A 56,791-nucleotide genomic window follows, 5' to 3' on the forward strand; every position below is an offset into this window, starting at 1 on the left:
CGGCACAGTGCAATCGACTTCTGATGTTTGGTGCGGTCGTCTTCTGAAAATGACAATGTCGAAGTCGGCAAGGTGTTCACCGACAAGGCGTCGGGCAAGGACACGCAGCGGCCCGAGCTTGATTCGCTGCTGGCCTTCGTGCGCGAAGGCGACACCGTGGTGGTTCACAGCATGGATCGCTTGGCGCGCAACCTTGATGACTTGCGTCGTCTTGTGCAAAAGCTGACCAAGCGCGGCGTGCGCATCGAGTTCGTCAAGGAGAGCCTGACCTTCACCGGCGAGGATTCGCCGATAGCGAACCTGATGCTGTCGGTCATGGGGGCGTTCGCCGAATTCGAGCGGGCCTTGATCCGCGAGCGACAGAGGGAAGGCATCGCGCTCGCCAAACAGCGCGGAGCCTATCGGGGCCGCAAGAAAGCGCTGTCGCCCGAACAGGTAGCCGATCTACAGCAGCGTGCCGCCGCCGGTGAACAAAAAGCGAAGCTGGCCCGTGAGTTTGGTGTGAGCCGGGAGACCCTGTATCAATACTTGAGATTGGATCAATAGAGACATGCCGCGTCGTTCCATCCTCTCCGCCGCCGAGCGGGAAAGCCTGCTGGCGTTGCCGGACACCAAGGACGATTTGATCCGTTACTACACGTTCAGCGACACCGACCTTTCCATCATCCGGCAACGGCGCGGCCCGGCCAACCGCCTGGGCTTCGCCGTGCAGCTCTGCTACCTGCGCTTTCCCGGCCTCATCCTTGGCGTCGATGAGCCGCCGTTTCCACCCTTGTTGAAGCTGGTCGCCGACCAGCTCAAGGTCAGCGTCGAAAGCTGGGGCGAGTACGGGCAGCGGGAGCAGACCCGGCGCGAGCACCTGGTCGAACTCCAAACGGTGTTCGGCTTCCAACCGTTCACCATGAGCGACTACCGGCAGGCTGTCCACACGCTGACCGAGCTGGCCATGCAGACCGACAAGGGTATCGTGCTGGCCAGCACCCTGATCGAGCACCTGCGGCGGCAGTCGGTCATTCTGCCTGCCATCAATGCCGTCGAGCGGGCGAGCGCTGAAGCCATCACCCGCGCCAACCGGCGCATCTACGACGCCTTGGCCGAACCGCTGTCGGACGCGCATCGCCGCCGCCTCGACGATCTGCTAAAGCGGAGGGACAACGGCAAGACGACCCGGCTGGCCTGGCTGCGCCAGTCACCGGCCAAACCGAACTCGCGGCACATGCTCGAACACATCGAACGCCTCAAGGCGTGGCAGGCGCTCGACCTGCCTTCCGGCATCGAGCGGCTGGTTCACCAGAATCGTCTACTCAAGATCGCCCGAGAGGGCGGCCAGATGACGCCCGCCGACCTGGCCAAGTTCGAGCCGCAGCGCCGCTACGCGACCCTGGTCGCGCTCGCCATCGAGGGCATGGCCACCGTCACCGACGAAATCATCGATCTGCATGACCGCATCCTGGGTAAGCTGTTCAACGCCGCCAAGAACAAGCATCAGCAGCAATTCCAGGCGTCCGGCAAGGCGATCAATGCCAAGGTGCGGCTGTTCGGTCGCATCGGCCAGGCGCTGATCGAGGCCAAGCAGTCGGGCCGCGATCCGTTCGCTGCCATCGAAGCCGTCATGTCCTGGGATGCCTTCGCCGAGAGCGTCACCGAGGCGCAGAAACTCGCGCAGCCCGAGGACTTCGATTTCCTGCACCGCATCGGCGAGAGCTATGCGACCTTGCGGCGCTACGCCCCGGAATTCCTCGACGTGCTCAAGCTACGGGCGGCGCCCGCCGCCAAGGATGTGCTCGACGCCATCGAGGTACTACGCGGCATGAACAGCGACAACGCCCGCAAGGTGCCGGCCGACGCACCGACCGATTTCATCAAGCCGCGCTGGCAAAAGCTGGTCATGACCGACGCCGGCATCGACCGGCGTTACTACGAACTGTGCGCGCTGTCAGAGATGAAGAACGCGCTGCGCTCCGGCGACATCTGGGTACAGGGATCGCGTCAGTTCAAGGACTTCGAAGACTACCTGGTGCCGCCCGAGAAATTCGCCAGCCTCAAGCAGGTCAGCGAATTGCCGCTGACCGTGGCCACCGACTGCGACCAATACCTGCATGAGCGGCTGACGCTGCTGGAAACGCAGCTCGCCACCGTCAACCGCATGGCTCTGGCGAATGAGCTGCCGGACGCCATCATCACCGAGTCGGGTCTGAAGATCACGCCGCTTGATGCAGCAGTGCCCGACAGCGCGCAGGCCCTGATCGACCAGACGGCGATGATCCTGCCGCACGTCAAGATCACCGAATTGCTGCTGGAGGTGGACGAATGGACGGACTTTACCCGGCACTTCGCGCACCTGAAATCGGGCGACCTGGCCAAGGACAAGAATCTGCTACTGACCACGATCCTGGCCGACGCGATCAACCTGGGTCTGACCAAGATGGCCGAGTCCTGCCCCGGCACGACCTACGCCAAGCTGGCCTGGCTGCAAGCCTGGCATATCCGCGACGAAACCTATTCGACGGCACTGGCCGAGTTGGTCAATGCCCAATTTCGGCATCCCTTCGCCGTGAATCGCCCCGGGTTTCGCGGAGGCCATTTGGTTTAAGTCAGGCCATGACAGCCTGAGCGGTTTGACTGCGGTAATAGTTTGCCTCAGCTTCAGCCGGCGGCATGTAGCCAATAGGGGCGAGCAGCCGATGATGGTTGAACCAGGCCACCCACTCGAGGGTTGCCAGTTCCACCGCTTCAGCACTTTTCCATGGGCCACGGCGATGGATCAACTCTGCTTTGTAGAGTCCGTTGATCGTCTCGGCCAAGGCGTTATCGTAGCTGTCCCCCTTGCTGCCAACCGACGTCTCGATGCCCGCCTCGGCGAGTCGCTCGGTGTAGCGGATGGATACGTACTGTGACCCTCTGTCCGAATGATGGATCAGGGCGTCCCGCTGGGGCTGGCGTGCCCACAAGGCTTGCTCCAGTGCGTCCAGCACGAACTCGGTATGCATGGAGCGGCTGACGCGCCAGCCGACGATGTAGCGGGCAAACACATCGACGACGAAGGCGACGTACACGAACCCCTGCCAGGTCGAGACATACGTGAAGTCGGAGACCCACAGCTGATTCGGGCGCTCGGCCACGAACTGCCGATTGACCCGGTCCAGCGGACAAGGTACGGCGGAATCAGCGCGGGTCGTGCGAACCGCGCTTCCACGCCGGGCGCCGACAAGGCCCTCGGCCCGCATCAAACGCTCGACGGTGCAGCGAGCCACCTCGATGCCTTCCCGCTGCAACTGCCTCCATACTTTGCGCACGCCATACACCCGCAGGTTGGCCTGCCAGACCCGCTGGATATTCCTGATCAAGCGTTCGTCGCGCAGTGCCCGGGCGCTGCGCAGGCCAGGATTGCTTCGGCGTGCCACCTGGCGTCGATACGCCGACGGGGCAACCTGCAAGACCTTGCAGATCGGCTCGACCCCGAGACGCTCCCGGTGCATGTCGATGAAGTCGTGGGTCACTTGTTGCGGCGGTCGAGCTCCGCCTGAGCGAAATACGCACTGGCCAGACGCAGGATCTCGTTGGCCCGCTTCAATTCCCGAACCTCCCGCTCCAGTTCCTTGATCCGTGCGGTTTCGGCACTGCTGACCCCGTCCCGCTGTCCGGTATCCCGCTCGTGCTGCCGAACCCAGGCGTGCAGTGTCTGGGCCGTGCAACCGATCTTCGCCGCAATCGACTGGATCGCGGCCCATTGCGACGGGTGCTCACTGCGCTGCTCGAACACCATCCGCACTGAACGCTCGCGTACTTCCGGGGCGTATTTCGTTGTCTTCTTCATGGCTCCATCTTCTCAAGAGTGGGAGCCTCCGCGAAACCCGGGGCGATTCACCGAGCATTGGGGTGACGGCACCACGTCATCATCGGATGGCCAGAACTTCCGCACCGGCAGCAAGGCCGAGAGTACCGGCCACATCAACCCGAAATACGGCAGCAGCCCAGGGCGAACCTTCTACACCCACATCTCCGACCAGTACGCGCCGTTTCACACCAAGGTCGTGAACGTCGGCGTGCGCGACTCGACCTACGTGCTCGACGGCCTGCTGTACCACGAATCCGACCTGCGGATCGAGGAACACTACACCGATACGGCAGGCTTCACCGATCACGTCTTTGCGCTGATGCACCTCTTGGGCTTCCGCTTTGCGCCGCGCATCCGCGACCTGGGCGACACCAAGCTCTACATCCCGAGGGGCGACAGCGCCTATGACGCGCTGAAACCGATGATCGGCGGCACGCTCAACATCAAGCATGTTCGCGCCCATTGGGATGAAATCTTGCGATTGGCCACCTCGATCAAGCAGGGCACAGTGACGGCTTCCCTGATGCTCAGGAAGCTCGGCAGCTATCCGCGCCAGAACGGCTTGGCCGTCGCCCTGCGCGAGCTGGGCCGCATCGAGCGCACGCTGTTCATTCTGGACTGGCTGCAAAGCGTCGAGCTGCGCCGCCGCGTGCATGCCGGACTGAACAAGGGCGAAGCCCGCAACGCCTTGGCCCGCGCCGTGTTCTTCAACCGCCTGGGCGAAATTCGTGACCGCAGTTTTGAGCAGCAGCGCTACCGGGCCAGCGGCCTCAACCTAGTGACGGCTGCCATCGTGTTGTGGAACACGGTCTACCTGGAACGGGCCGCGCACGCCTTACGCGGCCACGGCCAGACTGTCGATGACGCCCTGTTGCAGTACCTGTCTCCGCTAGGTTGGGAGCACATCAATCTGACCGGCGATTACCTCTGGCGCAGCAGCGCCAAGATCGGCGCTGGCAAGTTTAGGCCGCTGCGACCGCTGCAACCGGCTTAGCGTGCTTTATTTTCCGTTTTCTGAGACGACCCCCCAATGGACAGCGCGGAGCGAGTCGGCGAACACGGAGCCTCCAGACATGGAAACGAATCAGCTCGGGCGAATCCCCATGCGAGCGAGCCTAAAGGTCACAAGCACGGGGGAGCAGAACCGTTGTGCTGTATCGACCGCTCAGGTCGTCAGCACAGTGTCGTCGGGAGGCCTAAATGCGGAAGCAGCAGTGCAAGATGGCGTGCGGTGGGAACGACTCAGCGAGGAAGTTGGCTAAGGCGGCAGGCGGGAACCGGAAATTCAGCTCGGATGCTGTGGAAACGACATAGAGGCTGGTCAGCAGAATTGCAGGCAGCGTCGGGATCTGCGTCTGATCATTCAGCTGACCAAAATGGGCATGTTCGGTGCAAAGATTGGGATTAGCCATGTCCGGTCGCTCCATCCCGTCACAACAGGCGGGTATGTCCATGGATGGGTTGTCGTCCGAGGACATGATGGATACCGATACTTGATTCAATCCAACCGGAGAGGACTGAGGACAGGCATACGACACAACCGCCATTTGCGCGAACAGAAATACCCCAATCAACAGATGACAGATTAGTTGTTTGAAGTGGCGGGTCATGGTTAACACGCCACAGCGTCAGGCTGACGACGTCCGTTGGCATCGGGCTCACTTTGATCGAGGTCTGCGCCTCCCAAACGGAACCTGCTGCAAGTGCTGCGATGATCGGATGAGACCATGGCATTAGTGCGCCAACACAACGCTCGGCAAGGTTTTCCAGCGTGGCGACTATCGCCCTCCACTGATTGATTGGCTCGAGAATTTCGGCGTCGCCGGGTCATTTCACACCACACATGAAAGCACAACTCATTTTCACTTAATGAAGTCTAGTTCAGACAATGTCGGGGGACCACCACCGAATCCAGCTAAGATTGTTTGCAAACGCGTCAACTGGGTATTTGCCTTCGGTCCGATAGGGCGGGCATCCGGCGCGTCCAGCGCCCGGCACTACCGCGTCAGCGGGGCCAGGCGGATCCCCGCATGAGAAGGCCGCCGGCACGAAACACAGCCGCGGCAGAGCATCCACATCGAACACCCCAGTTCTCACCCGGCGCAACAGGACAGTTGCTTCACGTCCTTACTGAAGGTCTGCGCCGCGAGCTTGAGTCCCTCAACCATGGTCAGATAGGGAAACAACTGGTCGGCCAGCGCCTGCACGGTCATCCGGTGGCAGATCGCCAGCGCCGCCGTCTGGATCAGCTCGCCCGCTTCTGGGGCTACCGCCTGTACGCCGATCAGCCGCCCCGTGCCGACCTCGGCGATCAGCTTGATGAAGCCGCGCGTATCAAAGTTTGCGAGCGCCCTTGGCACATTGTCGAGCGAGAGCGTTCGGCTGTCGGTCTCAATGCCGTCGTGCTGTGCCTCCGCTTCGCTGTAACCCACTGTCGCTACTTGTGGATCGGTGAATACCACCGCCGGCATCGTTGTTAGGTCCAGCACCGCGTCGCCGCCGGTCATGTTGATCGCGGCGCGTGTGCCGGCCGCCGCTGCCACATAGACGAATTGTGGCTGGGCGGTGCAGTCACCGGCTGCGTAGATGTGCGGCGCGCTGGTGCACATGGCGCGGTCGATGACGATGGCCCCTTGCGCATTGACCTCGACGCCTGCCGTATCGAGATTGAGGCTGCGGGTGTTCGGTGCGCGGCCGGTGGCGATCAGCAGCTTGTCGGCGCGCACGTCCCCGTGTCCGGTGGTGAGCATGAATTCCCCGTCAGCATAGACGACCTTGCTCGCCTGGGTGTGCTCTAGAACCTCGATGCCCTCGGCGCGGAAGGTGGCCGTAATGGCTTCGCCAATGGCCGGGTCTTCACGGAAGAACAGCGTGCTGCGCGCCAGGATCGTGACCTGGCTGCCCAGGCGGGCGAAGGCTTGCGCCAGCTCGACCGCGACCACGGACGAGCCAATTACGACCAGCCGCTCGGGAATGCGGTCGCTTGTCAGCGCCTCGGTGGAGGTCCAGTAAGGCGTGTCCTTCAAGCCGGGGATTGGCGGGGTCGCGGGGTTGGCCCCGGTAGCGATGAGGCAGCGTTCGAAGCTCACCTCGTGCGTGCCACCGTCACCAGTCGCTACGATCAGCGTACGCACGTCCTTGAAACGGGCTTCGCCACGCAGCATGGTGATGGCCGGGGTGCTCGCCAGGATGCCCTCGTACTTGGCGTGGCGCAGTTCTTCTACTCGGCCATGCTGCTGGGCCAGCAGCCGCTCGCGCAGCACGATCGGCGCTGCGGTAGGCAGACCTTCATCGAACGGGCTTTCGCGGCGCAGATGCGCAATGTGTGCGGCGCGGATCATGATCTTGGAGGGCACACAACCGACATTGACGCAGGTGCCACCGATAGTGCCGCGTTCGATGAGCGTAACGCGCGCTCCACGTTCCACGGCCTTCAAGGCCGCCGCCATCGCCGCACCGCCGCTGCCGATCACGGCGACATGCAGCATCTGCTCGCTGCCACCGCGCTTCGTATCGCCGCCCAGCCAACCCATCGCCTTGTCCAACAGTCCGCCGGTCAGTTTGCCTGCCGAGTCGGCAATCCGTGCGCGGTAGCCAAGCTCTGTCACGGTCGCGACCAACGGGTCCAAGCTCATGTCCGCGTCCATGTCGATCTCGGCCCGTCCTTGCGGATAGGACACTGAGGCCGAGCGCACACCGGGCACGTTCCCCAGAGCCTCCTGGATATGCTCGGCGCACGACGTGCACGTCATGCCATCGATGTGGAAGGCGATTGTTTCGGCCATGATGGCGTCCTCACTGCTTGACGGTAGCGGGGTAGCCCGCGTTTGCCATGGTCTTGGTCAAGGCTTCGGCGTTGGTCTTTGCGTCGTCGAAGGTGACGATGGCTATCCGATTTTCGTAGCGCACTTCGGCCTTTTTCACGCCGTCCACCTTGGTAAGTACTTTCTTGACCGTGATTGGGCACGCGGCGCAGGTCATACCGGGCACAGACAGGGTGATGGTTTGGGATGCAGCCCAGGCAGGGGGGCTCAGGGTGGCGGCCAGGGTGATCAGGATTGCGAGTTTTTTCATGACAATATTCTTTCAGTAGAACAGCGGCAGGACATAGGGAAAAACGAGGGCAACCAAGACCAAGGTGGCCACGATCCAGAAGATCGCCCTGTAGGCCTTCGCCACCCGCGGCACGGCACACACCTCACCCGGCGTGCAGGCCTGAACCGGGCGGAAGATGCTGCGCCAGGCGGAAAACAGTGCGATGAGCGCCGCACCGATGAAGAACGGTCGGTACGGTTCCAGCACGGTCAGATTGCCGATCCAGGCACCCGAGAAGCCGAGCGCGACCAGCACGAGCGGGCCGAGGCAGCAGGTCGAGGCGAGGACGGCCGCTACGCCGCCGGTCGCCAGTGCGCCACGGCCGTTCTTGGGTTCCAACATCAGGTTCTCCTTCCGGGATTTCGCTTGATGTTGTAACGTTATTTCCGTAGTCAACTACGGAGTCAAGCGCCATGGAGAACGCTTCGGAGAACCTGACCATCGGGGCCTTCGCCAAAGCAGGCGGGGTCAATGTGGAGACGATCCGCTTCTATCAACGCAAGGGCCTGCTGCCGGAGCCGGAGCGGCCGTATGGACGCATCCGCCGCTATGGGCAGACGGACGTGGCGCGGGTGAAGTTTGTGAAATCAGCCCAGCGCTTGGGGTTCAGCCTGGAGGAAATCAGCCAACTCCTGAGGCTGGAGGACGGCACGCATTGCGGCGAGGCGGCTGAATTGGCTGCTCTACGCCTGGCTGATGTACGTGCCCGCCTAGCAGACCTCAAGCAAATGGAGGTGGCGCTGTCGAAGTTGGTGAGCGAGTGCAACGCGCACCACGGCAATGTCTCCTGCCCACTGATCGCGGCTTTGCACTGCTGCTAGGTCAAAAGCCGTCGCGCGCCTTAGCGTACGATTTTTCCGTTTCGTGAGCTGCGTGGGTCAGGTGATCGCGGACTAGAGACTCCACAGCCCCATGTACGTCATCAAGGACCTCTACACGCGTCAGCTGCGACTGACAGGCTACCCCCTCCCGTGAAACGCCTCCAAGTAGGTCGACCATACGCCGTTGAGGAGTTGCCGGTAGCGATGTATGTCGCCCGGACGAACGAAAAGGTCTTGTCCGAAGAGCGGTGCCCCGATGTCCGGTTTATGGACGATGACCCTCGGGTCATCGAGCGCATCCTGCTCCCAATCGGCCAGAAACAGGTGAGGCGCCACCACATAGAGCTCGTGGGCCGATGTGCCGTCGCCGTGCTTGACGGTATTTGCCAGCAGACGAAGTTCGTTCAGACAGGAACGCTGGTCTGCACTCAGGACAGAATTGGGGAGTGCCTTATCCCATTCCTTCAGCACATCGGGCCCGAACTTGAGCGGCTTTTGATGTAGAACACGAACGTGGAACGCCCGGACTTGCTGCTCAAACAGGTGGTAGAGACTGACCGCGAACATGTTCTGAAGCCCTTGGCGCAAATCGAGCACAATGTCGAAATGCGCTAACGACGCCTCGAAAGCGGCCTCATGGGCCATTTGCGGATCGAGCCCGTTGCCATCGTTGGCACACTCACGGCTCGCTCGGTACGCTTCCTGTTGAAGCGCCTCGACTTCCGCGTGCACGGAGTCAAAGGTCGGCAGGAGGCGCACCGTCAAGGTCTCGACAAGCCGGTCAATCTGATTGCGGTACAGCTGTCGGTAATGTTCCAGTTCCCAGTGAGTCAGCATCGCCGTCCTGTCCTCGCCAAAGGCCGGGGGACAACGACGTTATCACGATTGCGTGGCGGCCCGTTGCGACCTCAAATTGTAGGCGACGCTTGCCACAATAATGAGCAGGATCAGGACCTGTGCGGTAACGGTCTGGATCGACGGGTAAACGCCAAGAACATCGATGCGCGGTATCGAGATAGGCGTGATCTGCAGGATGCCGACCTTTTGCAGTGCGGCCACACCTTTGCCCATCAGAACGACGGCGAGCACCCCCACGAGGGCTGAACTGAAGGCAAAGAACTGGCTGATCGGCAGACGTGCCGCGGAGCGCAGGAGTACCGCTGCGACCGCCGCCAGGATGACGATGCCGGAGGCGAGGCCGGCAAGCAGATAGACGCCATTGTCCTGGGTCCAGAGCGCCGCATAGAAGAGGACCGTTTCAAAGACTTCGCGATAGACGGTGACGAACGACAGTACGAACAGCATCAATGCCGACTTCTTGCTCAGGGCAGACGACAATTTTTCCTTCACATAGGTCTGCCAACGACCCGCAAGACTCTTCTGGTGCATCCACATGCCCACCGCCAGGAGTACAACGGCGGCAAACACGGCGGAAACCCCCTCCGTCATCTCGCGGCTGGCGCCGCTCACATCCACGACATAGGTCGCCACTAGCCAGGTCAGCCCCCCGGCGGTGAGCGCTGTCATCCATCCCGCATGCACGTAGGGCAGCACATCGGTGCGATCCGCTTTTTTCAGGAATGCCATCATCGCGACAACCACCAGCAAGGCTTCCAGGCCTTCCCGCAGCAGGATGGTCAGTGCGCCAAGGAAGGTCGAGAGGGCGTCTTTGGTGCCCCCCAAGGCCTCCTGCGCTTCATCGAGCTGGGCTTGCAGTTGCTGGGCAATGTCGTGGGCACGCTCGACCTGCCCGGCAGTCAGTGCATTGCGGTAGAGCCCCATCGTCTTTTCGATGTCGTGGAAAAGCGCTTGATTCTTGGCGGCCAGCGCCGGCTCGACGGGCTCGAAGCCATCCAGATAGGCCGACAATGCCAGCTGCGAGGCCAAGCGTTCGTTTCCGTTGTCCAGCGCGACAACGCTCTCCCTCAGCTTGTCTTTCGCGATCTGTATGCTGCCCGTGTTTGACGTTGCGAGTAACTGGGGCGTGCTCCGTAGGTAGGCGGTGAGCTGGCGAGCGGCATCGGCGCCGACGGTCTTGGCGAGCGCTGCCTCGGAATGCTGGCTCAGCGTCGCCAGGGTCGGCACGGCCTCACGGAGGGCAGGTTGCGCGGCCCACAATTTGGCCCCTGCCTGCTGATCGGCCTCGGAGTACGACAGCGTCGAGGCGAAGTAGGCCAGTGCCCAGCGGTCTTCGTCCGAGAGCTGTACGAATCCCGGCATGGACGTTCCCGCCACACCTCGCGTGATGATCTGCTGAAGCGCAAACACACTGCGCTCCCGGGCGCGTTCGTGGTCGGCCAGCGCGATGGGAGGTGGGTTCAGCTTGGCAGCGAGTGGGCCGTCCGCATGCCCCGAGACGCCGTGGCACGACGCGCATTGGCTCTGATAGAGCGTGGCGCCCCGTTGTAGATCGGGCAACTTGCCGGGGGCCATCGAGACCGGATAGGCCGCGATGAGTCCGCCTGCCAATTTGCGTGCCTGTTCTCCCACAGATGCGGCCGAAGCCTTTTGTGCGATGAGCGCACGTAGCGCCGCTGCATCGCTCGCCAGGGTCGGAGCGGCCGGCACCGCTGGCAATTCGGCCAACTGTCGTTCTGCGGCCTGTGCGAACTCCTGCATCTCGGCATATTCGGCTTCGTTGGCGACCTGTCCCTCATTAACGGAACGGCCATAGTCGACGGCAAGGTAATCCAGCAGCTGCCAGATCTGCTTGGTCTTGTCTTGCGTCGCTTGAGGCGCAACTTGGGCGATCGAGACCGTCGCAACCAAAGAAAACAGAACGATTGAAAGGAGACGCAGGGCTTGCATGAGGGGTCTTACCGTTGAATGTCTTTTTTTGATTCTGCGTCCAAATGAGAATGCGTGCAATTCCTTTTCTCATGCGCGATCCTTCCCAACGCGAATCGCGTCGCTTCACGACGCCTCACGCCTGAGACGCGGCAGATGATGGCCCTGGGGTTGCGCAAGGCACCTTCAACCATCACGCGCCGCCTCCCTGTCTTGGGGGCACATGCTGTCGCCCACCGGCATGCGTGGCGGCGAGATGGCTCTCCGATGCGGCGGGCGTGGTGAGCTCTGCCCCTCCATGGGATAGCTCGTTCAAGATCCCGCACTCGGCCGCTTGTCGGCCTTCCTGGCAACACTCGCGCAACGTCTGAAGCTGCTTTTCCAACTGCTGCAACTCCCGTATCCGCTCGGCAACGTGGCCGATATGGGCATCGAGCAACGCGTTGACGTCTTCGCAACTCTCCGACGGAGTGTCCCTGAAACGCAGGAGCACCCGGATTTCGTCCTGCGTCATGTCAAGGGAGCGACATCGCCGAATGAAGGCGAGGCGTTCGAGATGAACGGCATCGTAGATCCGATAGTTGCCTTCCGTCCGCGCAGCACGCGGGAGCAACCCTTCGCGCTCGTAGTAACGAATGGTGTCCACCGGCGTACCTGTCTGCTGGGCGAGCTGACCGATTTTCATTGCAAGGCCTGAAGCCCGGCGTGGGCTCAAAAGTGAATCGAGGAAGGTCATCACCTTACCCGCTTGACTCTGGAGTTACTACAGGGTTTTCAATGGCGGCAACCGGAGATCACCATGAAACCCCTGCCCATCAGCCTGCGATCCGAGACGCAGCCCTCATCCTGCGGGTGTAGCGGCACGTGTCACGCCCCTGAGGCGCCTTCCACGAATACGCCTCCACAAGCCGACAGTACAGAAGGCGGTTTGCTGCTCCGCATTCCGGCAATGGACTGTCCCACTGAAGAGAGCGAGATCCGCCGGGCGGTCGAGCCTATCGGCGCGATCAGCGGGCTTCGCTTTGATTTATCGGCCCGCACCCTGCGCATCGATGCGCCCGATGATGCGCTGCCGAGCATCATCGACGCCATCCGCAAGGCAGGCTTTGCTTCATCTCCGGTCGAGCCGGATGCGCCGGCGGGCATAGGGCACGGTGGCGTTTTCCGCGGCACCGCGTTTCTCGCGACGGCACTCGCTCTGGCGTTGAGTGCAGAACTCCTGGCCTATGTAATGCCCAACGACCTTATGGCCGAGATTGCCGGGATGGGCTTGGCCGCCATGGCGATCGCGATGGCGGGGTTTTCAACCTATCGCAAGGGACTGGCTGCCCTGTCCCAGGGCCGTCTGAACATCAATGCCTTGATGTCGGTTGCGGTGACCGGTGCCTTTGCCATTGGGCAATGGCCCGAGGCAGCCATGGTGATGGCCCTGTATGCCATTGCAGAACTGATCGAAGCCAGGTCGGTCGATCGGGCACGGAATGCGATCAAGGGCCTGCTCGCGCTTACGCCCGAAACCGCCGAGGCAAAGCAGCCCGATGGCAGCTGGCGTGCGCAGGACTCCCGCGATGTCGCGCTCGCTACCGTCATCAGGGTCAAGCCCGGGGTCCGTATCCCTCTGGATGGCGTCGTGACGGCGGGGAACAGCGCGGTCAATCAGGCACCCATCACCGGTGAGAGCCTGCCTGTGGACAAGACCGTCGGCGACCCCGTCTTTGCGGGCACGATCAACGAATCGGGGCTATTGGAATTCAAGGTGACGGCGCGCTCCAGCGATACCACGCTGGCCCGGATCATCCATGCGGTTGAAACGGCGCAAGGCAGCAAGGCGCCCATGCAGCGCTTTGTCGATCGTTTCGCGACAGTCTACACGCCGGCCGTCTTCGTGATCGCACTGGCCGTGGCGCTGCTCACTCCATGGCTATTGGGATGGAGCTGGACTCAATCCTTTTACAAGGCCTTGGTTCTCCTTGTGATCGCTTGCCCCTGCGCCTTGGTGATTGCAACCCCCGTCACGGTCGTGAGCGGACTCGCCGCTGCAGCGCGCCGGGGGATCTTGATCAAAGGCGGCGTCTTCCTTGAAGAAGCGCGCAAGCTCAAAGTCATCGCCCTCGACAAGACAGGGACGATCACCGAAGGCAAACCGAAACTGGTTGCCACCGAAATCGTGGACCCGACCGTGCCCGAAAAACTGATTTTGGAGTGGGCCGGTAGCCTGGCCGCCCACTCCGATCATCCCGTCTCGAAAGCTATTTCAAGCGCACTGGCGCCAAGCTCAAACACGACCGACCATTTCACAGCGTTGCCAGGGCGCGGTGTCCAAGGGCGTATCGATGACCAAGACCTGATTCTCGGCAACCACCGTTTGATCGAAGAGCGGAAGCTGTGCAATCCCGCTGTCGAGGCCCGACTCTTTGCGCACGAGGCGCAAGGTCGCACGATGACACTCCTGGCCAACGAACGGGGGGTGCTGGCGATGTTTGCCGTCGCCGACACGATCAAACCCCACGCCCAGGAGGCCATCTCGGCTTTGCACGCCTTGGGCGTGAAGTCGATCATGCTGTCCGGCGACAACCAGGCGACGGCCAAAGCGGTCGCCATGCAGGCCGGTGTGGACGACGCACGCGGCAACCTGTTGCCTGATGACAAACTCAATGCCATTGAGGCTTTGCAGAAAGAACGTGGCCCCACGGCGATGACCGGTGACGGGATCAACGATGCGCCGGCCTTGGCGCGCGCCGATATCGGTATAGCGATGGGGGCTGCTGGCACGGACACCGCATTGGAAGCTGCCGACGTCGTGATCATGAACGATGATCTGCGCCGGATTCCTGAAGCCATTTGGCTCTCGCGCACGACACACCGGGTGCTCTGGCAGAACATCGTTCTGGCGCTGGGAATCAAGACGGCTTTTTTTGTCCTGGCCTTGCTGGGCAGCGCGACCATGTGGATGGCGGTGTTCGCCGATATGGGGGCGAGCCTGCTTGTCGTCGGCAACGGGCTGCGACTACTGCGCCTTCAGCATCCCGCCGATAAACTCACCAAGGCTCATCTTTGAGTTGGAGCGTCTTCCGGTATACTTCTGATGATGCGTTTTTGGGTTGCCGTCCTTCTGGCTGTATTCATGCCGCTCCAGCTTAGCTGGTCAGCGGTAGGCGCCTATTGCCAGCATGAGGCAGGCAAAAAAGCCCACCATTTCGGACATCATAGTCACGAGCACAAAGCATCGAAGGCGGAGGCCTCCAAGCCATCTGATTCTGGCGAAGGTGTCTCCATCGACGGAGACTGTGGGCTGTGCCACTACAGCGCTCTCAAAATTCTCGGGCAGGACACACTCTGCCTGCCTCGGTGTCCGGTGCCCTCTACACCGGAATCAACGCCAGCCTTCTTTCGCACCCACATTCCCCCAGGCCCCGAACGGCCCAACTGGATCGCTGCGCTCTGATTCGGCGCAGCGACCTGCTTTAGTTTCCACTTAGGTTCCACTTAGAGCCCGCCGTCAGGCTGCGCTCGCGCCGGATCTCATCTGTTTCGTCGTCCTGTCGGTTTCTGCCGACGACTGCACAACAAGGAGATTTCAATGCGCACCCCCGTGCCATTCAGAACCGCTTTTCCGCTGCTCGCGGTCCTTTTTGCGACCGCATTCGGTGCCCATGCTCAGGCTCAGGCTCAGGCGCCGGCATCGCTTTCCTCCCAGACTGTCGTCCTCAATCAACTTCCCATCGAAGCCGGTGGTCCGCTGACGCTTGCCGTAGCGCTCGATCTGGCCCTTCGGGCCAACCCTGACATCACCGTAGCCCTTCGCGAACGCGAAGCCAGCGAAGGCGCTGAGATCCAGGGACGCGCACGGCCCAATCCATCCATCGAGTATCTTGTGGAGGACACCCGCGCCACGACGCGCACCACAACCGTACAGCTCAACCAGCCCATTGAGCTCGCAGGCAAGCGGAGCGCCCGGATTGCGATCGCCGAGCGCGGCCGCGACCTCGCTGACATCGAACTGGCCACTCGCCGTGCCGAGATCCGTGCCTTGGTCATCAGCACTTTCTTTGACGTACTTTCGGCACAAGAGCGAACCCGGCTCGCAAAAGAGACCGTCACCCTCGCGGAGCGAGCCACAGCTGCGGTTTCCAAGCGTGTCATCGCCGGAAAAGTCTCTCCCGTCGAGGAGACCAAGGCGCGTGTCGCGGAAGCCGGGGTCCGGGTCGAACTGGCTCAGGCTCAAGGTGAGCTGCGGGTTGCCCGTCAGCGGCTGACAGGGCTCTGGGGCAATCCGATCCCGCGATTCGAACGCGCAGAAGGTGACGTCGACACGCTTCCGCCAATACCGTCTTCCAACACGGTCGAGCAGCGTATCGAGGCATCACCCGTCCTAAAGCGGGCCTCAGTCGAGATCACGCGGCGCACCTCTGTCACGGCGCTGGAGCGTGCCCGGCGCATTCCTGACCCAACAATCAGCGTCGGGGTAAAACGTGCCGAGGAGCTTGGTCGAGATCAACTCCTCGTGGGCGTGTCCATCCCAATTCCCGTCTTCGACAGCAACCGCGGCAACCTCCTCGAAGCCCTCAAGCGGGAAGACAAGGCGCGGGACGAACATACCGCCCTGCGGGTCCGGCTTACCGGTGATGTCCTGCAGGCCCGTGAGCGGCTGAGCAACAGCCGACTTGAGCTCGAATCCCTACAACGCGACGTGCTGCCCGGGGCGCAACTGGCCTACGAGAACGCAGCGAAGGGTTTTGAGCTGGGCAAATTCAGCTTTCTCGATGTCCTCGATGCCCAGCGGACGCTATTCCAGGCACGTAACCAATACCTGCGCGCCGTAACCGACACCCATCGGGCCTCGGCCGAAATCGATCGCCTTCTGGCTGATCGTATCTCTGAATAACGCAAGGAGGATTCCAAGATGAATCTGAAGAACATGACGACCCGGATCAGCCGAAAGCACCTGATCGCCGTAGCCCTGATCATCGCCTTTGGCGGAGTAGCAGGAGGGTTCATTCTGCACAGCGGACAGGCAGCCAAGGCAGACGGCACCCACGCCAACGATGCTGCACATGATGACGCGGAACACCATAACAAGCCCGCGACGGAGATTCCACCGGACCGAGAGGAAGGCAAGGTCGAGCTCAGCGACGAGCAGATCAAGACCGCAGGAATTGAGATCGACAAAGCCGGCCCAGCCCGGATTCGATCATCTCTGCAACTCCCCGGGGAAATTCGCTTCAATGAGGATCGCACAGCGCACGTCGTTCCGCGTGTTGCCGGGGTCGTGCAGAGTGTGTCGGCCAATCTGGGACAGATCGTCAAGAAAGGGCAAGTGCTGGCCGTACTGGCAAGCCCGGCGCTTTCTGAACAACGTAGCGAGTTGATGGCGGCTCAGAAGCGGTTGAGCTTTGCCAGAACAGCCTATGAGCGGGAGCAGAAGCTGTGGGAGCAAAAAATCTCCGCCGAGCAGGACTACCTGCAGGCACAACAGGTGTTGCGTGAGGCCGAAATTGCCGTTGCCAACGTGCAGCAGAAGCTCACCGCCATCGGTGCCAGTGTGGATGCGGATGGCGGCCTCAACCGCTATGTGCTGCGTGCTCCCTTTGATGGAATGGTCGTTGAAAAGCACATAGCCCTGGGTGAGGCGGTCAAGGAGGACGGCCAAGTGTTCACGGTCTCCGATCTGACCACTGTCTGGGCGGAAATCAGTGTGCCGGCCAAGGATCTGGCCCGGGTCAGGGTTGGAGAAAAGGTCTCCATCAAGGCTTCGTCCTTCGACTCTACGGCGACCGGCACCGTGGCCTATGTGGGCGCGCTCATCGGTGAGCAAACCCGTACGGCACGGGCTCGGGTGCTCCTCTCGAATCCCCAGGGAAGCTGGCGTCCTGGCCTCTTCGTCAACGTGGAAGTGATCTCGAACGAAACCAAAGTGCCGGTCGCCGTGCTTTCGGAAGCGATCCAAAGCATGGACGGAAAGAGCGTTATGTTCGTCCGAGTCGATGATGGTTTTGTGACGCAGCCCGTCAAGATCGGGCGTAGCGATGGAGCACGCACCGAAATCCTGTCCGGACTCAAGACAGGCACCCCCTATGCCACTGCCGGCAGCTTCGTGCTCAAGGCGGAAATCGGCAAAGGCTCGGCTGAACACGAGCACTGAGGGAAAGGTGAACGATCATGTTTGAACGCATCATTCGCTTTTCCATTGAACAGCGCTGGCTCATCCTTCTGGCGGTTTTCGGGATGGCTGCGCTGGGGGTCTTCAGTTACCAGAAGCTTCCCATCGACGCCGTGCCCGACATCACCAATGTCCAGGTCCAGATCAATACCCTGGCCCCGGGCTACTCCCCGCTTGAAACGGAGCAGCGGGTGACCTACCCCATCGAAACGGTGATGGCCGGTCTGCCCAACCTGGTCCAGACACGCTCCTTGTCTCGCTACGGTCTGTCCCAGGTGACGGTGATCTTCAAGGATGGGACCGACATCTACTTCGCACGACAACTGGTGAACGAACGGATCCAAGGCGCGCGGGACAAGCTGCCCGCCGGCATATCGCCAGCCCTGGGGCCGATATCGACCGGGCTCGGCGAAATCTACCTATGGACGGTGGAAGCAAAGGAAGACGCCAGGAAACCGGATGGCAGCCCCTACACCCCCATCGACCTGCGGGAGATACAGGATTGGATCATCAAGCCACAACTGCGCAATGTGCCGGGCGTGACGGAAATCAATTCCATTGGCGGCTATGCCAAGGAATATCAGGTCGCTCCCTTGCCGGAACGCCTGGCGGCCTACGGCATGACGCTCCAAGAGATCGTCACCGCGCTGGAACGTAACAATGGCAATGTCGGGGCCGGCTACATCGAAAAACGAGGGGAGCAATACCTGGTTCGCGCGCCCGGGCAGGTGAAGACCGAAGAGGACATTCGCAACGTCATCATCGGCACCGCGCAGGGTCTCCCGATCCGCATCCGTGACGTGGCCGAGGTAGGCATTGGCCGGGAGCTTCGCACTGGGGCTGCCACCGATAATGGTCGTGAGGTGGTGCTCGGCACCGTCTTCATGCTGATCGGCCAGAATAGCCGCACAGTTTCCCAGGCCGTGGTCAAGAAAATGGAGGAGATCAACCGCAACCTGCCTGCCGGGGTGGAGGCAGTCACCGTCTATGACCGCACCACGCTGGTGGACAAGGCGATTGCCACGGTGAAAAAGAACCTCCTGGAAGGCGCCATTCTCGTCATCGCCATCCTGTTCCTGTTCCTCGGCAACATCCGGGCCGCACTTATCACCGCCTGCATCATCCCTCTGGCGATGCTGTTTACGTTCTCAGGCATGGTGGCCAACAAGGTGAGTGCCAACCTGATGAGTCTCGGCGCGCTCGATTTTGGCATCATCATCGACGGTGCCGTGGTGATCGTCGAGAACTGTGTCCGCCGGCTATCCCATGCGCGGGCATCCCTGGGCCGTCCCCTGAACCGGACGGAGCGCTTCCACGAGGTTTTCAAAGCCTCGCGCGAGTCGCGTCGAGCATTGCTTTTTGGGCAACTGATCATCATGGTGGTCTACCTGCCGATCTTTGCCCTGACCGGCGTCGAGGGCAAGATGTTCCATCCGATGGCCTTTACCGTCGTCATTGCACTCCTGGGCGCGATGATCCTGTCGGTGACCTTCATCCCAGCCGCGGTGGCTCTCTTCATCGGTGACAAGGTGTCCGAGAAGGAGAACCGCCTGATGCACTTGGCCAAGGAGGCCTACGCACCTGCACTCCAGTGGGCCATGAGCGCCAAGCCCGTCGTGCTCACGTTTGCCCTCGTGACAGTGATGCTCAGTGGTCTGATCGCCATGCGGATGGGCAGCGAGTTCATTCCGAATCTCAATGAAGGTGATTTCGCCATCCAGGCCCTGCGCATCCCGGGTACCAGCCTGACGCAGTCGGTAGCCATGCAGCGGCAGCTGGAGAGCCGACTGAAAGAGAAATTCCCAGAGGTCGAGCGTGTCTTTGCACGGACGGGGACGGCCGAAATCGCTTCGGACCCGATGCCGCCTAACATCTCGGATGGCTACATCATGCTCAAGCCCGAGAAGGACTGGCCCGAGCCCAGGCGAGCGCGTGACACCTTGCTGGAAGCCATTCAGGCCGAAGTGGCCACCTTGCCTGGAAACAATTATGAGTTCTCTCAACCCATCCAGCTTCGTTTTAACGAGTTGATCTCCGGTGTCCGAAGTGATGTGGCCATCAAGATCTTTGGCGACGACATGGACGTTCTGAATGGAACGGCCACGGAGATTGCCGCCATGCTGGAAAAAATCAATGGAGCCTCCGAAGTGAAGGTGGAGCAAACCACGGGCTTGCCAGTGTTGACCGTTCAAATCGACAGGGACAAGAGTTCCCGCTACGGGCTGAATGTCGGGGATGTGCAGGATGCTGTGGCGACTGCGGTCGGTGGTCGTGAAGCCGGGACCGTCTTCGAAGGCGATCGTCGTTTTGACATCCAGGTCCGGCTGCCCGACAACCTGAGGAGTGATCTGGAGGCGATCAGGCGGCTCCCGATTCCATTGCCACGCGGCGGTGCCGCAGGAGAGACCCGGGCGAATTTCATTCCACTGGCCGAGATCGCCACCCTGGACCTGGCCCCCGGCCCCAACCAGGTGAGCCGGGAAAACGGCAAACGACGAATCGTGGTGAGTGCCAATGTACGAGGTCGGGATATCGGTTCCTTCGTTGGGGAGGCCGAACGGGGTCTCTCACAAATCAAGGTACCCGCAGGATACTGGACAACGTGGGGAGGCACCTTTGAGAACCTGCAGTCCGCCACGGCACGCCTGCAAGTCGTCGTGCCCGTTGCGCTGCTTCTCGTTTTTGTGTTGCTCTTTGCGATGTTCGGCAACATAAAGGATGGCCTCCTGGTGTTTTCGGGCATCCCGTTCGCACTGACCGGAGGCATCATTGCCCTGTGGCTACGTGACATTCCCCTTTCCATCTCGGCGGCAGTGGGCTTCATTGCCTTGTGCGGCGTTGCGGTACTGAATGGCCTGGTGATGATTGCTTATATCCGCAGCCTGCGCGAGGAAGGCCAGGCGCTTGATCCCGCGATCCGCGAAGGGGCTTTGACCCGTCTGCGCCCCGTTCTCATGACGGCGCTGGTGGCATCCCTGGGTTTTGTGCCGATGGCGATCGCAACAGGGACGGGTGCGGAAGTTCAGCGCCCCCTGGCCACTGTCGTGATTGGTGGCATCCTCTCATCGACCATCCTTACTCTGCTTGTGCTGCCACTGCTATATCGCTTGGCACACGGCTCAGATGAAGACATTGAAGGCGAGGATTCACCTGGGACTAATTGATGTTTCCCTGAGCGCTCATCCACACAAGCCTGCCGGCAGCCCCATTCAACGGCGGCCGACAGGCTTGCGAGTCCGCTCATTCACCCATAGCCTTTTACGGGATTTGGCTTGTTTCCCCTGTGGTGGTTTTGTCATACCCTTGATGCTTCATGAACCGCCTTGACCAATACCTTGAAGCTGCCCAGCGGGAAAACACCCGACTGAGCTACGAGTCGGCCTTGCGACACTTCGAGGTCGAATGGGGAGGCTTCTTGCCGGCCACCACTGACTCAGTTGCCCGCTATCTGGCCGACTACGGCAGCAAGCTTGCGTCCAGCACGCTGCGCCAGCGTTTGGCAGCGCTGGCACGGTGGCATGCCGATCACGGTTTCGTTGATCCGACCAAAGCCCCCCTGATTCGCCAGGTTCTCAAGGGCATCCGTGCGCTCCATCCCAGTCAGGAGAAGCAGGCCAAACCCCTCGAACTTGACCGTCTGCAGCATATTGTCGATTGGCTTAACCGAGGGATTGCCCTTGCTCAAGAATCTGACGATCGACGGGCGCTCCTCCGGTATACCCGCGATCGGGCACTTGTCCTCGTTGGTTTCTGGCGGGGCTTTAGAGCGGACGAACTTTCCAGTCTGCGCATTGAATACATCGAGGTCGTCCCGGGCGAAGGCTTGACCTGCTATCTCCCGCGAAGCAAAGGAGACAGGGAATTTGCGGGACGGCGCTTCCAATGTCCGGCCTTGTCGAGACTCTGTCCCGTGACCGCATATTCGACATGGATCGCAACCGCGGGACTCGTCGAAGGTGAGGTTTTTCGGAAGATTGGGCGATGGGGAAGCCTCGCGCCGACGGGACTGCATCCGGGAAGCCTGATCCCGCTGCTGCGGGAGATCTTTGCTGCTGCGGGGATCGAGGAATCGGGAGACTACAGCAGTCACTCACTGCGCCGAGGCTTTGCAGGGTGGGCCCGGGCCAGCGGTTGGGACGTGAAGGACTTGATGGCCTATGTCGGCTGGAAGGACATCAAGTCGGCCATGCGTTACATCGATGCAGTGGATTCCGGGCTGCAGGCGCGATTCGAGAAGGGGTTGATCTTGCGGGAGGTGCCTGCTGAAGATAAAACCGCGCCGGCGGAGTCACGCCTTGCGTCCGAGACTGCCACTATCCGCGTAAAACTCACGTTGATCCGTCTGAGCGAGTCAGCGCGCGGCATGAACCGGGCCCGCCAAGCCATTGAACAGCACTGCTTCGAACCCTTGAACATGCGCCGTCTCAACGCGGACGGCTCCGAGTACGAACTGGCGATTCCCCTTGTATCCAGAGATGCGCTGGACGAAACGATCTATGAGTTGATCGACACGATGTATCAGCTTGCGGATGACAATCACTGCGGACTCGAAACACGCTTCCACGAACCTGCGACCAACACCACCTGGGATTGATTCACATGGATAACGATTTGGGCTCCTTCCTCGTTTTTCGGGAACTGACGGTTCGCGGCCCTTCTCCGGCCCTTGAGCGCTTGGGAGATGTGATCCAGGAGAACTTGCCCGCGCACTGGTTACGCGACAAGACCAAGGAGCAGGAAAATACCCGCATGTTCGGCGATAGATCGCTGCTTGTTTTCGAGAGGGATGGTTCTGGAGGGTTACCCGCTTCCGGGGTCGCCATGCTGACTGACGGCGAGAAAGCGGAGGTCGTCAACATCGTCCCGCTCGAAAAAAGTCAGTTGTCCGTCCAGGAGTACAACGCAGTCCTGGTTGAACTGACCACAAGCGCGATACAACCTGCTGCTGTGGCATTGGGGCTCAAATGCGAACTCACCGACGACTTGAAGCCTTTTACGGCATGGGTCAGCCCCGCGGCAGGGGACGCCTTGCGGCGCTTCAGCATTCTGGCCAACCATGGAACAGGCTCGGCCCACACGCTGGACAGGGAGCGCTGGTTTGCTTTTCTTCTGCACTGCCATCAAGACCGATGCGAACTGGACACGGACATGCTGCAGCGATGGCTGATGGAGCAAGGAGGCTGGACCTTCGAGCGTGCAAGTGATCTGGCCATCGAATATGAGTTCGGACGAGGCCTTTTGAAATTTGCCGAGCAGAACGCATGAGCACCGACGATGAGGACGTTCGTCGGCCGTGGGTCTTCATTCTCGATACCTGTGTCCTGCTGGATATCGTTCGATCGCCAGTCCGACGCGAATTCTCCCCAGAGAGTTCACGAGCACTCGTCGATGTCTCCAGCCGGGTACGCGCTCAAGCTCAGGAATTCCGTATCGTCATCCCTTCGCTAGTTCGCGAAGAGTTTGAACTGAACCTACCAAAGGTCCAAGATGACGCGGTTCAAGAGCTTTCCCGGACGCTGTCGAATCTCTCCCATGCACACCAGACACTGGACATTCTGTTAGCCCGAACGCCGAGCCCTTTGACTCATGACGCGGCCCAATGGATCGCGGATTGCGTAAGCTTTGCGCGAGACCTGATCAATGCCGCCCAAGAGCTCCCGACCTCCGACGAAGATGTCCGACGTGCGGGCATGCGCTCCTTGAAAGGCGTTGCGCCTGCGAAGCGGGGCAAATCCAGCTTGCCGGATTGTGTGATTACCGAATTCGCACTGCGTATCGCCCGAGAAAACCTCCAGAATGCCGGCGCGCCCTCAGTCCTTTTCATCAGCTCCAACGATGCCGACTACTGTGACGGCCGACGCCTCACTGCATCGCTACAGACTGAATTCGATGCTGCAGGCCTGGGTTTCTGCAGAAACTGGGCGGAGTCTCGCGGAAGCATCATGCGCCGGTAGGTGAAGACCCATGCCGATCAATCCTCTAAGTGGGGTTCAAGATCCGCGAGGGGCTGAATCGCGTCTGCAATGTCGCAGCACGCCCTGGCCACCGACTGAAGCTCTTCTACCAGCGCAGCTGCCGCCTCCCACAAATCCTCCTTATAGGGCTCACTAAGCGGAGCACCGTTGATCACCGTGTGGGCCATACGGTGAAGGCGCAGGATGTCGTCTCGAATCCCATTGCTCTGTTTGAGGCGCCGCATGATCGGCTCCAGGTGTTCAACCTGCCTCAGCAACTCAGTTGTGTCATAGCCGTCTTGCAGATCAACCAGTTTGGCCGCGTTCACGTCGCCGTACGGCGTTGTTAAAAAGTTCGGAGGCGGTATTTTCATTTTGATTCAGCCTTGGTTTTTGCCTGCCGCGCATATTGGACGGAGGCCGCAGCCTCTTTGAACGTGGTGTCGCCAATCCAGGCTTCGGGCTTGCGATTGAGTTTGAGGCTGTAAACCCCGAAACGCTTCACGTGCGCCACCTGGTAGGGACTCAGGAAGGACACTTCCTCGTCCGAAATCTTCCATCCCTCCCGCTTCATGCGTTGAAGCGTCCGGATCATGTCAACAGTGTTATGGAGAATCAGGGCTGAAGCCACGAGATCGTTGTAGCGCAACCGCTTCTGCTGCTCGTCCGGCTCATTGACGGCGATGACGTCTCCACCGAATGAGACCCATTTTGCAAAGCCGTTATAGGACTCGACCTTGTTGGTGTTGGCCGTGATCTCCTGGCGCATCTCCCGGTTGCCGATCCACTCCAACAGGAACATGGTCCGAACGACATTCCCCAACTCTTGAGCAGCGAAGAAAAGACGGTTCTTGCGACTGCTGGAGCCCAGCTTACGGAGCAGCGTGGCGGAAGAGATCCGGCCCGCGTAGATGGAAAGCGCAACCTGCATCAGGTCTTTCCAGTGGCGCTCGATCAACCCCCAGTTCACCACACCGGAGAACAGGCGGTTGATGTGTTCGTATTTCGCGGCCTTTTCAGGTCGGTAGAGCGTCAGATTCTTCCAGTTCCGGATTCTGGGCATCAGCTTGATGCCCAGAAGATGGGTAAAGGCGAAAACCGTCGAAGACTGCCCCTGAGTGTCGGAATGCACCGTATCAGATTCGACAGACAGGCCCGCCTTGAGCAACCCTTCGATGACGTAAATGGCCTCCCAGACACCGGGGGCGATGAAGTGCCGGAACACCGCGATGTAGTTGTTGGCAACGTGGCGGTAAGCCACAGCGCCCATCTTGCGATACCGAAAATGATATCCGGCCAGCAGATTCTCATCGAAGAAGTCGTATTGCGTACCGTCGGCGGCAACGGTCTTGCCGTCCCCCCAGATCTTGGGCAGATCCAGCCGAAGATAGACCTCGTTGAGTTCGCGCTGCGCGGCTTCGAGGCTCTCGATCGACAAGTGGCGGCGATTAACGAACGAGAGCATGTGCGGCGTGATGCCGTTGTTGCTTAGATGCCGCGCGGCCTGACTAGGACCCAGGTTGCAACCCATGGCAAAGATGGTCAGCAGATAGCGTTCGGCAGGCTGCTTGATCTTGGCCATGTTGCCGGAAAGCGGGCCGAAATGTCGGGTGAATCCCACCCATTGCTCGATGTTTCCCAGCACGTCAAGGATGTGCCGTGAGGGCATGCGTTCCGTCAGCGCATTCTGCAGTGCCACCGCGGATTGCGGGATTTCGCGGGCAGTCGTCTTACGCAGCACCGGCTCTCCGAAGGCATTCAGAATCACGTCACCATGGCACTCGGGAAACCTCTCGTCCAACGTCTGTGCAGTCTTGCTGAGTGCGTCGCGTAGTCCCTTCACAAAGTCATCCGACTTGAGCGGAAGTCCGATTTTCTCGCAGTAGGCGGGAAGGAGTGCCTGGCACTCTTCCCAGGGAATCAACTGATCACGGTAATCCGCGAATTCCTCCGAACCGGCGATGCTGAGATCCCCCGCGCGCAGATCCTCTGCCAGGTGTGAGAACACGCAGATTTCCAGGTGACGACGGCTGATTCCTGCATGGATGCCAGCAGTATCGCCGGTGCGCAGAAGCTTGCGCCAGCGTTCCGCGGCGAACGAGAGGTCTACGCTGTCTCCAATCCAGTCGATGCGATGCTTGTCCTGATACAGCTTGATGACTTCAAGCGCGTCGATCAATGTTCGATCCTGGCTGGTCGGACGAATATCAAGAAGATGTGCGAGCCTGAAGAGCAACGAGCGGTGAGGCCGGAAATGCTTCCAGATCAACGGCAGATAATTATTGCCGCTGCTGGCCTGTATCTGAGCACAGCGCTCTCGAACCTGTTCGATGCCTCCCGCAGGCTCAAGATACTCTCGAATCTGGGCGCCGGCAGCAGCATTGTCTGGCTCGTCCGCCAGGATCGACAACACACCGTCCAATGTTCCGACAAGGCGCTCGACCTGACCCCGCTGGTCGATCTGTATCCTTTCCAGCTCTTCCTTCGCGCGTTTGTGGATGGTGGCCACGCGGCGAAGGAACATTTCAGCCAGCTGATCCCGGGCGCGAACCTGCATGCGGTGGATCAGAGCAACCATCAGCGTGTAACGCTTGGCTTCGCCACACTCCTTCAGTTCCGATACATCGTAGACCATCGCCTGTCCGGCAAAATAACGCACCTTGGTGTCCGGGATTCCCTCGAAGACCCTCTCCAACCCAGGGATCGACTCCAGCCACTCCAGGTGATCAACCAGTGTTTCCAAGTGCTTGCGGGTCGGGCGTTTCGCTGATTTCTTGAGCCGGTTGTATTCACTTTGGCGCTGCTCGAACTTGTCCGTCTGCAGGAGCGCTTTTAGGTTTTCACGGTGCGCGTCGCCGATGCGCCCAGAAACCGATTCGAAAATCCGCGTCTGCACCGCGACATGGGCTCTCTCAGCCAGATCCTCCAGCGTCGAGAAGGCCGGGAGTTCGTATCGCACCATGATCAACCCCTCGATCATGGCATTGATGATGTCGGATCGTTGATCTAGCAGCTCAGCAGCATCGAGAGCAAGGCGTTCGGTCCGAGCCATCGAGTTCGCACCGCCGGCATAGAAAGACTGCACCTTGAGATATTCAAGAATTGCCGTTCGACGACGAGACAGCCTCATTCCATCTGAGTAATCGAAAGCGATCGAGTCACCGAGTTTCAGCTGTTTGCGGATGTGATTGATGACTTCAGGCGGGATGGACTCTTCTGGAGGGAAGTGCCAAAGATGCTGAAAGCACTTGAGCAATACTGCCAGACTGAGTCTTGCAGAAGCTGACCGTGCTTTGGCGTGTAGCCAAGGAATGTCATCCTCGGGGAGCGGGAAAAACTGCTCCAAATCATCTTGGGAGTAGAAGCTCAGGAACTGGGGGTACGCCGTGTTCTCAAGAGATGCCACCTGACACTCCACCGTCGTTATCGGACGGATGTCAGTCTAAGGTATTTTCCCGCGGTCATGCAGATACTCAACGATCCGACGTTGAAATTTGCACTCATACAAAACAAAGACTTACAGGGGATATGTATATGTTTTCCCTTCATCCCGGTCATACCCCGGATTGCTCAGCAGCAGAACGTGCTGTGCACACGCTTAAAGGAGGGGCCGGCAATCTTGGTTTTACCGCCGTGTTTGACGCAGCGAAGGAGCTTGATGAGTTGCTACGGCATTCGATAGGCGATACGCCAAGGGTGCACACCTTGATTGCGCAGCTCGAAACTGCGCAGCAGGCGCTCCAAAAGGCACTCGACGGAACAACAAAGGGGGCGTAGCCCCAGGCTCAACTGCCGTCACGAGGTGGGTAGATGGCGCGCATTTTCTCGATCTGACTGATGACGACTTCCCGCCACTTGGCTGGGGCCAACACCTCTACGTTGTCGCCACAACCCAGCAGCCAGCGTAGCAGCTGCCCGGTTTCCGGAACCTTTGCGCGCACGCGGGCCTTGAACGGACTTCCATCCGGCTCATCCTCGATAACCTGATTCTCGGCCAGCTTGCAGTCGCGCAGCAGCTCGGTGACATAGCCCCGCACCCGCAACTCCAGATCCACCTCGCCATTGCCGGCAAAATCCGCCTGCCCCTTGCGTACGGCCTCCTTCAGGCTGAAACCCTCGGCCTTGCGAACCGGCGCAGTGCCGACCTTGGCGGACGTGAAGCGGTGCAACGCATACATGCGCAGGGGCTCGGCCTCGTCATTCTTGAGCGCGAACAGATACAGGCGCGGCCCACGCTGCAGCAAGGCCTGTGGGTGCAGGGTCGGATGGGTCAGGCTCCCGCCACCGTCACGGTAGGTAGCACTCAAGGTTAGGGATTGAGCAAGCGCTTCGAGGGCCGCGAGCAGGACCTCTTCCTTGAACTCGGCGGGCAGCAGGCGCTGGGTATCGCTGAGGATGCACAGCTTGTCCTCTCCCAAGCCGAATTCCTCACCCTCCTCGCGCAGGGCTTCCCAGATCTTGTCCAGGCGCTTTGCAGGCACCGCGTCGCGGATCAGGGAGCGCATCAGCTTTTGCGCGTACGCCCACAGGCGCGGATCGGTGACGCCGAGGTCGATCATCCGCCGATACCGCAATGGCTTTCCACCCGGATTGACGACTTCGATAAAGCCATCATTCACCAGCTCATCCAGGTCGCGCTGGATCGAGCGCATCCGGGCACTGTCGGTTTTGCTGGATTCGTACTGCTCGGCCAGCTTGGTAAGCAACTGCCTTGCGTCCGGATAATCGTCCCCGGCCTGGCTCCTGGGGATGCACTTCTGTAGAAGTTTCAGACGGTCGACCCGGGATTGGTGAGCGACGGCCATGGGGGCTCCTGATGAGGTGGGAACGTCCTCATCATACGACGCGATGTGTCGTTTAGGTGGAGCTATAAATGCGCTGCTTGCCGGAGACACTGCGATTCGTAGCGTGAATCGCAGCGTTCGCTTCCGTACGCTCACGCATTCGGTTTGCGGTGCTGGCAGAGCGCACAGCTCAGGTCGTCCAGGCGCTCGCGCACCTCGGTGGCGGAGTGCCGGCAGAAAACCATCGGAATGCCCAGGTCTTCGGCCTGCTTGCGCACATTGCGCATCAGCATGTGATTGGCGCGATCGCACATGAAGACCACCAGCCCGGTACGGCGCGACAGTTGGCGCCGGTTCTCGGAAGCCTTGCGGCCGGTCCAATGGTCGATCTGCTTGATGCCGAACTGGTCGGCCACCCGCAGGATTTCACTGCGGATACCTTCGATGCGGTCCGCTCCCACGATCACTGCCTGCATATCGGCGACTCCTTCAAAGCGTGCTGGAGCACGAATGACGTGAGTGTGTCGTGGCCCCGCAGCGCACCAAACCAAATTCTTTCGATATGCATTGCAGCCGGACGGGGCATAAGCACTATTCCATCAGCACAGCTAAGCTATTGAATATTTTGAATTCACGCTCATTCATGAAGACGGAAAAGTGCTGCCATCGAGGCAGGCGCAGAGCATCGCTGTTGAAATTCAAGCAGCGCCAGATACGGCCTCTGGAAGATTTTTGTTAGCAATCAAAGGCGTTGAGTGCTGGCATTGCCCTTGCGATAGGAAAGCCAAGGCCGCAGCCCTGCCATCGCAGGCCGGCCGGATTGTTCAAATCACGCAACGGAGAACTCAGAAAAATGGCTATTCGTCCGCTCTACGACCGCGTCATCGTCAAGCGCCTCGATCCGGAGCGCACCACCGCCAGCGGCATCGTCATCCCCGACAGCGCCGGTGAAAAGCCCGATCAGGGTGAAGTGCTGGCTGTCGGCAACGGCAAGCTGCTCGCCAGTGGCGAGCTGCGTCCGCTGGCCGTCAAGGTCGGCGACCGCGTGCTGTTCGGAAAGTATGCCGGCCAGGCCGTCAAGATCGACGGCAGCGACGCCCTCGTGCTGCGCGAGGAAGACGTCATCGCCATCATCGAAGGCTGATCTTTCAGCCCCGCACCCGACAACTCATAAAGAATCAGGAGCTCTCCACTCATGGCATCCAAGAAAGTCCTCTTCGGCGACGACGCCCGTGCCCGCATCGTCGTCGGCGTCAACATCCTGGCCGACGCGGTCAAGGTCACCCTCGGCCCCAAGGGCCGCAACGTGGTCCTCGAGCGTGCCTTCGGTGCCCCGACCGTGACCAAGGACGGCGTGTCCGTCGCCAAGGAAATCGAGCTGAAGGACAAGTACGAGAACATCGGCGCACAACTGGTGAAGGAAGTCGCGTCCAAGACCTCCGACAACGCGGGCGACGGCACCACCACCGCCACCGTGCTGGCCCAAGCCATCGTGCGTGAAGGCTTCAAGTACGTGGCCGCCGGCTACAACCCCACCGATCTCAAGCGCGGCATCGACAAGGCCGTCGTCGCCATCGTCGAAGAGATCAAGAACATCGCCCGCCCGACCACCACCAGCAAGGAAATCGCCCAGGTCGGCGCCATCTCCGCCAACTCCGATGCCGACATCGGCCAGATCATCGCCGACGCCATCGACCGCGTCGGCAAGTCCGGCGTGATCACGGTGGAAGACGGCAAGTCCCTGGCCAACGAGCTGGACGTGGTGGAAGGCTTGCAGTTCGACCGCGGCTACCTGTCGCCCTACTTCATCAACAACCCGGACAAGCAGATCGCCGCGCTGGACGATCCCTTCATCCTGCTGTTCGACAAGAAGATCTCCAACATCCGCGACCTGCTGCCGGTGCTGGAGCAAGTGGCCAAGGCCGGCCGGCCGCTGCTGATCATCGCCGAGGACGTGGAAGGCGAAGCCCTGGCGACGCTGGTGGTCAACACCATCCGCGGCATCCTGAAGGTTGTCGCCGTCAAGGCGCCGGGCTTCGGCGACCGCCGCAAGGCCATCCTGGAAGACATCGCCATCCTGACCGGCGGCCGCGTGATCGCCGAGGAAGTCGGCCTGACGCTGGACAAGGCCACCCTGGACGACCTCGGCCAGGCCAAGCGCATCGAAGTCGGCAAGGAAAACACCACCGTAGTGGACGGCCTCGGCAGCGCCGACGCCATCAAGGCCCGCGTGGGGATCATCGACGCGCAGATCGCCGAAGCCACTTCCGACTACGACAAGGAGAAGCTGCAGGAGCGCAAGGCCAAGCTGGCCGGCGGCGTGGCAGTGATCAAGGTTGGCGCTGCCACCGAAGTCGAGCTGAAGGAGAAGAAGGCCCGCGTGGAAGACGCGCTGCACGCCACCCGTGCGGCGGTGGAAGAAGGCGTGGTGCCCGGCGGCGGCGTGGCGCTGCTGCGCGCCCGCAAGGCCATCTCCGAACTGAAGGGCGACAACCACGACCAGGATGCGGGCATCAAGATCGTGCTGCGCGCCGTCGAGGAGCCCCTGCGCCAGATCGTCGCCAACGCCGGCGACGAAGCCTCGGTGGTGGTTAACAAGGTCATCGAGGGCGACGGCAACTTCGGCTACAACGCCGGCAATGGCACCTACGGCGACCTCGTCGAGCAAGGCGTGCTCGATCCGGCCAAGGTGACCCGCTCCGCGCTGCAGAACGCCGCGTCCGTGGCGGCGCTGATCCTCACCACCGACGCCATCGTCGCCGAGCTGCCGGACGACAAGCCGGCCGTGCCTCCCGGCCACCATCCGGAAGGCTTCGGCGGCGGCTTCTGATCCGCTGATCACCTCACGGCAGCCCCCCTGCTCGTGACGGCCGGCCCTTCGGGGCCGGCTTTTTTGTGGCCATCAGCCGCTGGGCAAGCAAGCCGTGCGCCGGTGGTGCCGCCGGAGCAGCACGGCGAAGACGGCCCCCAGCGGCACCATCACGCTGGCCGCCAGGCCAAAGACCATCAGCGCACCGCGGGCTTCATAGAGCAGCCCGCCTGCTGAGACGCCGAGCGCCTGGCCGAGGAAGAAGCAGGATGCGAACAGGGACACCGCGGTGCCCCGCACCTGCGGCGCCATCTGGGTTGCGTGGGTCTGCAGGGTGTTGTGGAACATGTAGTAACCCAACCCCAGCAGCGCGCAGGCCGGCACGGCCCAGCCCCACGCCGGGCCGCTGGCGATCAGCAGCCAGGCCAGCGCGATCAGGGCCGCACCGCCAATGGCCAGGCCCAATTCCCCTAGCCACTTCACCAGGCGCCGGGCAAACAGGATGTAGGACAGCCCGCCCAACCCGAACATGCCCATAAGCAAGCCCGCCTGCGACATACTCAGCGCAAAGCGGTCATGCAGGTAGAGCGGCACGAAGGCCAGGCCGCCGAACACGAGCATGCCCTCGACGAAGACCACCGCCAGGATCACCCGTGCCCACGGCACGCCGAACAAGCTCCCCATCTGGGCCACCAACCCGCCCTGCCCGCCCGTGGCGCCAGGCTGCGGGTAGGTCAGCGGATTGCGCCGCGACTCCGTCAGGACGCGCAGGCCAATCACCAGATAGAGCAGACAGACGACGCCGAAGGCCCAGCGCCAGCCCACCGTATCGGTGAGCACCCCGCCGATCAGCTGGCCGGCAATCACTCCGGCGATCTGTCCGCCGATGAAGCGGGCCAGGGTGTGCTGGCGCTCCGCATAGGAGACCTTGTCGCCAATCCAGGCCATCGAGAGCGGAATGATGCCCGCCGCAGCCACCCCGGTGAATACGCGCGCCAGGATCAGCAGGTCGAGGGACGCGGCCAGCGCGGCGCCGAGTGTACCGAGGGTGCACAGCAGGGTGGTCAGCGCGATCAAACGGTACTTGCCGAGGCGGTCGCCCAGGGGCCCGAAGAAAGCCTGCACCAGCCCGTAGGCCACCGCGAAGCCCGACACCACGTGGGCTACCTCGGCCGGCGAGGCGGCGAACTGCCGCGCCAGATCGGGCAACATCGGGTCGCACAAGCGCGCGGAAACAGCACTGGCGAAAGCCGCCGCAGAGAGCAGCAAGATGGGCCGGCGGAGCTCACGGTCGAGGGGAGCGGTCATGATGGGGGTTTTCCTTATCTGGAAGCGAGCGCCAGCCACACGACGGCGAGACAGTAGGCTTGCAGGCAATAGCGCATGTTGCCGCGCGCCAAGGTGCCGGCCGGGACGCCGAAGCGCCCCTGGATGGCGATGTGGATGCCGGACATCGACCCTGCGGCAAGTCCAATGGCCCACGACTCGACGAAGACCAGGGCAAGCAGGTCGGGTTCCGGGTGAAGCGGCGCCAGCCAGGACGCCATGATGGTGATCGAGATCACCACGTGGATACCGAGAATGGACAGCAGGATCATCAGGGCGAGGATGATCGCCGCCTCGAAGGTGCCGAATGCACTGAAAGGCATCCACACGCCGCCGAGGCTGATCAGCGACTGCAAGCCGCTGGCAAAGACCCCGGCCGCCAGAAACAGGATGAGCTCGCCGGACATGCCGGGCAGGCGATCCCTGCCATGGCGGTAGATCGACCGTGCGGCGGCCCTGGGGCCCCGCTCAACGGAGGTCACCGCGCAGACGATCGCCAGCGCAGACAGACTGACGATGGACAGCGCCGCCCACTGCGGAAGCAGCCAATGCCCGGCCGCAACCAGCACGGAGAGCAAGGCCGGCACACGCAGCGCCCGCAGATGCATGGGGTAGCCGACAAAGGTCGCGCTGCTGTTGCCCAGCGCTCTTTCGATATCGCGCACTGCCAGCACCAGCAGCACGGCAGCGAGCGCCGCGCCGATGCCGGCCAGCCGCATTGGATTGGCGCCCGGCGCATTTGTCAGCGCAACCGCGGTGGCCGCAAAGAAGGGCGACCACAGGGCCGCCGCCAAAAAGGCCCGCCCGAGAATCATCGCCTGCTCGGGACGGAGCTTGCCCGTCGCCCTGATCCGCTCGGCCATGATGAAGACCGCGGACAGGTTGATGACCGCCCCCAGCAGATGCACGCCAAGTGCCGTGCGCCACAAGGCCTTTCGCCCTTGCGGCAGCGTCTCGCGGGCGTCCTCCGCCGTATTGAGCAACTGCAGGAAGCTGACCGCCCCGAGCATGCCCAGCAGCGCCGTATTCTGCGTCAGCACACTGAGCCACGCCGGACGCTGACCATTGAACAGACTCACCCCGAAGGCCAGCAGCCCGCAACCCGCCAGCAACACGGCCTGGCGTTTCTGCGCAGCCGGCAGGCGCGGCCACAGGAGCGCTGCTGCCAACCAGGCGCTGGCGCCGGCCCACCCGCTTGGCGGCCCGTGGCCAGTCCCTGTCAATGCAGCCAGCACGATCATCACGGCCAGCAAGGCCGAGGCCAAAGGCTGGCGCCTGAGCAACGTGTGCCGTGTATCCGATTCACGCATCGTCTTGAATTAATACCGACAAGCCTTCCACCCGCGGGAGCCAGGCTGCCGCGGGTGGACCACTCTGCATGCCTTAACTGGCGTGGGAGATCAAATTGCCGAGTCCGCCTGGAGCGGGTGTGCCGACCGCGCCGATCAGGCCTTTACCCAGCTCCCGGTCGGCAGCGGCCGGATCGAGCAGGCGCACGGCGACGCCGACGGCCAGGATGTCGATCATCAGCAGGTGCAGGATGCGCGACACCATCGAGATGTAGCTGGTGCCGTCCTCCGCGTGGTCTACCGCCAGCGCCACGGTGGCCTTGGCGGCCAGCGGCGAATTGCTGGTGGTGATGGCGATGACGCTGGCGCCGGCGGCCAGCGCCAGGTCCACCGCCTGCAGGATGTCGGCCATCGCGCCGGAGCGGGACACCGCCACCACCACGTCGTCCTTGCCGAGCAGCTCCGCCGCCATCATCTGCAGGCGCGAGTCGGAATAGGCCACCGTCGGTATGCGGAAGCGGAAGAACTTGTGCTGGCCGTCGATGGCCACCACCGCCGAGTTGCCCATGCCGTAGAACTCGATGCGCCGCGCCTTCTGCAGCAGCGCGATGGCCTTCTCGACGGCCTCCGGGTCGAGGCTGTCGCGAAAGCGCAGGATCGCCGAGACCGTGTTGTCGAGCACCTTCACCGACAGGTCGGGCGCGGAGTCGCCGAGCCGCACCTGGCTGTGGCGCACCGGCACCGTGCCGCTGATCCCCGAGGCCAGCTTGCGCTTGAACTCGGCCAGACCCTGGAAGCCCAGCGAACGGCAGAAACGGATCACCGTCGGCTGGCTGACTTCCGAATGGCGGGCGATCTCCACGATCGGTTCGTTGAGGAACATGCGCGGCTGGTTGAGCAGGAACTGGGCGACGCGCTGCTCCGCCGGGCTCAGGCTGGCCTTGGCACGGCGGATGTTGCCGAGCATCGGGCTCTCCGACTCGCCGCGCTGCAGGTGGGCGCCGAGGATCGCCGCCACGCCGAGGAAGGCCGGGTTGGCGGCGGTGATCACATAGGTCGGGATCTGCGCCAGGTAGTCGGCAAAGCGGCCCTTGCTCTCGAAGCGCTGGCGGAAGGCCGAACGGTCGAATACCTCCCCGAGGCGCGGCACGATGCCCGCACCGATATAGATACCGCCCACCGCACCGAGCGTCACCGCCACGTCGGCGGCCACCGTGCCGAGCATCGCGCAGAAGCACTCCACCGTCTCGGCGCACAGGCCGGTATCGCCGGACAGCACCGCCTGCACGATGTCCGGCGCGCTGCGGCTCGGAGCCTCGAAACCGTTCCGCGCGGCCAGCGCCCGGTAGATCAGTTCCAGGCCGGGGCCGGACACCAGGCGCTCGGCGGACACGTGGGGCAGTTCCTTCCACGCATACTGCAGGATGAACACCTCACGCTCGTCCGCCGGCGCAAAGCTCACGTGGCCACCTTCCGAACCCAGCGTGATCCAGCGGTCCTCGGCGGGGATCAGCCCCGAAACGCCCAGGCCGGTGCCCGGTCCGATCAGGCCGATCACCGCGTTCTGGCGCGCCTCGCCACCGCCGACCTGGCGGCGCTGCGGGTTGCCGAGATACGGCAGGGACATGGCCAGTGCGGTGAAGTCGTTGACGACCAGCAAGGTGTCCAGGTCCAGGCCACGGCGCGCCTCCTCGATGGAGAACTGCCAGTCCCGGTTAGTCATCTTCACGAAATCGCCGTCGATGGGGTTGGCGATGGCCACCGCCGCATGGCGCGGCCGCAGCCCGCGCAGGCCGGCAAAATAGGCCTGCACCACCGCCACGAAGCCCGGATAGTCCGCACAGGTCAGCACCGCCAGCTGCTCCAGCCGGCCCGGCGCGGTCTCCAGCGCGAAGCGCGCATTGGTCGCCCCCACGTCGGCCAGCAGGCGCGGGCCGCTGTCGTACAGCGCCCCACCCGCTTCGTTGCCCTGCATGTCCCAGCCAGCGGCCATTGCTCCTCCCACGTGCTTCTCCTGTTCGCTGATGCTTTTCAAATCTGGCCGCAAGCATAACGCAAGCAGGCGCCAATACCGTCCGGGCGGATTGTTGCGGCACGTTTTTCACAAAACCGTATACTTCCGCGCAAACACGCACATAAAATTGCGGTCATCTCAGCTATTTTTCGACTCTCATGTTGCCTGCCACCCGTCACCGCGCCCTCCTCCAGCACCTGGGCAACAACGGCCAGGCCGGCATCCTCGAACTCGCTGCCGCGCTCGGTGTATCCGACGACACCATCCGCCGCGATCTGAAACATCTGGAAGCCCAGGGTCTGCTGATCCGCAGCCACGGCGGCGCGGTGCTGGCAGACATGCACGCCTTGCCCCGCACAGCCCGCGATGCGGTACTGCCGGAAGTGAAGGAGGCCCTCGGCCGCGCCGTCGCCGAGGCGATTCCGCCCGGCGCATCCCTGATGCTCGATGCCGGCTCCACGCTGCTGGCCGTCGCGCGGGCGCTGCGCGGGCCGCACCGGGTCGTTACCCATTCGCTGGATGTGGCGCAGGCGCTCAGCACCCGACCCGAGATCACGCTGGTGCTGGCCGGCGGCGAATGGGACGCGCGCCAGCGCCTGTTCCGCGGACCGGCCACGGTAGACACCGTGCGCCGCTACCGCGTCGACCTGGCCATCCTCGGCGCCTGCGCGCTGCACCCGCGCCACGGGCTGACCGCCACCGAAGCCGGCGACGCCGAGGTCAAGCGCGCCATGCTGGCCTGCAGCGACGCCCACTGGCTGGCCACCGACCACCTCAAGTTCGACACCCTCGCACCGCATGCGGTCGCCCCGCTGGACGATTTCACGCGGCTGTTCTGCGACCAGCCCTTCAAAGCCGACTCATCTGCCAGCTTACCCGCCGGCCTCACGCAGACCGCCCTCGACACCACCGGAGAGCCGAACCAATGACGACACCCGCCCAAGCCGTTCCGGTCGCACTGATCGGCTACGGCAATGCCGGCAAAACCTTCCACGCCCCGCTGATCGCCACCACGCCCGGCCTGCGCCTCGCCTGCATCGCCTCCAGCCAGGGCCAGGCCGTCGCTGCCGACTGGCCGGACACCCGCGTCGTGGCCGATCCACTGGCCGCCATCCACGCTCCGGACATCGAGCTGGTGGTCATCGCCAGCCCCAACGACACCCACGCACCGCTTGCTGCCGCGGCGCTCACCGCCGGCAAGCATGTGGTCGTGGACAAGCCCTTCACCGTCGAGCTGGCCGAAGCCCGCGAGCTGATCCGCCTCGCTGAACAGCATGGCCGGCTGCTGTCCGTCTTCCATAACCGCCGCTGGGACGCGGACTTCCTGGCCCTGCGCGCACTGCTCGCCGATGGCCGTCTCGGCCGGCCGACCCAGCTCGAATCCCGCTTCGAGCGCTTCCGCCCGGAAGTGCGCGCCCGCTGGCGCGAGCAGGCTGTGGCCGGCGGCGGCGTGTGGTACGACCTGGGTCCGCACCTCGTCGATCAGACCCTGCAGCTCTTCGGTCTGCCGGACAGCGTGTCGGCGCGCTTCGCCATCCAGCGGGACGGCGCCGAGACGGACGACTGGGCGCAGGTGGACCTGGACTACGGCCAGCTGCAGGTCACGCTACGCGCCTCGATGCTGGTGGCTGGCGGCATGCCGCGCTTCGCCGCCCATGGCACGGCGGGCAGCTGGGTCAAATACGGGCTGGACTGCCAGGAAGACCAGCTCAAGGCCGGCCTGCGCCCCGGCGCGCCCGACTGGGGGCTCGACCCACAAGCGCCCACGGTATATGCCGCCGACGGCTCGATCAGCACGCCACCGCTGCCGCGCGGCGATTACCCGGCCTACTACACCGCCATCCACGCGGCACTGCGGGAGGGCACCCCCAACCCGGTGCCAGCCCACGAAGCCCTGGCCGTGATGGCCGTCATCGACGCCGCCCGGCGCAGCGCCTCAAGCGGCCAGCGCACCGGCCTGGAACTGACTGAACAGGAGCGTGCCTCATGGAACTGAACGAAGAGCTTGCCCGCGTTGCCGCCCAGGAAGCGGCCCTTCGCCTGACCCGCTTCGACGAAGACATTGCGTGGCGCCTTGGTACCCGCCTGCGCGACATGGCTGTGGAGCGCGGGCTGGCCATCGCCATCGAGATCCGCCGTTGCGGACAACTGCTGTTTCACGCCGCGCAGTCCGGCACTACACCGGACAACGCCGACTGGATCCGCCGCAAGGGCAACGTGGTGACGCGCTTCCTGCGCAGCTCCTACGCCATCGGCCTGAGCTTGCAGCAGAAGGGGGGCGATCTGACGAGCCGCTACGGCCTGCCGGCGGCCGACTATGCAAGCCACGGCGGCGCCTTTCCACTCTGCGTGGAAGGCGCCGGCATCATTGGTTTCGTGGCGGTATCGGGCCTGGCCCAGCGCCTCGACCACGAACTGGTGGTCGAGGCGCTGAGTGCCGAACTGGGCTTGAGATATTCCCCGCCGCCTGCCTGAGTCCAAGCAAGGCCGGCGGGGGCTCAGGCGATGCGCTGCTCGCTGGCCGGGTCGAAGAACACCGACTTGGACAGGTCGAACATCAGCTCCATCGACTCGCCCGGCTGGCCCGCATGGGCCGGATGAACGCGGCACACCACGTCTTTGCCGTTGATCGGCACCAGCACCATGGTGTCCGGGCCGGTCGGCTCGGTCAGGCGGATCGGCATCTCGGCGGTCTGGAATTGCGGCAGGCCGAGGCGGGATTCGCTCTTGTGGGTGATCTGCTCCGGGCGGATGCCGAACAGCACTTCCCTGCCCTCCCAGGCCTTCAGCTTGCCGTCGCCCCCCGGCACCGGGAAGACGTGGGTGCGCTGGCCGCTTTCCAGCTTCACGCCGTAGCCGCCACCAACCGCCTCCACCTTTGCCGGAATGAAGTTCATCGACGGCGAGCCCATGAAGCCAGCCACGAAGAGATTCGCCGGGTTGTCGTAAATCTCCTGCGGCGTGCCGAACTGCTGCACCTCGCCGGCCTTCATCACGGCAATCTTGTCGCCGAGGGTCATCGCTTCGATCTGGTCGTGGGTCACATAGACGATGCTGGTGCCCATGCGCTGGTGCAGCAGCTTGATCTCCGTGCGCATCTCGACGCGCAGCTTGGCGTCCAGGTTCGACAGCGGCTCGTCGAACAGGAACAGGGACGGCTCGCGGGAGATCGCCCGGCCCATCGCCACCCGCTGACGCTGGCCGCCGGACAGCTGGGACGGCTTGCGGTCGAGCAGATGGCCGATCTGCAGCGTGTTGGCGACGCGCTCGACGATGCGCGCCTGTTCGGCGGCCGGCACCTTGCGGATCTGCAGACCGAAGGAGATGTTCTCGCGCACCGTCATGTTGGGATACAGCGCGTAGGACTGGAAAACCATCGCGATGTCCCGGTCCTTCGGGCTGAGGTCGTTGACGACCCGGTCGCCGATGCGGATCTCGCCGGAGGTCACGCTGTCCAGGCCGGCGATCATCGACAACAGCGTCGACTTGCCGCAGCCGGACGGGCCGACCAGGATCAGGAACTCGCCCTTGTCGATCTCGAGGTCGATGCCCTTCAGGATCTCGTTGCCGTGATAGGACTTGCGCACGTTGCGGATGGATAAAGCGCCCATTTTCGTCTCACTCCTGTATTTGTCTTGTCAGCCCTTGACCGCACCGGCGGTCAGGCCACGCACGAAGTACTTGCCGGCAACGATGTACACCAGCAGGGTCGGCAGCGCCGCGATGATGGCGGCGGCCATGTCCACGTTGTATTCCTTGACCCCGGTGGAGGTATTCACCAGGTTGTTCAGCGCCACGGTGATCGGCTGGCGGTCGCCGGACGAGAACACCACGCCGAACAGGAAGTCGTTCCACACCTGGGTGAATTGCCAGATCACGCTGACCACGATGATCGGCACCGACAGCGGCAGGATGATGCTGAAGAAGATGCGCAGAAAACCGGCGCCGTCGATCTTGGCCGCCTTCACCAGCTCATCCGGGATCGTCACGTAGTAGTTGCGGAAGAACAGCGTCGTGAAGGCCGCGCCATACACCACATGCACGAAGACCAGGCCAAGGGTCGAGTTGGCAATGCCCAGCGCGCCGAGGGTCTGGGCCATCGGCAGCAGCACCACCTGGAAGGGGATGAAGCAGCCGATCATCAGCATGCCGAACACCAGGTCGCTGCCGCGGAAGCGGTACATGGTCAGCGCGTAGCCGTTGAAGGCGCCGATCATCGTCGAGATCACCACCGCCGGCACAACGAAGGACACCGAGTTCCAGAAAAAGCCCTTGAGGCCTTCGCATTGCACGCCGGTGCAGGCCGAATCCCAGGCCTTCACCCAGGCGTCGGAGCGGAACTCGCCGGGCAGCGACAGCAGGTTGCCGGCGCGAATCTCGTCGAGGCTCTTCAGCGAGGTGGACAACATCACGAACAGCGGCATCAGGTAGTACAGGCACACCAGCGCCAGCAGCCCGTAGATGATGAAGCGGCCAAGCTTAGAGGCGCCCGCGGTGTGAGCAACAGACATGTCAGCCATGGCGGGACCTCCGCATTTCCGAATACATGAAGGGAACGATGACGGCCACCACGATCATCAGCATCATCATCGCGCTGGCGGCACCGAGGCCGATCTGGTTGCGCGTGAAGGCGAAGGAGTACATGAAGGTCGCCGGCAGGTCGCTGGAGAAGCCCGGGCCGCCGTTGGTCAGGGCCATCACCAGGTCGAAGCTCTTAACCGCGATATGGGCCAGGATCATGAAGCTGGAGAAGAACACCGGGCGCAGGCTCGGGATGATGATGCGGCGGTAGATCGTCGGCATCGAGGCGCCGTCCACCTGGGCCGCCTTGATGATCGAGTCGTCGATGCCGCGCAGGCCGGCCAGGAACAGCGCCATCACGAAGCCCGACGACTGCCACACGGCGGCGACGATCACGGTGTAGATGGACCATTCCGGATCGATCAGCCAGTCGAAGGTGAAGTTCGTGAAGCCCCAGTCGTGCACCAGCTTCTCGATGCCGAACTCCGGGTTGAGGATCCACTTCCAGGCCGTACCAGTAACGATGAAGGACAGCGCCATCGGGTACAGGTAAATCGAGCGGATGAAGCCCTCGGCGCGGATCTTCTGGTCCAGCAGCACTGCCAGCAGCAGGCCGACGGCCAGGCAGATGACGATGAAGCCGCCGCCGAACACGGCCAGGTTGGACAGGGCCTGCCACCAACGCTCGTTGTCGAACAGGGCCTCGTACTGGGCCAGGCCGGCAAACTCGTAGTTCGGCAGCAGGCGCGAGGGGGTCAGGGAGAGCACCGCGGTCCACAGGATGTAGCCATACACGAAGACCAGGGAGCACACGAAGGTAGGCGCCACCACCAGCTTCGGCAGCCACGCATCCAGGGTGTCGCACCATCGGCAGCGCCGGGCAGGCCGGGCCGCCGGAGCGGTGGTTGAAGAAAGCACCGTCGCGTTCATTTGTCGTCCTCCACCCCGTCCGCGGCGCTGCCGCGGCGGGATCTGTTATCACGGGCCCGGCTCGTTCGTGGCCGGGCCGTTCTTGCTGCGCTGTTACCGGACCTTCGCGGCCAGGGCCAGCTTGTCGGCGGCGGCCTTGGGCGTCATCGTGTGGCTGTTGAAGAACTGGGTCACCACGTCCTGGATCGCCCCGGCGGTCGCTGCCGGCACCGCCATCTGGTGGGCGATGCTGGGCACCAGCCCGCCGCTCTTGGCGCTGGCGGTGAAGTCGGCGGCGGACTGCTTGGCACAGTCGTCGAACTTGGCGAGGTCCATGCCCTGGCGGGCCGGGATCGAACCCTTGTTGAGGTTGAAGACTTCCTGGAACTCGGGGCTCATCACCGCGGTGGCGAGGTCCTGCTGGCCCTTCTTCGCGTCGGCCGACTTCTGCGTGAACATCACCAGACTGTCGATGTTGAAGGTGAAGGCGTTGGCGGAGCCCGGCGCCGGCAGGCACACGTAGTCCTTGCCGGGCTTCTTGCCGGCGGCGCTGAACTCGCCCTTGGCCCAGTCACCCATGAACTGCATCGCCGCCTTGCCGTTGATGACCATCGCGGTGGCCAGGTTCCAGTCCCGGTTGGCGGCGTCCTTGTCGATGTACTTGCGCACCATCTGCAGGGTTTCCAGCGCCTTGATCATCGTCGGGCCCTTCAGCGAGGCCTGGTCCAGGTCCACCAGCGCCTTCTTGTAGAAGGCCGGACCGCCAACGCCCATCACCACCGATTCGAACACCGTGAAGTCCTGCCAGGGCTGGCCGCCGTGGGCCACCGGGATGAAGCCGGCCTTCTGCAGCTTTTCGGCGGCAGCAGGAAATTCGTCCCAAGTCTTGGGAATCGCCACCCCGGCCTTCTTGAAGACTTCCGGGTTGGCCCACATCCAGTTCACGCGGTGTACATTCACCGGCACCGCCACGTAATTGCCCTTGTACTTCATCACGTTGGCCACGACGGGCGGCAGCAGGCCATCCCAGTTACCGGCCTTGGCCACATCGTTCATGTTGGCCAGCACGCCTTCTGCGCCCCACTCCTGGATGCTCGGCCCCTTGATCTGCGCCGCGGTCGGCGGGTTGCCGGAAACCACGCGGGACTTCAGCACGGTCATCGCGTTCTCGCCACCGCCGCCGGCCACCGCGAAGTCCTTCCACTTGTGGCCCTTGGCCTCGAGCATCTTCTTCAGTTCGGCCACCGAGCGGGCCTCGCCGCCGGCGGTCCACCAGTGCAGCACTTCCACATCGGCGGCCTGGGCGCCGGCCGCGGCCAGCAGGGAGGTGGTCATCAGCGCGGCGTGCAGGGTCTTGATCAGGGTCTTCATCGCTCTTCCTCCTGAGGAAGCAGATTCATTCTTGAGTATGGCCCGGCGGGCCGTGGCGACAAGCGGTCGCTGAGCCTGCCGGGATTTTCGCGATCACATCACAAAACGGTGTCCGGATCTGCCGGGGATAACACGGAGGGCGCACTAGGGAGAGGGGAAGACACCCTCCGCGCCACCCCCGGCGAGCCGGACCCGATCACCACCAGGCTTCGGCCTGGATGCCGAAGGTGCTGCCGTTGGTGGAAGAACCGAACACACCCGTCGCCGACAGCGTATCCCCGGCCGGCGCAGCGGCCTGGGCGGCGTCGTTCCACTTGGCGTAGGTGTAAAAAGCCCGCAACGCAGGGCGGGAGAAAAACTGGCGCCCCGCCGAGATCTGCGGTGCGATGGTGATCTTGTTCAGCGTGCGGCGGTCGCCGCCGTCCGGCTTCACTTCGTCGTGGCCGAAATCCACCGCCAGGCTCCACTTGTCGTTGAAGTGGTACTGGGGACGGGCGCCGTAGGAAATCCACTTCTGCTTGCCGATCTGGTCTTCGTAGACAAAGGTGCCCATGCCGGTCCAGTTGGTGCCTTCCGGCTGCACCATCAGCTGCTCGACGACGCGCCAGGCCTTGTCGCTGCTGCTCGCGCCGAAGGCCGGCGCGCCCGGCGACAGGTTGGCAACCACGCCACGGCCGTACTGCAGCGCGATCCGGTTGAAGCCGCCGAGCACGTTGTTCTGGGTGTGCATCAGGTTGTAGAGCTGGCCGTTGGCGTTGCTGATGCCGGCGGCCTTGGCAGCGTCGGAGTTGTCGGCGAAGCGGAAGTCGACGCCGATGGTCAGCTCACCGCCCGGATTGACCGGGATGCCGCCGAGGCGGAAGTCGTGGCCGCTGATCGCCGAGGTGCTGTTCACGTCAACCAGGCGGGTCTTGGTGAGACCGTCGTTCGGGTCGAGGTAGAACTCGGTCTTCGAGCCGGTCTTCACCGCGCCGCTATTGCGCCGGTAAGCGTAGCTCAGCTTGCCGACGCCCACATCGACGTTCTCGATGCCGCCGCCGTTGCCGCTGTTGTTCCAGAAATAGAAGTCGGTGATGTGTACATCGTTACGCTGGTAGAAGCGCTTGCCGGCCCACAGGCGGGCGTTGGCGAAGGCACCGCTGCCGATCTTGTCGGCCTCGGCCCAGGCTTCCGCCCAGCTGGTGGTCGTGCTGCCTGAGTCCAGGTCCTGCGGCGCATTGATCGCCAGGCGGGTATGCACGCGGAAGGTCGTCTCGCTGTTCGGCATCTTGTAGAGCTGGGCACCCAGCGCCAGCTCGCCGTAGGTCTCGCATTCGTTGCCGAGACGGTACTTGGATGCGGCACCGGCCAGCTTGAAGCAGGTCTGCTGCCCGCCCTTCGACGTTCCACCCGTGCCGGCGCGGAAGTAGCCGTTGAAATCGATCGGTACCGAACCGTCCGCCATCGCGCTGCCGCTGAGGGCCGCCAGCACGCTGGCTGCCAGCAGGGACGGGTTGATCATTTTCTGCTTCATGTCTCCTCCAGTTTTCTCACTTGGTTTTCAAAGCCGACCATTACATCCACCGCGGGCTGCCCCAACTTCAGGCCAACGGCCGGAACCCCTCTTTTCCGATCACCCGTGAAGTGAATGTAGTTTTGTTTAACTGGATTCGAGTGTAGTTAAGCTACAAACAAAACACAAGCGAGATTAAACAAAATCTTTGCACAACCCGCCATTACATATTGAATCCCCAGTATTAAAGCGCCCTTACACAGATGCGCAGCAGAAAAGATCTCACCGCAAAGCCTGTTCGCGACTACAAAAATGAACTCACTAATTTATCTACAAATAAAATATTCTTGCTTTTCCGTACTTTTACTACATACTAGATAAAACAACGCGACGCTCTCATGCATCGCACGCACATGAAGGAACGGAGATGCGGGATATCAAGGAACTCGACCTGGTGCTGTTTGGCGGCACCGGCGACCTGGTGATGCGCAAGCTGCTGCCGGCGCTCTATCACCTGCAGAAGGACGGCCTGCTGCCCGTCGGCGCGCGGCTCGTCGCGGTGGCGCGGGAAACGCTCGACACGCCGGCTTACGTGGAGATCGCCACGCGCAACTGCGAGCAGTATCTAGGCGCAGATTTCGACACGGCGGAATGGGCCCGCTTCTGCGAGCGGATCGATTACCTGGCCATCGACGCCCTCGAGCCGGCCAGCTACGCCGCTCTTGCCGAGCGCCTCGGCGAAGCGGCATCCCGCGAGCGGGTGTACTACCTATCCACCTCACCGAGCCTGTTTGCCGCCACCTGCCGCAACCTGGCCGGTGCCGGGCTGATCCACGGCCGCAGCCGGGTGGTGCTGGAGAAGCCCCTCGGCCACGACCTCGCCTCGTCCCGCCAGATCAACGACGAGGTGGGCCGCTATTTCGGTGAAGACCAGATCTACCGCATCGACCACTACCTGGGTAAGGAGCCGGTGCAGAACCTGCTGGCCCTGCGCTTCGGCAACGCGCTGTTCGAGCCCCTGTGGCGGCGCGAATGGGTGCGCGACGTGCAGATCACCGTCGCCGAGCAGCTTGGCGTGGAATCCCGCGGCGACTTCTACGACAAGGCCGGCGCGATGCGCGACATGGTGCAGAACCACCTGCTGCAGCTCTTGTGCATCGTCGCCATGGAACCGCCCGCCTCCATCGCCGCCGACGCGGTGCGCGACGAGAAACTGAAGATCCTGCGCGCGCTGCGCCCGATCAGCGGCCCGGCCGTGTCCACCCGCACCGTGCGCGGCCAGTACCGCGCCGGCGCAAGCGGCGGCCAGCCGGTGCCCGGCTACCTGCAGGAACAGGGCATTCCGCCGGACAGCCGTACCGAAACCTTCGTCGCCATCAAGGCCGAGGTGGACACCTGGCGCTGGGCCGGCGTGCCCTTCTACCTGCGTACCGGCAAGCGCATGCAGGAGAAGGTGGCCGAGATCGTCATCAACTTCCGCGCCGTCCCCCACTCGATCTTCGGCGCCCCGGCCGACACCGCCCACACCAACCGGATGGTGATCCAGATGCAGCCCGAGGAGACCGTGCAACTGCACCTCTTCGCCAAGCAGCCCGGCGACGTGATCCAGCTGCGTCCGGTGCACCTCAACCTGGATTTCGCCGAGACCTTCCGCACCCGCCGGCTGGAAGCCTACGAGCGCCTGCTGATGGACGTGATGCGCGGCAACCTGACCCTGTTCGTGCGCCGCGACGAGCAGGAAGCCGCTTGGTCGTGGGTCGAACCGATCATGGACGCCTGGCGCGACGGCGGCGAAGCGCCCAAACCCTACACCGCCGGCACCTGGGGCCCGGCCGCAGCGAGCGCCCTGCTCGGCCGCGACGGCTTCAACTGGCACGAAGAACTGTAAGCCCCGGAGCCCGACACCATGACGACTCCCGCTCCCGACCTGATCGGCGACATCGGCGGCACCAACGCCCGCTTCGCGCTGGTGCGCACCCCCGGCGCCCCGTTCAGCGACGTGCTGACCCTGCCCTGCGCAGATTACGACACGCCCGCCGCCGCGATCCGCCACTACATGGCGCAGGTCGGCGTGGCCCGCCTGCGGCGCGCCGCCATCGGCATCGCCAACCCGGTGACCGGTGACGAGGTGCGCATGACCAACCACCATTGGTCCTTCTCCATCGCAGCCCTGCGCGCCGCCCTCGACTTGCTGCAGCTGCGCGTGCTCAACGACTTCACCGTGCTGGCCCTGGCCCTGCCGACGCTGGCGGCGGACGAGCTGGAGCAGATCGGCGACGGCACACCGGACCTCCACGCCCCGCGCGCCTTGATCGGTGCCGGCACCGGCCTGGGTATCTCCGGACTGGTGCCCTGTGGCGACGATTTCATCCCCCTCAACGGCGAGGGCGGCCACGTCACGCTGGCCGCCAGCGACAGCCGCGAGGCCGAGATCGTGGCCCTGCTCGGGCAGCGTTTCCCGCATGTGTCGGCCGAGCGCGTGCTGTCCGGCCCCGGCCTCGAAGCACTCTACGAGGCGGTGACGCGCCGCCACGGCGTGGCAACCGAAGCGCTCAGCGCCGCCGCCATCAGCACCCGCGGCCTCGACGGCAGCTGCGCCTACTGCGCCGAGAGCCTGGAAATCTTCTGCGCCATGCTCGGCACCGTCGCCGCCAACCTGGCCCTGGTGCTCGGCGCCCGCGGCGGGGTGTACATCGGCGGCGGCATCGTCCCCAAGCTCGGCAGCTACTTCGCCAATTCGCCCTTCCGTGCCCGCTTCGAGCAGAAGGGGCGCTTCAGCGACTACCTGGCGCGCATCCCCACCTATGTGATCCGCGCGCCTTACCCCGGCCTCGCCGGTGCGGCCCGTGCGCTGGAGCGCGACGCGCCGGGCTACGTCGCCACGGCGCCCTGATCCAACCGCCGCGCAGCCCAACGGGGGCTGCGCGGCCTTGAAGCCCACGGGGCCTCACGCCACCTCCGGCCGATTAATTAAACCAGCCTGATTTAACAAACAGCGGGACGAGGAGACCACCATGCACAACCCCCGCGCCGGCCGCGGCCGCAACTCGATCCGCCTGCGGCGCTACAACGAACGCCTGCTGCTGCAGGCCCTGCGCCGCGGCGGCCAGGCCTCCAAGGCCGACCTGGCCCGCGCCACCGGCCTCACCAACACAGCAGTCGGCACCATCATCCAGGCCCTTGAAGAAGCCGGCCTCATTGAATTCACCGGCCGCCGGGCGGAAGGCCAGCGCGGCCAGCCTGCCTCCCTGATCCGCCTCAATCCGAAGGGCGCATTCGCCATCGGCGTGCGCCTCGACCGGGACAGCATCGAGACCGCCCTGCTCGACTTCGGCGGCCACATCCTGGCCCGCCGCGTCCATCACCGGGTGCTGCCGCCGCCGCAGGAAGCGCTGGCCATCGTCGCCGCCGACGTGGACGCCGTGCTCGCCACCCTCGGTGACAGCGAACGGCGCCGCCTCACCGGCATCGGCGTCGCCCAACCCTACAACCTGGGCGCCTGGCTGCGCGAGCTGGACATGGCCGAGGCCCACTTCCACGACTGGGACGACTACGACTTCGCCTACGAACTCGGCGAAGCCAGCGGCCTGCCGGTCTTCAGCGAAAACGACGGCAACGCCGCCGCCATCGCCGAGCTGTTCCATGGCTGCGGCCAGGACCGCGACGACTTTTTGTACATCTTCCTCGGCCCGGTCATCGGCTGCGGCATTGCGCTGGATGGCGACTGCCTGCGCGGCACCCAGGGCAACGCAGGCGACATCGCGGTGATGCCCGTGCCAGCCGGTCGCCTGGCCTCCAGCCCGCGTCCCGCCGGCGCCTGGGACCTACTGCTGTCCCGCGCCTCGCTGCATGCGCTGGCCCGCCACCTGCGCCACTGGGGCGCCGCCGCCGAATCCCTCGACGATCTGGCCGAGTGCGTGCGGCAGCGCCACCCCGCCGTCGAGGAATGGCTGGACGACTGTGTCGATGCGCTGGCGCCGGTGCTGCGCGCCAGCCTGTGCCTGCTCGACCTGCCCGCCGTCGTGGTGGATGCCGACATCGACGCCGGCCTGGTGGACGCGCTGATCCAGCGCCTGCGCCGCGCCCTCGCCGCCAACGCGCCGGAAGCCCGCGGCGTGCCCGAGCTGGTGCGCGGCAGTTTCGGCTCCGACGCCGGCGCCATAGGCGCCGCCAGCCTGCCCCTGTTCTTCAACTTCTCCCCGCGCACCGAAATCCTGCGCCGGGACGCCCACCGTTCGGAGGAGATGCACCATGAGCAATGACGCCCGCCCCATCCTCGAGATGCGGCATATCTCGAAGACCTTCCCCGGGGTCAAGGCCCTCAAGGACGTGCAGTTGTCGATCCGCGCCGGTGAGATCCACTCGCTGATGGGCGAGAACGGCGCCGGCAAGTCCACGCTGATGAAGATCCTGTCCGGTGCCTACGTGCCCGATGCGGGCGCCGAGATCCGGGTCGATGGCAAGGCCGTGAGCATCGAAGGCCCGCTCTCCGCCAAGGCCCTCGGCATCGCGGTGATCTACCAGGAGCTGAGCCTGTGCCCCAATCTCAGCGTTGCCGAGAACATCTACCTGGGTCGTGAGCTGCGCCGCCACGGGCTGGTGGACCGCAAGGCGATGCAGGCCGCCTGCGCCGGCATCCTGCGTCGCCTCGGCGCCAGCTTCGGGCCCGCCACCGAAGTGGCCAGCCTGTCCATCGCCGAACGCCAGCTTGTGGAGATCGCCCGCGCCCTGCACGCCGAGGCACGCATCCTGGTCATGGACGAGCCGACCACGCCGCTGTCCTCGCGGGAGACCGACCGCCTGTTCGCGCTGATCCGCCAGCTGCGCGCCGACGGCCTGGCGATCATCTACATCAGCCACCGCATGTCGGAGATCTACGACCTGTCCGACCGGGTCTCGGTACTGCGCGACGGCACTTACGTCGGCACGCTGGAACGCGCGGCCCTGTCCGCCGAGAGCCTGGTGCAGATGATGGTCGGCCGCGACCTGTCCGGCTTCTACACCAAGGAACACGCTGCCTACGACCCCGGCCGCGTGGTGCTGGCGGCCCGCCACATCGGCGACGGCAAGCGCGTGCGCGACTGCAGCTTCGACGTGCATGCCGGCGAGGTGCTCGGCATCGCCGGGCTGGTCGGCGCCGGCCGCACCGAGCTGGCTCGCATGGTGTTCGGCGCCGATCAGCGCAGCAGCGGCGAGATCCACATCGACGGCGTGCCGGTGGACGTCCGTACGCCCCTCGACGCGATCCGCGCCGGCCTGGTGTACCTCACCGAGGACCGCAAGGCCCAGGGCCTGTTCCTCGACATGAGCGTGCGCGACAACATCAACGTGTGCGCCTGCAGCCTCGACGCCCACCCCGGCGGCCTGCTCGACCGGGCCCGCGGCAAGGCCCGCGCGGCCGCCGCCATCGCCTCGCTGGGCATCCGCGTCGGCGACGCACGCCGCAACGTCGGCGCCCTGTCCGGCGGCAACCAGCAGAAGGTGCTGCTGTCGCGCCTGCTGGAGATCAAGCCCCGCGTGCTGATCCTCGACGAACCGACCCGCGGCGTGGACATCGGCGCCAAGTCGGAGATCTACCGGATCATCAACGAGCTTGCCCAGAGCGGCGTGGCCATCGTCGTCATCTCCAGCGAACTGCCCGAGATCGTCGGCACCGCCGACCGGGTGCTGGTGATGCGCGAAGGCGAGCTGGTCGCCGAACTGGGCGGCCACTCCGGCGAGCCCATCGAGCAGGCCACCATCATCGAATACGCCACCGGCGCCCGCCAGACCCTGCTGGCCGCCGCCTGAGCCCCAAAAAAACACCACAACAGATCCACCTCGACCGAGGAGACATCCATGAGCACCCAAGTCAGCGGCGTCGTCGCCAACCTCCCGCAAACCCCGGCCCCGTCCGCCACGGAACGCCTGCGCCAGCTGATGCGCAGCGTCGGCATGCTGCCCGTGCTGATCCTGCTGTGCATCGGCTTCGGCACCCTGGCCGATGGCTTTTTCAGCCTGCAGAACGCCTCCATCGTGGCCCAGCAGGCGTCCATCAACGTGGTCCTCGCCGCCGGCATGACCTTCGTGATCCTAACTGGCGGCATCGACCTGTCGGTCGGCTCCATCCTCGCCGCCGCCGCGGTGGTCACCATGCTTGCGTCCAACATCCCCGGCGCCGGCATGCTCGGCGTGGCGGCGGGCCTGCTGGCCGGCCTCGCCTGCGGGCTGGTGAACGGCAGCCTGATCGCCTTCGTGCGGCTGCCGCCCTTCATCGTCACCCTCGGCGCGCTGACCGCGGTGCGCGGCGTGGCCCGCCTTCTCGGCGACGACAAGACCATCTTCAACCCCGACCTGCCCTTCGCCTTCATCGGCAATGGCGCGGTGCTCGGTGTGCCCTGGCTGGTGATCATCGCCGCCGCGGTGGTGCTGCTGTCCTGGTTCATCCTGCGCCGCACCGTGCTGGGCGTGCAGATCTACTCGGTCGGCGGCAATCCGGAAGCAGCGCGCCTGTCCGGCATCAAGGTGTGGAAGGTGCTGCTCTTCGTGTATGCCATGTCCGGCCTGCTGTCCGGCCTCGGCGCGGTGATGACCTCGGCCCGCCTGTTCGCCGCCAACGGCCTGCAGCTCGGCCAATCCTACGAGCTCGACGCCATCGCCGCGGTGATCCTCGGCGGCACCAGCTTCGTCGGCGGCGTCGGCTCCATCGTCGGCACGCTGATCGGCGCGCTGATCATCGCGGTCCTCTCGAACGGCCTGGTGCTGCTCGGCGTGTCCGACATCTGGCAGTACATCGTGAAAGGCCTGGTGATCATCGGCGCCGTCGCCCTCGATCGCTATCGCCAGTCCGGCGCCCGCACTTGATCGTCGGGCTGCAGGCCTACTGCGCGTCCCGATCTCGCGATTCCGGTCCTCGCTGTACTCCAGTACAGCTCCGGTCCTCGTCGCGACCTCGGGCCTGCTCGCGACGGCCTTCACCCCAACGATCCCTCCAAATACACATCACGTTTCGCCCCGCCGGGATGCCGGCACCGCGCGGGGATTTTCGACAAAGCCGGCACGGAGACACGCATCATGTTCAAGTCCAAGACCCTCGCTACCGCGCTGATCCTCGCCCTCGCCGCCGGCAGCGCCGCCGCCAAGGAGATCAAGTCGGTGGGGATCACCCTCGGCTCCCTCGGCAACCCCTTCTTCGTGACCATCGCGAAGGGCGCCGAAGCGCGCGCCAAGCAGCTCAACCCCAATGCCAAGGTCACCACTCTGTCGGCCGACTACGACCTCAACAAGCAATTCACGCAGATCGACAACTTCATCGCCGCCGGCGTGGACATGATCCTGCTCAATGCCGCCGACCCGAAGGCCATCGAGCCGGCGGTGAAGAAGGCCCAGAAGGCCGGCATCGTGGTGGTGGCGGTGGATGTGGCTGCCGCCGGGGCCGACGCCACGGTGCAGACCGACAACGTGCAGGCGGGCCGCATCGCCTGCGAATACATCGTCCAGAAGCTCGGCGGCAAGGGCAACGTGATCATCCAGAACGGGCCGCAGGTGTCCGCCGTGGTGGACCGGGTGAACGGCTGCAAGGGCGTGCTGACCAAGACGGCCGGCATCAAAGTGCTGTCCGACGACCAGGACGGCAAGGGCTCCCGCGAAGGCGGCATGAACGTGATGCAGGGCCACCTGACCCGCTTCCCGAAGATCGACGCGGTGTTCACCATCAACGACCCGCAGGCCATCGGCACCGACCTGGCGGCCCGCCAGTTCAAGCGCAACAACTTGGTGATCACTTCGGTGGACGGCGCGCCCGACATCGAGGGCGCCCTCAAGGGCAACACCCAGGTGGAGGCCTCCGCCAGCCAGGACCCGTGGGCCATGGCCCAGAAGGCGGTGGATATCGCCCAGGACATCGTCAACGGCAAGCGCCCGGCCAGCCCGATGGTGCTGATGCCGTCCACGCTGGTCACCCGCGCCAACATCGCCGCCTACAAGGGCTGGTCGTCCCCGCGCTGAGAACCGTCCGTCCCGTCCAATGCCGGCGCGGCACCCTTCGAGGGCCGCGCCGCCCAGTCCGGAGTGCCACCATGTTCCTCGTCTGCGGCGAAGCCCTCTTCGACGTCTTCATCAACGGCAATGCTGCCGCCAGCTCCGATGTGCTCAAGCTGGAAGCCCATCCCGGCGGCTCGCCCTTCAACGTGGCCATCGGCTTGGCCCGCCTCGGCCAGCCGGTATCCTTCCTGGCCGGCATCTCCCGCGACATGCTCGGTGAGCGCCTCGTCGCCAAGCTGCGTTCGGAAGGTGTTGAGACTTCCACCGTGCAGCGCCTGGCGGCGCCCACCACCCTCGGCCTGGTCGGCCTCGACGACCAGGGCGTGCCGGCCTACGCTTTCTACGGCGATGGCGCGGCCGACCGGCGCCTCGACATCGCCGCGCTGCCGGTCCTCGATCCGGCGATCCGCGCGATCCACCTGGGCTCCTACGCGACCGTCGTCGAGCCCACCGCCGGCGCGCTGGAAACCCTGGTCCGGCGCGAATGCGGCCAGCGCCTGATCGCCTACGACCCCAACGTGCGCCTCAATGTCGAGCCGTCCCTGGCCCGCTGGCACGCCCGCGTGGACACCCTGTCCACCCTCGCCCACCTGATCAAGATCAGCGACGAGGACGTGCGCCTGCTCTACGACGATCTGCCGCCCGAGGATTTCGCCCGCCGCATGCTGGCCCGAGGTGCCCGGCTGGTAGTGGTGACCCGCGGTGCCGACGGCGCCATCGCCTGGACCGCCCGCGCCAGCGTCCAGGTGCCCGGCGTGCCGGTGGACCTGCAGGACACCGTCGGCGCCGGCGACACCTTCCAAGCCGCGATGCTGACCTGGCTCGCCGACGGCGGTCGCCTGTCGCCCGATGCGCTGGAAACCCTCGGTGCCGACGACATCGCTGCGATGCTCGGCTACGCAGCGCGGGCCGCTGCGCTGACCTGCTCACGCCGCGGGGCCGACCTGCCGCGCAAGGAGGAAGTCGGCCCAGTCTGCGTCGCCACCTGATAAAAAAAGCCGCCCGCTAGGGGCGGCCAAGCGCTTCGAGGAGGCGTACGCAACTCATTCGGCCTTGGTCAGTGCCCCCGCTGGCGGCTGGTAGGCCGGTACCTTGTTGCGCACCGCCGGCTGGGCCTGCAGGTAGGCGTAGATCGCCTTCAGGTCCTTGTCGGACAGCTTGCTCAAGGCCTGCCAGGGCATCGGCGGCAGGATCGGGCGCTTGCCATCCAGATGCTGGCCGGTGCGCAGGCTGTTGACGAAGGCCTTCTCGGAGACGGCACCCAGGCCGGTCTCCTTGTCAGGCGTCAGGTTGGGCGAATAAGTGATGCCCCACGGGCCGACGAAGGCCGTCATCGAGGCTGAGCCGGCCCAGTTCCACGCGGCCGCCAGCTGAGGCGGCGGCGGCAAGGCCAGGTCCTCCGGGTGGCCCGACAGGCCGCGGGCGACATCCTTTTCCGGGCCGTGGGCGCCCATCTTGAACGGGGTGTGGCAGTCACCACAGCCAGCGACGGCGACCAGTTCGGCACCACGCTTGATGAGCGCCGGGTTACTGCCGCCTGCAAAGGCGGCGGGAACGAAAATGCTGCAGGCCAGTATGCCGAAGGCGGCTTTCTTGGGGGTGGGGAACATGGTTCTACTCCTTATCGATGATTTAAATCAGGCCCGCTGTCGCGCGCACAGGCGGACAGCCGCAGCGGCGATGGCCTCCGCCTGGGGCACAAAGGCCTGTTCGAGCGGGTAGCTGGACGCCACCGGGGCGTCGGGGCCGCCGAGGCGCACGATCGGCGCCTTCAACGCGTCAAACGCCCGCTCTGCAACCAGCGCGGCAATCTCCGCACCAACGCCGCACAGCTTGTTGGCTTCATGCACGACGACGAGCCGGCCAGTCTTGCGGACCGAGGCCAGGATCGCCTCTTCGTCCAGCGGCTTGAGGCTGCGCAGGTCGATGACCTCCGCCGAGATGCCCTGCCCCGCCAGCGCCTCGGCGGCCTGCAGGCAGTGGAGCACCGTCTTGCCGTAGGACACCAGGCTCACGTCCGTGCCCTCGCGGGCCACCGCGGCCTTGCCGAGCGGAACGATCACGTCACCGGCCGGCACCTCGCCGGGCACGTAGAGCAGGCCGATATCGAGGAAGAACATCACCGGGTTGTCGTCACGGATGGCCGCCTTCAGCAAACCCTTGGCGTCGGCCGGGTTGCTCGGCATCACCACCTTAAGGCCGGGGCTGTGCACGAACCAGGCTTCCACGTTGTGGTTATGCTGGGCGCCCACGGCCCAGCCAGCGCCAGTCTGCGCCAGTGCAACGAGGGGGAAGGAGAACTGTCCGCCGGACATGAAGCGCAGCTTGCCGGCGCTATTCACAATCTCGTCCATCGCGTAGCACATGAAAGGCGCGAACAGCAGGTCGATGACCGGGCGCAGGCCGGTGCCAGCAGCCCCCACCGCGGTGCCGGCGATGATGCCTTCGGCCAGCGGCGTGTTGCGCACCCGCAGGGCGCCGAACTCCTGCACCAGGTCGTGGCGCTTGGTGGCGATGCCTTCGCCGAAGGCGATGACGGTCTGGTCGCGGCGCATTTCCTCGGTGAGGGCTGCACCGACGGCATCGTAGAGAGTCAGGGTAGTCATGGACATTCCTCAGGCGTAGACGAAGCGGGTCAGCGCGTCGGTCGAAGGAAAAGGCGACGCGTCGGCAAAAGCCTGGGCGGCGGCGATGCGGGTCGCCACCTTGTCTGCCAGCCTGTCGGCCTCGATAGCGCTGATGCTACCTTCGGCAATCAGCCGTTCGCGGCACAGCTTGGTCGGGTCGCGGGCCACCCACGCTTCCCGCTCGGCCGGGTCCACGTAGGCCTGATCGTCCGGCTCGAAGTGGCCACGGGTGCGGTAAGTGTAGGTTTCCAGCAGGTAGGGCCGACCGCTCTCGCGCACCTGGGCCGCCGCTTCCTGCGCGGCGGCCAGCACCGCCGTCACATCATTGCCATCGACGGTGCGGGACGGAATGCCGTAGGACGCGCCCCACTCCGACACATGGTCGCGGCACATCGCCTCGCGGCGGTGCACGAAGGCCTGCCAGTGGTTGTTCTCGCAGATGTAGAGCACCGGCAGGTTCCACAGGGCCGCCAGGTTGATGGATTCGTGGAAGCTGCCCTCGCAGGCGGCGCCATCACCGAAGAAGCAGGCCACGATGCCGGGCCGGCCGAGCATCTTCTGGGACAGCGCGACGCCGGGCGCCAGGGACAATTCCGCGCCGACGATGGTGGAAGTGAGCACCACGCCCAGTTCCTTCACCGAGATATGCAGCGAGCCGCTGTGGCCGCCGCAATAGCCGCCGCTGCGCCCCATCACCTCGGCCAGCATGCGGCCAGGGTCGGCGCCCCGGGCCAGCAGGTGGCCCGAGCTACGGTGGTTGGTGAGGATCAGGTCTTCCGGCGCCAGCGCATTCACGACACCGACCGCAGCGGCCTCCTGGCCAACCGAGGTACAGGTGCCAGGAACCTTGCCAGCCTCGCTGCCGGCAACAATCGCTTCTTCGTAGGCCCGCACCAGCAGCATCTGCTCGAGAAGCTGGCGCGGATCGGGGGTTTGGGCTGCCATGACGTCTCCCGTCGTTGTTCGATGGAGTCAGTCTAGGTCTGCATTGCAGCCCTGAAAATCGGGTAAGGAGGTGCTTACGAATCTTTTAAGAAACGCTGAATGAATATTTAAGAAATCACCCCCCTGGCCGCAGTCAAGCGTCCGGCCAGGCCTCCAATGCGCTCAGTGACGGGCAAACACGCGGCTCGATCCATCCGCGTTGACGAGCAGCGTCTCGTACGGCACTGGCCTGGCGCTTTCCATACCCGGCGAGCCCGGCGGCATGGAAGGCACCGCCAAACCAATCGCCCTGGGCTTCTCCCTGAGCAGGCGCTGGACATCGGCCGCCGGGACATGCCCCTCGATGAGGTAGTTGCCGACCTTGGCCGTATGGCAGGAGCCGTAGGCCTCGGGCATGCCGAGTTTGCGGCGCTGCCCCGGAACGTCCGCCACATCGTGTGTCTTCACGTCGAAGCCCTGGGCCCGCAGGTGTTCGACCCATTTGCCGCAACACCCGCAATACGGGCTCTTGTACACATCGACCTGCGCCGCGGCCAGCGCCGAGCCTGCCATCAGGCCCAGCGCCGAAGCCAGGATCAGTGCCTGCTTTTTCATGGTCCATCCTTTGAATTGGGATGGTTCATTGTCACGAACGCTCCCCAACGGGAAGCTGTCCCCAGGATTACATTTCGGTAATCCTGACTCATCCTCAGTGCCGGTGCTTGAAGCCGGGCGGATGGGTATGCCCCTTCTGCTCGCCGGACGGCACCACCGGCTGCTCATCGTCGTGGTGATCTTCATCGTCGTGGTCATGATCGTCTTCATCATGCCCATGCCCGTCGTGATGCCCATCGAGCCCGCCATGGCTGTGCCCCTCGCTGGTGGCAACCAGCGCCCGGTAGTCGGCGGCTGTCAGCCCGGGCAGCTTCTGCACAAAGGCGACCAGATCCCAGATCGCTTCGTCCTCCATTCCGCCCTTCGACCAGGCCGGCATGCCGGACGCCTTGATGCCGTGCTTGATGATCCAGAACTGGCGCGCCTGGGCGAA

Annotated in this window: 47 protein-coding genes, 3 pseudogenes and 1 other annotated feature (1 of these 51 cut by a window edge); of the genes and pseudogenes, 25 read left to right on the forward strand and 25 right to left on the reverse strand. The window is 63.8% G+C overall.

The genetic code is table 11. The features are described 5' to 3' along the window. Nucleotides 1–51: 51 nt before the first annotated feature. Both ACE3RX_RS18295 and ACE3RX_RS18300 read left to right on the forward strand, forming a co-directional pair. A pseudogene (locus ACE3RX_RS18295) lies at nucleotides 52–546 on the forward strand (recombinase family protein); the annotation flags it as partial. A gap of 4 nt (nucleotides 547–550) precedes the next feature. Further along, nucleotides 551–2,554, forward strand: a pseudogene (locus ACE3RX_RS18300) (Tn3 family transposase); the annotation flags it as partial. A 40-nt stretch (nucleotides 2,555–2,594) separates the two neighbouring features. Here the strand turns inward: ACE3RX_RS18300 and ACE3RX_RS18305 are convergent. Continuing rightward, nucleotides 2,595–3,817, reverse strand: a protein-coding gene (locus tag ACE3RX_RS18305) for an IS3 family transposase (protein ID WP_374486406.1) whose coding sequence is annotated in 2 segments (ribosomal slippage) — nucleotides 2,595–3,535 and nucleotides 3,535–3,817 — 1,224 coding nt in all. Because the reading frame shifts where the segments join, the coding sequence is not laid out codon by codon here. Next, nucleotides 3,423–3,539 (reverse strand) — a sequence feature (AL1L pseudoknot). It overlaps the preceding gene by 117 nt. A 46-nt stretch (nucleotides 3,818–3,863) precedes the next feature. Between ACE3RX_RS18305 and ACE3RX_RS18310 the strand changes: the two are divergent. Then, nucleotides 3,864–4,832: pseudogene (locus tag ACE3RX_RS18310) on the forward strand (Tn3 family transposase); the annotation flags it as partial. A 202-nt stretch (nucleotides 4,833–5,034) separates the two neighbouring features. On the opposite strand, the gene ACE3RX_RS18315 reads toward ACE3RX_RS18310, so the two are convergent. From ACE3RX_RS18315 to merT, 4 genes are all read right to left on the reverse strand, one after another. Beyond that, entirely contained in the window at nucleotides 5,035–5,448 is a 414-nt protein-coding gene (locus ACE3RX_RS18315; protein ID WP_374486407.1) for a hypothetical protein, read from the reverse strand. A gap of 483 nt (nucleotides 5,449–5,931) precedes the next feature. Then, complete coding sequence (merA, locus tag ACE3RX_RS18320) at nucleotides 5,932–7,623, reverse strand: mercury(II) reductase (protein WP_374486408.1); 1,692 nt, start codon at nucleotides 7,621–7,623, stop codon at nucleotides 5,932–5,934. A gap of 10 nt (nucleotides 7,624–7,633) precedes the next feature. Further along, nucleotides 7,634–7,912 (reverse strand): mercury resistance system periplasmic binding protein MerP, encoded by a 279-nt coding sequence (merP, locus tag ACE3RX_RS18325; RefSeq protein ID WP_374486409.1) that lies wholly within the window; start codon nucleotides 7,910–7,912, stop codon nucleotides 7,634–7,636. 12 nt (nucleotides 7,913–7,924) lie between these two features. Further along, complete coding sequence (gene merT / locus ACE3RX_RS18330; RefSeq protein ID WP_374486410.1) at nucleotides 7,925–8,275, reverse strand: mercuric ion transporter MerT; 351 nt, start codon at nucleotides 8,273–8,275, stop codon at nucleotides 7,925–7,927. Between the two features lie 71 nt (nucleotides 8,276–8,346). Between merT and merR the strand changes: the two genes are divergently transcribed. Further along, nucleotides 8,347–8,754, forward strand: a complete 408-nt coding sequence (merR, locus tag ACE3RX_RS18335) for an Hg(II)-responsive transcriptional regulator (RefSeq protein WP_079436218.1) — start codon at nucleotides 8,347–8,349, stop codon at nucleotides 8,752–8,754. 138 nt (nucleotides 8,755–8,892) lie between these two features. Here the strand turns inward: merR and ACE3RX_RS18340 are convergent, their stop codons facing one another. The 3 genes from ACE3RX_RS18340 to cadR all read right to left on the reverse strand — a co-directional run bounded on the left by ACE3RX_RS18340 (nucleotide 8,893) and on the right by cadR (nucleotide 12,226). Continuing rightward, nucleotides 8,893–9,591: a hypothetical protein gene (locus ACE3RX_RS18340; RefSeq protein WP_374486411.1), complete on the reverse strand. Its 699-nt coding sequence runs from the start codon at nucleotides 9,589–9,591 to the stop codon at nucleotides 8,893–8,895. 42 nt (nucleotides 9,592–9,633) lie between these two features. Continuing rightward, on the reverse strand, nucleotides 9,634–11,562 hold the full coding sequence (locus ACE3RX_RS18345) for an FTR1 family protein (RefSeq protein WP_374486412.1): 1,929 nt from the start codon (nucleotides 11,560–11,562) through the stop codon (nucleotides 9,634–9,636). Nucleotides 11,563–11,734: 172 nt separating this feature from the next. After that, nucleotides 11,735–12,226: a Cd(II)/Pb(II)-responsive transcriptional regulator gene (cadR, locus tag ACE3RX_RS18350; protein WP_079436221.1), complete on the reverse strand. Its 492-nt coding sequence runs from the start codon at nucleotides 12,224–12,226 to the stop codon at nucleotides 11,735–11,737. A 114-nt stretch (nucleotides 12,227–12,340) separates the two neighbouring features. On the opposite strand from cadR, the gene ACE3RX_RS18355 reads away from it, so the two are divergent. The 8 genes from ACE3RX_RS18355 to ACE3RX_RS18390 all read left to right on the forward strand — a co-directional run bounded on the left by ACE3RX_RS18355 (nucleotide 12,341) and on the right by ACE3RX_RS18390 (nucleotide 23,655). Then, nucleotides 12,341–14,599 carry a heavy metal translocating P-type ATPase gene (locus ACE3RX_RS18355; protein ID WP_374486413.1) on the forward strand — a complete coding sequence of 753 codons (2,259 nt, stop codon included), beginning with the start codon at nucleotides 12,341–12,343 and terminating at the stop codon, nucleotides 14,597–14,599. A 30-nt stretch (nucleotides 14,600–14,629) separates the two neighbouring features. Continuing rightward, nucleotides 14,630–14,986, forward strand: a complete 357-nt coding sequence (locus ACE3RX_RS18360) for a DUF2946 family protein (protein ID WP_374486451.1) — start codon at nucleotides 14,630–14,632, stop codon at nucleotides 14,984–14,986. A 135-nt stretch (nucleotides 14,987–15,121) separates the two neighbouring features. Further along, nucleotides 15,122–16,426, forward strand: a complete 1,305-nt coding sequence (locus tag ACE3RX_RS18365) for a TolC family protein (protein WP_374486414.1) — start codon at nucleotides 15,122–15,124, stop codon at nucleotides 16,424–16,426. A gap of 18 nt (nucleotides 16,427–16,444) precedes the next feature. Next, nucleotides 16,445–17,683, forward strand: coding sequence for an efflux RND transporter periplasmic adaptor subunit (locus tag ACE3RX_RS18370; protein ID WP_374486415.1), 1,239 nt, complete (start codon nucleotides 16,445–16,447; stop codon nucleotides 17,681–17,683). 17 nt (nucleotides 17,684–17,700) lie between these two features. Continuing rightward, nucleotides 17,701–20,865: a CusA/CzcA family heavy metal efflux RND transporter gene (locus ACE3RX_RS18375; protein ID WP_374486416.1), complete on the forward strand. Its 3,165-nt coding sequence runs from the start codon at nucleotides 17,701–17,703 to the stop codon at nucleotides 20,863–20,865. A 149-nt stretch (nucleotides 20,866–21,014) separates the two neighbouring features. Next, the gene (locus ACE3RX_RS18380) at nucleotides 21,015–22,295 is read left to right on the forward strand and encodes a site-specific integrase (RefSeq protein ID WP_374486417.1); all 1,281 of its coding nucleotides are present in this window, start codon (nucleotides 21,015–21,017) and stop codon (nucleotides 22,293–22,295) included. A 5-nt stretch (nucleotides 22,296–22,300) separates the two neighbouring features. Further along, nucleotides 22,301–22,966, forward strand: a complete 666-nt coding sequence (locus ACE3RX_RS18385; protein ID WP_374486418.1) for a hypothetical protein — start codon at nucleotides 22,301–22,303, stop codon at nucleotides 22,964–22,966. After that, nucleotides 22,963–23,655: a PIN domain-containing protein gene (locus ACE3RX_RS18390; RefSeq protein WP_079436228.1), complete on the forward strand. Its 693-nt coding sequence runs from the start codon at nucleotides 22,963–22,965 to the stop codon at nucleotides 23,653–23,655. Before ACE3RX_RS18385 ends, ACE3RX_RS18390 begins: the two co-directional genes overlap by 4 nt. Nucleotides 23,656–23,672: 17 nt before the next feature. On the opposite strand, the gene tnpC is transcribed toward ACE3RX_RS18390, so the two are convergent. Further along, a complete protein-coding gene (gene tnpC / locus ACE3RX_RS18395) occupies nucleotides 23,673–24,029 on the reverse strand; it encodes a Tn3 family transposase post-transcriptional regulator TnpC (protein ID WP_079436229.1) in 357 nt (118 codons plus the stop codon). Beyond that, nucleotides 24,026–27,061: a Tn3 family transposase gene (locus ACE3RX_RS18400; protein WP_374486419.1), complete on the reverse strand. Its 3,036-nt coding sequence runs from the start codon at nucleotides 27,059–27,061 to the stop codon at nucleotides 24,026–24,028. Before ACE3RX_RS18400 ends, tnpC begins: the two co-directional genes overlap by 4 nt. A 128-nt stretch (nucleotides 27,062–27,189) precedes the next feature. Between ACE3RX_RS18400 and ACE3RX_RS18405 the strand changes: the two genes are divergently transcribed. Next, complete coding sequence (locus ACE3RX_RS18405) at nucleotides 27,190–27,432, forward strand: Hpt domain-containing protein (RefSeq protein WP_374486420.1); 243 nt, start codon at nucleotides 27,190–27,192, stop codon at nucleotides 27,430–27,432. Nucleotides 27,433–27,440: 8 nt separating this feature from the next. Here ACE3RX_RS18405 and ACE3RX_RS18410 read toward each other — a convergent pair whose 3' ends face one another. Further along, nucleotides 27,441–28,460, reverse strand: a complete 1,020-nt coding sequence (locus tag ACE3RX_RS18410) for a helix-turn-helix transcriptional regulator (protein WP_374486421.1) — start codon at nucleotides 28,458–28,460, stop codon at nucleotides 27,441–27,443. A gap of 131 nt (nucleotides 28,461–28,591) precedes the next feature. After that, entirely contained in the window at nucleotides 28,592–28,915 is a 324-nt protein-coding gene (locus ACE3RX_RS18415) for a DUF2325 domain-containing protein (RefSeq protein WP_374486422.1), read from the reverse strand. A gap of 377 nt (nucleotides 28,916–29,292) precedes the next feature. Here ACE3RX_RS18415 and ACE3RX_RS18420 point away from each other — a divergent pair, with 377 nt between their 5' ends. Together ACE3RX_RS18420 and groL are read left to right on the forward strand one after the other, a co-directional pair. Beyond that, nucleotides 29,293–29,583 carry a co-chaperone GroES gene (locus ACE3RX_RS18420; RefSeq protein WP_079437001.1) on the forward strand — a complete coding sequence of 97 codons (291 nt, stop codon included), beginning with the start codon at nucleotides 29,293–29,295 and terminating at the stop codon, nucleotides 29,581–29,583. Nucleotides 29,584–29,634: 51 nt separating this feature from the next. After that, nucleotides 29,635–31,269, forward strand: a complete 1,635-nt coding sequence (gene groL / locus ACE3RX_RS18425; RefSeq protein ID WP_374486423.1) for a chaperonin GroEL — start codon at nucleotides 29,635–29,637, stop codon at nucleotides 31,267–31,269. A gap of 72 nt (nucleotides 31,270–31,341) precedes the next feature. Here groL and ACE3RX_RS18430 read toward each other — a convergent pair whose 3' ends face one another. From ACE3RX_RS18430 to ACE3RX_RS18440, 3 genes are all read right to left on the reverse strand, one after another. Continuing rightward, nucleotides 31,342–32,556: an MFS transporter gene (locus tag ACE3RX_RS18430; protein WP_374486424.1), complete on the reverse strand. Its 1,215-nt coding sequence runs from the start codon at nucleotides 32,554–32,556 to the stop codon at nucleotides 31,342–31,344. Between the two features lie 14 nt (nucleotides 32,557–32,570). Further along, nucleotides 32,571–33,839, reverse strand: coding sequence for a hypothetical protein (locus tag ACE3RX_RS18435; protein ID WP_374486425.1), 1,269 nt, complete (start codon nucleotides 33,837–33,839; stop codon nucleotides 32,571–32,573). 118 nt (nucleotides 33,840–33,957) lie between these two features. Next, nucleotides 33,958–35,856 (reverse strand): glucokinase, encoded by a 1,899-nt coding sequence (locus tag ACE3RX_RS18440; protein WP_374486426.1) that lies wholly within the window; start codon nucleotides 35,854–35,856, stop codon nucleotides 33,958–33,960. 179 nt (nucleotides 35,857–36,035) lie between these two features. Here ACE3RX_RS18440 and ACE3RX_RS18445 point away from each other — a divergent pair, with 179 nt between their 5' ends. The 3 genes from ACE3RX_RS18445 to ACE3RX_RS18455 are packed head-to-tail and all read left to right on the forward strand — an operon-like array spanning nucleotide 36,036 to nucleotide 38,352. Then, on the forward strand, nucleotides 36,036–36,806 hold the full coding sequence (locus ACE3RX_RS18445) for a DeoR/GlpR family DNA-binding transcription regulator (protein WP_374486427.1): 771 nt from the start codon (nucleotides 36,036–36,038) through the stop codon (nucleotides 36,804–36,806). Further along, nucleotides 36,803–37,873, forward strand: a complete 1,071-nt coding sequence (locus tag ACE3RX_RS18450) for an oxidoreductase (RefSeq protein WP_374486428.1) — start codon at nucleotides 36,803–36,805, stop codon at nucleotides 37,871–37,873. Before ACE3RX_RS18445 ends, ACE3RX_RS18450 begins: the two co-directional genes overlap by 4 nt. Beyond that, on the forward strand, nucleotides 37,864–38,352 hold the full coding sequence (locus ACE3RX_RS18455; RefSeq protein WP_374486429.1) for a heme-degrading domain-containing protein: 489 nt from the start codon (nucleotides 37,864–37,866) through the stop codon (nucleotides 38,350–38,352). Before ACE3RX_RS18450 ends, ACE3RX_RS18455 begins: the two co-directional genes overlap by 10 nt. 23 nt (nucleotides 38,353–38,375) lie before the next feature. On the opposite strand, the gene ACE3RX_RS18460 is transcribed toward ACE3RX_RS18455, so the two are convergent. The 5 genes from ACE3RX_RS18460 to ACE3RX_RS18480 form a co-directional block, all read right to left on the reverse strand. Further along, nucleotides 38,376–39,488: an ABC transporter ATP-binding protein gene (locus ACE3RX_RS18460; protein ID WP_374486430.1), complete on the reverse strand. Its 1,113-nt coding sequence runs from the start codon at nucleotides 39,486–39,488 to the stop codon at nucleotides 38,376–38,378. Nucleotides 39,489–39,515: 27 nt separating this feature from the next. Further along, nucleotides 39,516–40,388 (reverse strand): carbohydrate ABC transporter permease, encoded by an 873-nt coding sequence (locus tag ACE3RX_RS18465; protein WP_374486452.1) that lies wholly within the window; start codon nucleotides 40,386–40,388, stop codon nucleotides 39,516–39,518. 1 nt (nucleotide 40,389) lies between these two features. Then, nucleotides 40,390–41,328, reverse strand: coding sequence for a carbohydrate ABC transporter permease (locus tag ACE3RX_RS18470; RefSeq protein ID WP_374486431.1), 939 nt, complete (start codon nucleotides 41,326–41,328; stop codon nucleotides 40,390–40,392). 93 nt (nucleotides 41,329–41,421) lie between these two features. Next, on the reverse strand, nucleotides 41,422–42,678 hold the full coding sequence (locus ACE3RX_RS18475) for an ABC transporter substrate-binding protein (protein ID WP_374486432.1): 1,257 nt from the start codon (nucleotides 42,676–42,678) through the stop codon (nucleotides 41,422–41,424). A 196-nt stretch (nucleotides 42,679–42,874) separates the two neighbouring features. Beyond that, the gene (locus ACE3RX_RS18480; RefSeq protein ID WP_374486433.1) at nucleotides 42,875–44,191 is read right to left on the reverse strand and encodes a maltoporin; all 1,317 of its coding nucleotides are present in this window, start codon (nucleotides 44,189–44,191) and stop codon (nucleotides 42,875–42,877) included. 406 nt (nucleotides 44,192–44,597) lie between these two features. Between ACE3RX_RS18480 and zwf the strand changes: the two genes are divergently transcribed. From zwf to ACE3RX_RS18515, 7 genes are all read left to right on the forward strand, one after another. Then, a complete protein-coding gene (gene zwf / locus ACE3RX_RS18485) occupies nucleotides 44,598–46,058 on the forward strand; it encodes a glucose-6-phosphate dehydrogenase (protein ID WP_374486434.1) in 1,461 nt (486 codons plus the stop codon). An 18-nt stretch (nucleotides 46,059–46,076) separates the two neighbouring features. Continuing rightward, a complete protein-coding gene (locus ACE3RX_RS18490) occupies nucleotides 46,077–47,063 on the forward strand; it encodes a glucokinase (RefSeq protein WP_374486435.1) in 987 nt (328 codons plus the stop codon). Between the two features lie 121 nt (nucleotides 47,064–47,184). Further along, nucleotides 47,185–48,432 (forward strand): ROK family transcriptional regulator, encoded by a 1,248-nt coding sequence (locus tag ACE3RX_RS18495; RefSeq protein ID WP_374486436.1) that lies wholly within the window; start codon nucleotides 47,185–47,187, stop codon nucleotides 48,430–48,432. Beyond that, nucleotides 48,422–49,960, forward strand: a complete 1,539-nt coding sequence (locus tag ACE3RX_RS18500; protein ID WP_374486437.1) for a sugar ABC transporter ATP-binding protein — start codon at nucleotides 48,422–48,424, stop codon at nucleotides 49,958–49,960. Before ACE3RX_RS18495 ends, ACE3RX_RS18500 begins: the two co-directional genes overlap by 11 nt. Nucleotides 49,961–50,008: 48 nt before the next feature. Beyond that, nucleotides 50,009–51,013 carry a ribose ABC transporter permease gene (locus ACE3RX_RS18505; protein ID WP_374486438.1) on the forward strand — a complete coding sequence of 335 codons (1,005 nt, stop codon included), beginning with the start codon at nucleotides 50,009–50,011 and terminating at the stop codon, nucleotides 51,011–51,013. A 210-nt stretch (nucleotides 51,014–51,223) separates the two neighbouring features. Further along, on the forward strand, nucleotides 51,224–52,156 hold the full coding sequence (locus ACE3RX_RS18510; protein WP_374486439.1) for an ABC transporter substrate-binding protein: 933 nt from the start codon (nucleotides 51,224–51,226) through the stop codon (nucleotides 52,154–52,156). Nucleotides 52,157–52,227: 71 nt separating this feature from the next. Continuing rightward, the gene (locus tag ACE3RX_RS18515; protein ID WP_374486440.1) at nucleotides 52,228–53,181 is read left to right on the forward strand and encodes a carbohydrate kinase; all 954 of its coding nucleotides are present in this window, start codon (nucleotides 52,228–52,230) and stop codon (nucleotides 53,179–53,181) included. A gap of 54 nt (nucleotides 53,182–53,235) precedes the next feature. Here ACE3RX_RS18515 and ACE3RX_RS18520 read toward each other — a convergent pair whose 3' ends face one another. From ACE3RX_RS18520 to ACE3RX_RS18540, 5 genes are all read right to left on the reverse strand, one after another. Continuing rightward, nucleotides 53,236–53,802: a c-type cytochrome gene (locus tag ACE3RX_RS18520; RefSeq protein WP_374486441.1), complete on the reverse strand. Its 567-nt coding sequence runs from the start codon at nucleotides 53,800–53,802 to the stop codon at nucleotides 53,236–53,238. 27 nt (nucleotides 53,803–53,829) lie between these two features. Further along, entirely contained in the window at nucleotides 53,830–54,798 is a 969-nt protein-coding gene (locus ACE3RX_RS18525; protein WP_374486442.1) for an alpha-ketoacid dehydrogenase subunit beta, read from the reverse strand. Between the two features lie 9 nt (nucleotides 54,799–54,807). Next, entirely contained in the window at nucleotides 54,808–55,764 is a 957-nt protein-coding gene (locus ACE3RX_RS18530; RefSeq protein WP_374486443.1) for a thiamine pyrophosphate-dependent dehydrogenase E1 component subunit alpha, read from the reverse strand. Nucleotides 55,765–55,926: 162 nt separating this feature from the next. Then, nucleotides 55,927–56,358 (reverse strand): DUF411 domain-containing protein, encoded by a 432-nt coding sequence (locus ACE3RX_RS18535; protein ID WP_374486444.1) that lies wholly within the window; start codon nucleotides 56,356–56,358, stop codon nucleotides 55,927–55,929. Between the two features lie 94 nt (nucleotides 56,359–56,452). Beyond that, nucleotides 56,453–56,791, reverse strand: the 3' end of a protein-coding gene (locus ACE3RX_RS18540) for a cytochrome c (protein ID WP_374486445.1). 354 nt of this gene lie beyond the right edge of the window; the window shows 339 of its 693 coding nt (coding positions 355–693); the start codon falls outside the window, past its right edge; its stop codon occupies nucleotides 56,453–56,455.

The organism is Zoogloea sp., assembly GCF_041914405.1.
GTDB lineage: Bacteria > Pseudomonadota > Gammaproteobacteria > Burkholderiales > Rhodocyclaceae > Zoogloea.

What these genes read in the sequence shown, in the direction of transcription:
- ACE3RX_RS18315 (WP_374486407.1), bottom strand. Translation starts at nt 5,448, where the DNA reads ATGACCCGCCACTTCAAACAACTAATCTGTCATCTGTTGATTGGGGTA.
- merA (WP_374486408.1), bottom strand. Translation starts at nt 7,623, where the DNA reads ATGGCCGAAACAATCGCCTTCCACATCGATGGCATGACGTGCACGTCG.
- merP (WP_374486409.1), bottom strand. Translation starts at nt 7,912, where the DNA reads ATGAAAAAACTCGCAATCCTGATCACCCTGGCCGCCACCCTGAGCCCC.
- merT (WP_374486410.1), bottom strand. Translation starts at nt 8,275, where the DNA reads ATGTTGGAACCCAAGAACGGCCGTGGCGCACTGGCGACCGGCGGCGTA.
- merR (WP_079436218.1), top strand. Translation starts at nt 8,347, where the DNA reads ATGGAGAACGCTTCGGAGAACCTGACCATCGGGGCCTTCGCCAAAGCA.
- ACE3RX_RS18340 (WP_374486411.1), bottom strand. Translation starts at nt 9,591, where the DNA reads ATGCTGACTCACTGGGAACTGGAACATTACCGACAGCTGTACCGCAAT.
- ACE3RX_RS18345 (WP_374486412.1), bottom strand. Translation starts at nt 11,562, where the DNA reads ATGCAAGCCCTGCGTCTCCTTTCAATCGTTCTGTTTTCTTTGGTTGCG.
- cadR (WP_079436221.1), bottom strand. Translation starts at nt 12,226, where the DNA reads ATGAAAATCGGTCAGCTCGCCCAGCAGACAGGTACGCCGGTGGACACC.
- ACE3RX_RS18355 (WP_374486413.1), top strand. Translation starts at nt 12,341, where the DNA reads ATGAAACCCCTGCCCATCAGCCTGCGATCCGAGACGCAGCCCTCATCC.
- ACE3RX_RS18360 (WP_374486451.1), top strand. Translation starts at nt 14,630, where the DNA reads ATGCGTTTTTGGGTTGCCGTCCTTCTGGCTGTATTCATGCCGCTCCAG.
- ACE3RX_RS18365 (WP_374486414.1), top strand. Translation starts at nt 15,122, where the DNA reads ATGCGCACCCCCGTGCCATTCAGAACCGCTTTTCCGCTGCTCGCGGTC.
- ACE3RX_RS18370 (WP_374486415.1), top strand. Translation starts at nt 16,445, where the DNA reads ATGAATCTGAAGAACATGACGACCCGGATCAGCCGAAAGCACCTGATC.
- ACE3RX_RS18375 (WP_374486416.1), top strand. Translation starts at nt 17,701, where the DNA reads ATGTTTGAACGCATCATTCGCTTTTCCATTGAACAGCGCTGGCTCATC.
- ACE3RX_RS18380 (WP_374486417.1), top strand. Translation starts at nt 21,015, where the DNA reads ATGAACCGCCTTGACCAATACCTTGAAGCTGCCCAGCGGGAAAACACC.
- ACE3RX_RS18385 (WP_374486418.1), top strand. Translation starts at nt 22,301, where the DNA reads ATGGATAACGATTTGGGCTCCTTCCTCGTTTTTCGGGAACTGACGGTT.
- ACE3RX_RS18390 (WP_079436228.1), top strand. Translation starts at nt 22,963, where the DNA reads ATGAGCACCGACGATGAGGACGTTCGTCGGCCGTGGGTCTTCATTCTC.
- tnpC (WP_079436229.1), bottom strand. Translation starts at nt 24,029, where the DNA reads ATGAAAATACCGCCTCCGAACTTTTTAACAACGCCGTACGGCGACGTG.
- ACE3RX_RS18405 (WP_374486420.1), top strand. Translation starts at nt 27,190, where the DNA reads ATGTTTTCCCTTCATCCCGGTCATACCCCGGATTGCTCAGCAGCAGAA.
- ACE3RX_RS18410 (WP_374486421.1), bottom strand. Translation starts at nt 28,460, where the DNA reads ATGGCCGTCGCTCACCAATCCCGGGTCGACCGTCTGAAACTTCTACAG.
- ACE3RX_RS18415 (WP_374486422.1), bottom strand. Translation starts at nt 28,915, where the DNA reads ATGCAGGCAGTGATCGTGGGAGCGGACCGCATCGAAGGTATCCGCAGT.
- ACE3RX_RS18420 (WP_079437001.1), top strand. Translation starts at nt 29,293, where the DNA reads ATGGCTATTCGTCCGCTCTACGACCGCGTCATCGTCAAGCGCCTCGAT.
- groL (WP_374486423.1), top strand. Translation starts at nt 29,635, where the DNA reads ATGGCATCCAAGAAAGTCCTCTTCGGCGACGACGCCCGTGCCCGCATC.
- ACE3RX_RS18430 (WP_374486424.1), bottom strand. Translation starts at nt 32,556, where the DNA reads ATGACCGCTCCCCTCGACCGTGAGCTCCGCCGGCCCATCTTGCTGCTC.
- ACE3RX_RS18440 (WP_374486426.1), bottom strand. Translation starts at nt 35,856, where the DNA reads ATGGCCGCTGGCTGGGACATGCAGGGCAACGAAGCGGGTGGGGCGCTG.
- ACE3RX_RS18445 (WP_374486427.1), top strand. Translation starts at nt 36,036, where the DNA reads ATGTTGCCTGCCACCCGTCACCGCGCCCTCCTCCAGCACCTGGGCAAC.
- ACE3RX_RS18450 (WP_374486428.1), top strand. Translation starts at nt 36,803, where the DNA reads ATGACGACACCCGCCCAAGCCGTTCCGGTCGCACTGATCGGCTACGGC.
- ACE3RX_RS18455 (WP_374486429.1), top strand. Translation starts at nt 37,864, where the DNA reads ATGGAACTGAACGAAGAGCTTGCCCGCGTTGCCGCCCAGGAAGCGGCC.
- ACE3RX_RS18460 (WP_374486430.1), bottom strand. Translation starts at nt 39,488, where the DNA reads ATGGGCGCTTTATCCATCCGCAACGTGCGCAAGTCCTATCACGGCAAC.
- ACE3RX_RS18465 (WP_374486452.1), bottom strand. Translation starts at nt 40,388, where the DNA reads ATGTCTGTTGCTCACACCGCGGGCGCCTCTAAGCTTGGCCGCTTCATC.
- ACE3RX_RS18470 (WP_374486431.1), bottom strand. Translation starts at nt 41,328, where the DNA reads ATGAACGCGACGGTGCTTTCTTCAACCACCGCTCCGGCGGCCCGGCCT.
- ACE3RX_RS18475 (WP_374486432.1), bottom strand. Translation starts at nt 42,678, where the DNA reads ATGAAGACCCTGATCAAGACCCTGCACGCCGCGCTGATGACCACCTCC.
- ACE3RX_RS18480 (WP_374486433.1), bottom strand. Translation starts at nt 44,191, where the DNA reads ATGAAGCAGAAAATGATCAACCCGTCCCTGCTGGCAGCCAGCGTGCTG.
- zwf (WP_374486434.1), top strand. Translation starts at nt 44,598, where the DNA reads ATGCGGGATATCAAGGAACTCGACCTGGTGCTGTTTGGCGGCACCGGC.
- ACE3RX_RS18490 (WP_374486435.1), top strand. Translation starts at nt 46,077, where the DNA reads ATGACGACTCCCGCTCCCGACCTGATCGGCGACATCGGCGGCACCAAC.
- ACE3RX_RS18495 (WP_374486436.1), top strand. Translation starts at nt 47,185, where the DNA reads ATGCACAACCCCCGCGCCGGCCGCGGCCGCAACTCGATCCGCCTGCGG.
- ACE3RX_RS18500 (WP_374486437.1), top strand. Translation starts at nt 48,422, where the DNA reads ATGAGCAATGACGCCCGCCCCATCCTCGAGATGCGGCATATCTCGAAG.
- ACE3RX_RS18505 (WP_374486438.1), top strand. Translation starts at nt 50,009, where the DNA reads ATGAGCACCCAAGTCAGCGGCGTCGTCGCCAACCTCCCGCAAACCCCG.
- ACE3RX_RS18510 (WP_374486439.1), top strand. Translation starts at nt 51,224, where the DNA reads ATGTTCAAGTCCAAGACCCTCGCTACCGCGCTGATCCTCGCCCTCGCC.
- ACE3RX_RS18515 (WP_374486440.1), top strand. Translation starts at nt 52,228, where the DNA reads ATGTTCCTCGTCTGCGGCGAAGCCCTCTTCGACGTCTTCATCAACGGC.
- ACE3RX_RS18520 (WP_374486441.1), bottom strand. Translation starts at nt 53,802, where the DNA reads ATGTTCCCCACCCCCAAGAAAGCCGCCTTCGGCATACTGGCCTGCAGC.
- ACE3RX_RS18525 (WP_374486442.1), bottom strand. Translation starts at nt 54,798, where the DNA reads ATGACTACCCTGACTCTCTACGATGCCGTCGGTGCAGCCCTCACCGAG.
- ACE3RX_RS18530 (WP_374486443.1), bottom strand. Translation starts at nt 55,764, where the DNA reads ATGGCAGCCCAAACCCCCGATCCGCGCCAGCTTCTCGAGCAGATGCTG.
- ACE3RX_RS18535 (WP_374486444.1), bottom strand. Translation starts at nt 56,358, where the DNA reads ATGAAAAAGCAGGCACTGATCCTGGCTTCGGCGCTGGGCCTGATGGCA.